The following is a 57,671-nucleotide window of genomic DNA, read 5'->3' as shown; positions in this document are numbered from 1 at the left end:
ATCACAATAAGCATATTTTAACAATTGAAGATCCGATTGAATTTGTCCACAGTAACCATAAATGTTTGGTGAACCAGCGTGAAGTGCATCGGGATACGCACAGTTTTAAAAATGCGCTGCGCAGTGCGTTACGTGAAGATCCTGATGTGATTTTGGTCGGTGAGTTACGTGATCAAGAGACCATTAGCTTAGCCTTAACCGCCGCAGAAACTGGCCATTTAGTTTTTGGCACGCTACACACCAGCTCAGCGGCAAAAACCATTGATCGAATCATCGATGTGTTCCCCGGTAGTGATAAAGATATGGTGCGCTCCATGCTATCAGAATCGATGCGAGCGGTGATTGCTCAGAAATTATTAAAGCGATTTGGTGGTGGACGTGTCGCTTGTCATGAAATTATGTTAGCGACGCCGGCTATCCGCAACTTGATCCGTGAAGATAAAGTGGCACAGATGTACTCCATTATTCAAACTGGCGCAGCACATGGGATGCAAACGATGGAGCAACATGCGAAGCAATTAATGGCTCAGGGCGTGGTTGAGCCTCAAGAAGTACAAAAAAAGATCGAATTAGAAATATCGACTTTTTAAGAGAGGCGAATGATGCAACTGGATACGATATTACAAGGCATGTTGACGCATAAGGCGTCCGATTTATACATCACGGTGGCCGCACCCATCATCTACCGAGTGAATGGTCAACTGCAAGCTGAGGGAGAACCATTAACCGAATCACAAGTGAAAGCTCTGCTGGCTCGGATGATGGATCTGGATAAACAAAATGAATTGAGTGAAACGCGTGAAGCTAATTTTGCCATTGTACGCGACGATGGACGCTTTCGCGTGAGTGCTTTTTATCAACGAGAATTACCGGGTGCGGTGATTCGACGTATTGAAACCCATATCCCGACGTTTGATGAACTTAAATTGCCAGAGGTATTAAAAGATCTTGCGCTGGCGAAACGGGGGCTTGTCTTAGTTGTTGGGGCTACGGGGTCGGGTAAATCGACAACGATGGCTGCAATGACAGGGTATCGTAATGCACAAAGTAGTGGGCATATTTTGACCGTGGAAGATCCGATTGAATTTGTCCATCCCCATCAAGGTTGTATTGTTACCCAACGAGAAGTGGGCCTTGATACCCAAAGCTATGAAGTGGCACTGAAGAATTCACTTCGTCAAGCTCCAGATATGATTTTGATTGGTGAAATACGCACTCGTGAAACAATGGAATACGCGATGACATTCGCCGAAACAGGGCATTTATGCATGGCAACTTTACATGCGAATAATGCGAACCAAGCGTTAGAGCGAATTTTACATCTGGTGCCAAAAGAGCAAAAAGAGCAGTTTTTATTCGATTTATCGATGAATCTAAAAGGGGTGATTGGTCAGCAACTGATTCGAGATAAACAAGGGCAAGGGCGACACGGGGTATTTGAAGTGCTGCTCAATAGCCCGAGGGTGGCCGACATCATTCGCCGTGGTGAGTTGCATGAACTGAAACCTACCATGGCAAAATCAACAGAAATAGGAATGCAAACCTTTGACCAAGCGCTTTATCGTTTGGTGATGGATGAGCAAATCAGCGAACAAGATGCGCTACATAGTGCCGACTCAGGTAATGATTTAAGATTGATGCTCAAAACCCAGCGAGGGGAGAGTTATGCCTCTGGAGCGCTGGATGATATTAAAATCGATATGGATTAAGTTTGTTTGCCGTCCCCAACCAACATTGGGGATGGCGCTTTTCTACGCTGACCACTGCCTCTCAAACCAACTTTCCAGAATAACCACAGCGGATTGGCAGTCGATATTGCCTTTACTTAATGCTTTGTAGCCGCCCCTAGAAAAGAGTTCAGAACGAGCTTCTTTGGTCGATAAGCGTTCATCATGCAGTTCTACCGGCAAACCAAAGCGCCCATGTAGGCGATTGGCAAATTTTTTTGCACGTGGGGTAATCGTTTCTAGTGCATTTCCTTGTAAGTCGGTGGGGAGCCCAACCACTAATAAATTGGGCTGCCACTCTTTGATCTGTTTGGCTATTTCATCCCAATTCGGAATGCCGTCGGTGGCTTTAAACGCTTTGAGTGGCGAAGCGGTTCCAGTAATTTCTTGACCAATAGCGCTGCCAATACTTTGGGTTCCATAGTCAAAGGCCATGATGGTGCGTGACATAATTAAATTCTCATAACAATATCGCCTTTAATTGTCATTAAAGGCGATACAAGGTTAGGCATGTCCAGATTGAGGAGACAATTGAATAGGGTCGATCCCCAGTTTTTTTATCGCCTTATGCCATTTTTCATGCACAGGCGTATCAAAAATCAAGTCGGCATCGGCTTCTATGGTTAGCCATGAATTTTCGGTCAACTCCTTCTCCAATTGGCCGGGAGACCAACCGGCATAACCAAGCGCAACGATATAACCATTTGGTTCAGCATCAGTACCTAACACGCTGAGGATATCTTTTGAGGTTGTTACCGAGATATCATCGGTCATTTGAATGGTCGATTCATAATGATCTTTGGGTTTATGCAACACAAAACCGCGATCTTCTGAGATAGGCCCACCGTTAAATACCGGTTTGTTGAGACTTTGATCCCGAGACTGGGGGTAAGCAGGTTCAATTTCCACCTGCTTTAACATACCGCTGACGGTAATATCGATAGGTGCGTTGATCATGAGCCCCATCGCGCCCTCTTCATTATGTTCGCAGAGATAAATGACACTGCGTTTGAAGTAAGGATCCTGCATGTTTGGCATAGCAACGAGAAAATGATTAGTTAGGTTCATCTAATCTTCAATCCTTTAGCGTTCAGGAGCCATGGGCTCCTACATGGATAAAGCTTTAATACGACGTTCGATGGCATCCATTAGTTTTCCGGTAATTGAAATGTCAAATGCGGTTTCAATTTCACGGATACAAGTTGGACTGGTGACGTTTATTTCAGTCAGTTTATCACCAATGACATCCAGACCGACAAAGATCAGCCCTTTTTCTTTCAAGATGGGAGCGACCGCTAAAGCGATGGCTTTATCGGTTTCACTTAATGGGCGAGCTTGACCTGTTCCTCCAGCGGCTAAGTTACCGCGAGTTTCACCTTTTGCGGGAATGCGTGCTAAGCAGTAAGGCATTGGTTCACCATCCACAACTAAGATTCGCTTATCGCCATTGCTAATATCGGGGACGAAGGTCTGTGCCATACAATAGTTTTGCCCGTGATTGGTCAGCGTTTCAATGATCACCGAGACGTTTGGATCGCCTTCTTTTACTCGAAAGATAGACGAACCGCCCATACCATCTAATGGTTTTAATATCACATCGCCATGTTGCTGGCGAAAGGCTTTAATCTTTTCTGCTTTACGGGTCACTATTGTGGTTGGTGTTAATTCTGGGAACCAAGCGGTAAAGAGTTTTTCATTACAGTCGCGCAGGCTTTGCGGCTTATTGACAATCAAGGTGCCTTCATCTTCTGCGCGTTCAAGAATATAGGTCGCATAAATATATTCTGTATCAAAAGGGGGATCTTTACGCATTAAAATCACATCAAGTTCAGCCAAGGCTAGGGTTTGTTGAGATTTAAACTCATACCAACCATTAGGATCTTGTTTGACTTCAACAATTTTGGTATCGGCCATAGCGACACCTTGATCTAAGTGTAAATCAGCCATTTCCATGTAGTGGATTTGATAACCACGGCGCTGGGCTTCTAACAGCATGGCAAAGCTGGAATCTTTTTTGATATTGATGGACGAAATGGGGTCCATGACGATACCGAGTTTAATCATTGGGAACTCCTTTAGCCAAGATCGCCGAAGCGAACTTGTAGGGCGGTAATAGCGGTGAGTGCTGCGGTTTCTGTTCTAAGCACTCGAGGTCCAAGCAGCGTTTCTGAAAAGTGATATTGTTCGGTCATGGTTATTTCTTGGGCCGATAACCCCCCTTCTGGGCCAATCAACAAACGCACTTTATTGACGGGTGCCGGCAGGGTGTTAATTGAATATTGCGCTCTTGGATGTAAATTGAGTTTGAGGGCATCGCTTGGTTCTGCGCACCATGCTTCCAATGTCATAATGGGACGAATCACCGGGACACGATTTCGGCCGCACTGCTCACAGGCAGCAATGGCGATTTTTTGCCACTGTTGCAGTTTTTTCTCGAAACGTTTTTCGTCAAGTTTGACGCCACAGCGTTCAGATAACAGCGGCGTAATGGTATTGACTCCCAGCTCAACAGATTTTTGAATGGTAAATTCCATTTTATCCCCACGAGACACAACTTGCCCTAAGTGTAAGTTAAGCGGGGATTCCATGCTGTTTTCAAAGCGCTCAATGACGTCTACTAGCAGTTGCTTTTTGCCTACCTCTTGGATAACCGCTGGGAATTCAGCATCAGAGCCATCAAACAAACAGACCGCTTGACCGGGCTGCATACGCAACACACGACCAATGTGGTTGGCGGCATCATCACTTAGTGCAAGGGAGCCTAACTGAGTGATCGGAGAAGGATGATAGATTCGTGGAATACGCATGCCGAGTTCCTAGTGATTGATGATATACCCAAGCGGTGTTTAACTCGCGATTGGGGGGCTGTGATTCGCTGTTCGGGTGTATAACATGGATGCTGATACGATAAAAAACAAGGGGTAAAGTTCAAGATACCCTCGCAAGGGATCATAGCTCACCTAGCGATAACTGCAACGATTTTGCTAAGCGTCAAGAAGCAGAGCGGTGATACGCTCTGCTGTCTCATCGGTCGTTAAGGGTGATTGATAGGGCACTGATTGTAGACAAAGGGGTTATGGTTGCCTTGAATTTTAGCAATTCGTCGATCACGTTCACATTCCCATTCGTCAACTGGATATTGGCTATCCCATACCTGCATCAATTGGGCTTGCTGTTTCGATAAACGAAAACCGTATTGCTGGCTCATATACCAATAAGTTCGGGCAATGGCTCCGCGTGCGCGTGCCGGTGGCATGGCCTTTCGTTGAGCAAAATTGACTTGCATTTCACACTGCCCATAAGTGACGCCATCAATACCATTCCATTGACTAAAATTAAAGTTAGAACGATCACCGTTAACCTCACCAATTGCCGGAGTCAGGTTGTGTAAATCGGCTTCCATTTGGCGAAAATGTTGGTCATGGCGCGTGCAATTTTTTCGACCGCCTTCTTGCCAGCATTGCAATTGATGGCCAAATTGCCAAGCGGGGACCACATGTTCCCACTCTATACGATTGGCTCGTACGGCTTGTTTACGTATTTGGTAGCCACAAGACTCAAGCTCAGGAAGCCCTTTTTTTCCTTTCCAAGTAATGTTACATCCGCAGTAAAAACTGATCGGATGCTGTTGATAAATCGTGATTGCCGCTTTTTTGGCTTGAGAAAAAGAGGTGGGTGCAGAAGCAAATAGCCCACGACTAAAGAGCAGTAGGCATATAGTGGATAGCAAACGAAAATGAAACATAATTTAGACTGGTTTTAGTATGATTTTTCTCAGTCTAACACTCAAAAAATGGCCTGCCTATCCATTAGGGAAGCGAACGATTAACGAGTTAGCTGTTGGCCGGTAAAATGTAGTGGCTGTTGACAGCGTCGGCAGCGATAAGTGGCTTGTTGACGTAATACTTTATTATGGCGGCGTATCGACAGCGGATAGCTTTGGCATGAACACCGATATTCGAATGTTTTACCTTGGACAGAATGGACATTAAACGAGTGAGTGGTGCGCGGAACACATTGAAACACCTGTGACATTATCTGTTGCCATTCTGCACCATGAGGACGAACTCGACCATATTGATGATAAGTGATGAGGTGGGCAATTTCATGGGGGATGACTTCGGAGAGAAACGCATGTGTGTTTTCTACAAATAAAATAGGATTTAAACGAATTTCCCATAGCTGAAGATAGGCTTTTCCTGCCGTTTTGCCTCGCAGTTTAAAGTTGAGACTCGGCAGAGGGAATGGATAAGCAAAATAGTCACTAGCCAGTTTGATGCAGTGTTCTATTTGCCGGTAAGCGCGATAGTGTAATTCAAAGTCAAACAAGGGGAACTCCCAATAAAAAACCCCAGCCGAGGCTGAGGTTCTATTATATCAATAAGTATTGATTTACTTAATACCAGCAAAATCACGCAATTGGGCCGCTTTATCGGTTGCTTCCCATGGGAATTCCTCTCGACCAAAGTGGCCATAGGCTGCGGTTTTCTTATAAATTGGTTGCAGTAAGTTCAGCATCTCTTGTAACCCATAAGGGCGGAGATCAAATAATTGGCGTACCGCCTCAATGATAATATCATGTGAGACTTTTTCTGTGCCAAAAGTCTCCACCATAATAGACGTTGGATCAGCTACGCCAATCGCGTAGGAAAGCTGAATTTCACAACGATCAGCCATACCCGCGGCCACAATGTTTTTCGCCACATAACGAGCAGCATAAGCAGCGCTACGGTCAACTTTGGATGGATCTTTACCTGAGAATGCTCCACCACCGTGGCGAGCTGCGCCGCCATAGGTATCAACGATAATTTTACGTCCGGTTAAGCCACAGTCGCCCATTGGGCCACCAATCACGAAACGACCCGTTGGGTTGATAAAGAATTTGGTCTCTTTGCTTAACCATTCGGCTGGTAAAACGGGTTTGATGATTTCCTCCATGACGCCTTCACGTAGATCGGCGGTGGAAACCGAATCACTGTGTTGCGTTGACAGAACGACAGCGTCAATGCCGACGATGTTTCCTTGATCATATTGGAAGGTAACTTGCGATTTCGCATCAGGGCGTAGCCATTCAAGCGTACCGTTTTTACGAACTTCAGCTTGGCGTTGCATTAAGCGATGAGCATAAGTAATGGGGGCCGGCATGAGTACGTCAGTTTCATTACACGCATAACCAAACATGATGCCCTGGTCGCCCGCGCCTTGTTCTTTCGGATCAGCTTTGTCAACCCCTTGATTTATATCTGGAGATTGTTTGCCAATCGTATTGAGTACTGCACATGAATTGGCATCAAATCCCATATCCGAGTGAGTGTAACCAATCTCACGTACAGTGTGACGAGTGAGTTCTTCAATGTCGACCCAAGCTGAAGTGGTGATTTCGCCGCCAACCATCACCATGCCAGTTTTGACATAAGTCTCACAGGCGACGCGTGCTTTCGGATCTTGTTCTAAAATGGCATCAAGTACCGCGTCAGAGATTTGGTCGGCAATTTTATCTGGATGACCTTCTGATACGGATTCAGAAGTAAACAAGTGTTTAGCCATGATAGCTCCAAAAAGTTATATCAGTAACGAGCAGTCAACGAGAATGACTGAACGATGAAATTGTTCAATATGTAGGCGTTTCTACATCTAGACGTCTATTCTAGTTTTCAGCGCTTAAATTACAAGCTCTTTTTTAGTTTATCTTATAGCCAAACGTTTGCTCAAAATTATGAGATTTTTATCGTTATACCGAAATATGTGGTAACACCTTGCAAAAATAGAATAAATCACCAGCAAAAGGTTTGCAGAGCCCGAGGGGCTTTGCGACAATACTGACCTCGATTTTTACTCATCTCGCTTACTTCCCATTTAGGAGTTGACATGTCTTCTCGCAAACAACTTGCCAATGCGATCCGTGCTCTGAGCATGGACGGCGTTCAAAAAGCTAATTCTGGCCACCCGGGTGCCCCGATGGGGATGGCGGATATCGCTGAAGTGCTGTGGCGTTCACATTTAAACCACAATCCACAAAACCCACACTGGGCTGATCGCGACCGTTTTGTCTTGTCTAATGGTCACGGTTCTATGCTAATTTATTCACTGTTACACCTAACAGGATACGAGCTTTCGATTGACGATCTAAAAAATTTCCGTCAGTTACACTCGAAAACGCCAGGCCACCCAGAATATGGTTATGCGCCAGGTATTGAAACAACAACTGGCCCACTCGGGCAAGGCATTACTAATGCCGTGGGGATGGCGATTGCAGAAAAAGCATTAGCCGCTCAATTTAATAAACCAGGCCACGATATTGTCGATCACTTTACTTATGTGTTTATGGGTGATGGCTGCTTAATGGAAGGCATTTCTCATGAAGCGTGTTCACTTGCTGGTACGCTTGGCCTTGGCAAACTGATTGCTTTTTGGGATGACAACGGCATCTCTATTGATGGTCATGTAGAAGGATGGTTCTCTGACGATACACCAAAACGCTTTGAAGCTTACGGTTGGCATGTTATCCCAGCGGTTGACGGCCATGATGCGGATGCGATTCATGCCGCGATCGAAGCGGCAAAAACGGAAACGTCTCGCCCAACCCTCATTTGTACCAAAACCATTATCGGGTTTGGCTCTCCTAATAAAGCCGGCTCACACGATTGCCATGGTGCGCCACTAGGCAACGATGAAATCAAAGCGGCTCGTGAATTCTTAGGTTGGGAACACGCACCATTTGAAATTCCTGCGGATATTTATGCACAGTGGGATGCTAAACAAGTCGGTGCAAGCAAAGAAGCGGCTTGGAATGAGAAATTTGCTGCTTACGCGAAAGCTTACCCAGCAGAAGCCGCAGAATACAAACGCCGCGTAGCGGGTGAATTGCCAGCTAATTGGGAAGCTGCCACCAGCGAGATTATCGCTAACCTGCAAGCCAACCCTGCCAATATTGCTTCACGTAAAGCGTCTCAAAACGCGCTCGAAGCGTTTGGTAAGTTATTGCCAGAATTTATGGGCGGCTCGGCGGACTTAGCGCCATCAAACCTCACTATGTGGTCAGGATCTCAATCTCTAACGGCAGAAGATTTTTCCGGTAATTATATCCATTATGGCGTGCGTGAATTTGGCATGACGGCGATCATCAATGGTATCGCTCTGCATGGCGGCTTCGTTCCTTACGGTGCGACCTTCCTGATGTTTATGGAATACGCCCGTAACGCGATGCGTATGGCTGCGTTGATGAAAGTACAAAACATCCAAGTGTATACCCATGACTCGATTGGTCTCGGTGAAGATGGCCCAACTCACCAACCGGTGGAGCAAATGGCTTCCCTGCGTTTAACACCAAACATGAGCACATGGCGTCCTTGTGACCAAGTGGAATCAGCCGTTGCTTGGAAACTGGCGATTGAGCGTAAAGATGCGCCTTCCGCGTTGATCTTCTCGCGTCAAAATCTCGCTCAGCAACCTCGCACTGAAGCGCAAGTGGCTGATATTGCCAAAGGGGGTTACATCCTTAACGATTGCGCTGGCAAACCAGAGCTTATTTTGATTGCGACCGGCTCTGAAGTTGAGCTAGCGATTAATGCAGCGGCAGAGCTGACTGCGCAAGGTAAACAGGTGCGTGTGGTCTCAATGCCTTCTACCGATACCTTTGATAAGCAAGATGCCGCGTATCGTGAAGCGGTATTACCTGCAGACGTGACCAAACGTATCGCGATTGAAGCAGGCATTGCTGATTTCTGGTATAAGTACGTTGGTTTTGGCGGCAAGATCATCGGCATGACGACTTTTGGTGAATCAGCGCCCGCGGATCAGTTGTTCAAAATGTTTGGTTTTACGACAGAAAATGTCGTGAAAACAGCCAACGAATTACTGGCATAATCAACCGCTAAACGCAGCAGATAAACGAAGCCTTAGTATTGAAACTAAGGCTTTTTCTTTTTTACCGCTTATCCCCTTCTTACTTGAAGTTGCTGGGGTGTTGGCTACGTTCGTTGACCGAATCACATCGCCTCCAAGTTGTTTGGGTATATGATGTTTAATCTTGTTGCCATTCTACCGGTATCGCTTGACGTACGGCTTCAATTAGTAATCTTAATCGTAATGGATGTCGACCAATCGGGTAAAAGGCGTGTACGTCAATCGGAGATGACTTCCAACCCTTAAGGCAGGCAGATAAGCTGTTTGGATGCGCTCGTTCAAAGCCATTAGCGATCCAGGTCGGAAGTAGCCCGACGCCCCGTCCTTTTGCAATCGCATCAGCTTGCATGGCTAGATTATCGCTTTGTAGGCGACTTTCCATAACCGGTAAGGTGTAGTGACCTAACGTATTATGGTGTAATTCCAATGCCTTATGATCAACAGTGATAAAGTCAATCCATGGATGATGAAGCAATTCTTGTGGGTGCTGTAATGGCGCATGGGTAGCAAGGTAGTCAGGAGAAGCATACACCGTATGGTGCCATTGTCCTAATGGCTCACGGTGGTAACCTGTCGGAGAGATAGGCCCAACCCATATTATTAAATCTGGGTCTAATAGATGCTCGGCCAACTGAAACTGGCTATGCAGCTTGATCTTGATATGCTGATGTTCTTGCATGAATGCATCTAAAATTTTACTCATCCATCCTCTGATTAAGCTGGGATGAATAACCAAGGTCAGCTCGCCACTCACTTGGTTATTCAGTTCGTGAATGGCTTCTTGACCTTTTACCGCCAGATCGAGCAATTGTTCAGCGTAAACTGAAAAAATCTCACCCGCCTTAGTGAGTGATAGTTTATTTCCCTGCCGAGTCACTAAAGTTTGTGCTAAATCGGTTTCCAATTGGGTAATGCGTCGACTTAGGGTGGACTTCGGTTGGGATAACGCTTTGGCTGCAGCGGTAAGGCTTTTGTATTGACAGAGTGCATAAAACGCGCGTATTGCACTGAGATCCTGCATGATGGGGATACCTTTGTTAGTGAAAATTCACTGGTTGTTCCAAAAGTGGTCTGAACTATTCCATATCTGCCTCTTTTATATTAAGCGAAAATGTGAATAATTCCTTTTTCCAATTAATAATAATTATCATTTATGGAGTGGTAAATGTCTAGACCTAACCTGACTCAAGTTTCTATTGCCGTTTCTCTAGGGATATTGGCCTGTGCTCATGTCAATGCTCAACCGGTTGTTCAAGCGGATGAAACTCTTGTCGTGACAGCCGCAGGATTTGAACAGAGTGTCCAAAACGCCCCCGCAAGTATTAGTGTGATCTCCCGTGATGAACTGGAGTCTCGTTATTATCGTGATGTGACCGATGCGTTACGTAGTGTCCCCGGTGTCGTAGTTACAGGAGGTGGAGATAAAACCGACATCAGTATTCGTGGTATGGGCTCTAGCTATACATTAATCCTTGTTGATGGTCGTCGTCAGTCTTCGCGCCAAACTCGGCCAAATAGTGATGGCCCAGGAATTGAGCAAGGGTGGTTGCCACCGTTGCAATCGATAGAGCGTATCGAAGTCATTCGTGGCCCGATGTCTACCTTATATGGATCAGATGCTATCGGCGGCGTTATCAACATCATTACTCGAAAAGATCAGAAAAACTGGTCAGGTAATGTCCAGCTTAGCAGTGTCATTCAAGAAAATCGTCAATCCGGAGACGAGCAGAGTGCCAATTTTTTTGTAACGGGCCCTTTAAGTGATGCGCTGTCATTGCAGCTCTACGGCCAAACCACTCAGCGTGATGAAGATGACATTGAGTACGGCTATGGTGATAAGTCGCTACGTAATTTGACCTCAAAATTAACCTATCAATGGAATGAACGTCACCGCCTTCAATTTGAGGCGGGCGTTTCCGCTCAAGATCGGACGAACCATGTGGGTAAATCGGCTCAGGCAACTGGATGTCGAGGCGTCTGTAGTGATAATGAAAATGAATATCGTCGTACTCACTTTGCATTAGGTCACCAAGCTGATTGGAGCAACCTTGGCCAGTCAGATAGTTATCTTCAGTATGAGGAAAATAAAAATAATAGCCGTAAAATGACGATTGAAAATACGGTATTTAAAACCAGTTTAGTCATGCCGATGGAGAACCACACGACAACGTTGGGTTTTGAAGGCAGCCATGGAAAATTGGAAGACTTCACTTCGAATACGATATCTGATCGGACAAGTATTTCTAACTCTCAATGGGCCGCATTTGTCGAAGACGAATGGGCGTTACTAGACAATGTTTCTTTAACGTTTGGTGGTCGATTTGACTATGACCAACAATATGGCTCGCACTTTAGTCCTCGAGCTTATGGGGTATGGAACCTTGATCCGAATTGGACCATTAAAGGTGGGGTTTCGACAGGCTTTAGAGCACCACAGTTACGAGAAATTACCGCAAACTGGGGGCAGGTGAGTCGTGGCGGTAATATCTACGGTAACCCAGATCTAGAACCAGAGAAATCAGTTAATAAAGAGCTGAGCTTGCTGTATTTTGCTCCGTCGGGCTTAAATACTTCGTTAACCGTATTCCATAATGATTTTAAAGATAAAATTACTCGTGTTGCCTGCCCAGCAGACATTTGTACCGATGGTCCAAACCAGTGGGGAAATGTGCCTACTTACCGAGTGAATGTGGATAAAGCGGAAACTTACGGCTCCGAGGCGACACTCGAGTTACCAGTCACACAAAATATCGACTTTAAGGTGAGTTATACGTATACCCATTCAGAGCAAAAATCTGGCGCATTTAAAGGTAACCCCCTGTTACAGTTGCCAAAACATTTAGCTAGTGCCGATCTCTCCTGGCAAGCTACCGAGTTACTCAATAGTTGGGCTAAAGTTACCTATCGTGGTAAAGAGATGAAACCGGAAGGTGGCGCTTCAAATGATGATTTGATTGCCCCTGATTATACCTTTGTCGACATGGGCGTTAGTTATTCACTTACCCCAACAGCGACCGTGAAAGCGGCTGTGTATAATCTGTTTGATAAAGATGTCGGCTATGACGAGTATGGCTATGTGGAAGATGGTCGCCGCTATTGGCTAGGGCTGGATGTGGCATTTTAAGCCTCTAAATCTAAATATTGACAAGCCTCCTTGCAAGGGGGCTTGCTTTTATCGAGTGAATCATAGCTAGAAAGAAAGCTGAAAATAGAAGATGAATCCTCCGGTATTAATCGTTAACATTGGGATGACGAATAGTTAGGATCTTCTCTCATGTTAAAAGTAGCCATTAACGGGTTTGGGCGGATTGGCCGAAATGTTTTACGGGCAATCTATGAAAGTGGTAAATATCAACAGATCAGGGTTGTGGCCGTTAATGAGTTGGCAAAACCCGAAGCGATGGCTCATCTACTGCAATATGATAGTACCCATGGCCGTTTTGCTAAAAAAGTTTCTCACGATCAAGAACATATCTATATCCACCATGAACATAGTGAAGTGGATCGAATTCGAATTTTGCACCTACAAGACATTCCACTACTGCCTTGGCGAGATCTTAATGTGGATATTGTACTTGATTGTACCGGTATGTTTGGTTCGCAAGCTGACGGTTTACTACATATTGAGGCCGGAGCAAAAAAAGTCCTTTTTTCTCATCCCGGAGCCGCTGATTTAGACAATACCATCATTTATGGTGTCAATCACGAAACCCTGACTGCAGGACATCGCATTGTATCGAATGGGTCTTGTACCACGAACTGCATTGTACCGATTATTAAAGTGCTGGATGATGCCTTTGGGATTGATTCAGGAACGATAACGACCATTCACTCTTCAATGAACGATCAACAAGTCATTGATGCTTATCATGGCGATCTCCGCCGCACTCGGGCGGCTAGCCAGTCCATTATTCCTGTGGATACCAAGTTGCATAAAGGGATTGAAAGAATATTTCCGAAATTTTCTAACAAATTTGAGGCGATTTCGGTCAGGGTACCCACAGTCAATGTGACTGCAATGGATTTAAGTGTCACATTGAATACAAATGTGAAAGTTAATGACGTAAATCAAACCATTATTCACGCATCTCGGTGTACATTAGACGGCATTGTTGACTATACTGAAACACCGTTAGTTTCCATCGATTTCAACCACGATCCTCACAGTGCGATTGTGGATGGGAGCCAAACGCGAGTAAGCAATGGGCAACTAGTAAAAATGCTTGTCTGGTGCGATAACGAATGGGGGTTTGCTAACCGTATGTTGGATACGGCACTGGCAATGCAGGCCGCACAATAAGGCTTAAATGCTTAGGGATATTTTTATTTTTTGCATTGAAATAAATAGATCTCTTCCCCATATCAGTAAGTAGCTTGAGAATTTACAGGCTCGGCAGGATCGCCGAGTTGATGAAAAACTTCAATTTCTTTAAATATTTGAGAGGACAAACCATGTCTGTAATCAAGATGACTGACCTGGACTTAGCAGGTAAACGTGTCTTTATCCGTGCTGATCTAAACGTGCCAGTAAAAGAGGGTAAAGTAACTTCTGATGCTCGTATCCTAGCATCACTACCAACCATCAAACACTGTTTAGCCGTGGGTGCAAAAGTAATGGTGACCTCTCACCTTGGCCGCCCTACAGAAGGTGAATACGCAGAAGAGTTCTCGCTACAACCTGTTGTGAATTACCTAAATGATGCTCTTGATTGCGAAGTCAAATTAGCGAAAGATTACCTTGATGGTATCGAGCTAAATGCTGGCGAATTGGTTGTCCTAGAAAACGTTCGCTTCAACAAAGGCGAGAAGAAAAACGAAGAAGAATTATCTAAAAAATACGCTGCATTGTGTGACGTATTTGTCATGGATGCATTTGGTACTGCTCACCGTGCACAAGCTTCAACTCACGGCGTCGGTATGTTTGCTCCAATCGCTTGTGCTGGCCCTCTATTGGCTAACGAACTTGAAGCATTAGGCAAAGCGATGGACAAACCAGCTCGCCCAATGGTTGCTATCGTTGGTGGTTCTAAAGTTTCAACGAAGCTTACCGTGCTTGAATCATTGTCGAAAATTGCTGACCAATTGGTTGTTGGTGGTGGTATCGCCAATACCTTTATTGCCGCTGCAGGCCATAATGTCGGTAAGTCTCTGTACGAAGCTGATCTTGTTGATACAGCGAAGAAACTGATGGAAGAGTGTGCGATTCCTGTCGCTACTGACGTGGCTTGCGCCAAAGCATTTGATGAAAATGCAGAAGCAGAAATTAAACACGTTTCTGAAGTTCAAGACGACGACATGATCTTCGACCTTGGCCCTGAATCAACCGCTGCTCTTGCTGAAATTCTAAAAGGCGCAAAAACCATTCTATGGAATGGCCCTGTTGGGGTATTTGAATTCAAAAACTTCGAAGCTGGTACTCGCGGTATTTCTGAAGCGATTGCAGCTTCTGAAGGCTTCTCGGTTGCAGGTGGTGGTGATACGTTGGCGGCCATCGATAAGTTCGGTATTAAAGCGGATGTATCGTACATCTCGACTGGTGGTGGTGCGTTCCTTGAGTTTGTAGAAGGTAAAGTATTACCAGCCGTAGAAATGCTTGAAACACGCGCTAAAGCATAATCATCGAATAATAAGCGGGAGCCATCTCCCGCTTTGTTGTTTGCTGCACTGCCGGTTTTTATCTGTTAGAATACCTCCAGTTGTGAGCAAACGTTTGCAAGAATTTAAACTTACCGTTTTTATTTTTAAAACGACAGAAAATAGGATCAAATCCATGTCTAAGATCTTCGATTTCGTAAAACCTGGTGTAATTTCTGGCGACGACGTTCAGAAAGTATTTGCTGTAGCAAAAGAAAATAATTTTGCTCTTCCAGCAGTTAACGTAGTAAACACTGACTCTATCAACGCAGTTCTTGAAGCGGCAGCGAAAGTAAAATCGCCAGTTGTTGTTCAGTTCTCGAACGGTGGCGCAGCTTTCTTTGCAGGTAAAGGCATTAAACTTGAAGGCCAAGGTGCACAAATTCTTGGTGCGGTTGCCGGTGCAAAATACGTACACGCGGTTGCTGAAACTTACGGCGTGCCAGTTATTCTGCATACTGACCACGCAGCGAAGAAATTACTTCCTTGGATCGATGGATTGCTTGACGCTGGCGAAAAATACTTCGCTGAAACAGGTAAGCCTCTTTTCTCTTCTCATATGATCGACCTTTCTGAAGAGTCACTAGAAGAAAATATCGAAATTTGTGCTAAATACCTAGAACGTATGGCAAAAATGGGTATGACTCTAGAATTTGAACTCGGTTGTACCGGTGGCGAAGAAGATGGTGTTGATAATTCAGATATGGATTCTTCTGAGCTATACACTTCTCCAGAAGACGTTGCTTATGCTTATGAGAAACTTATCTCAATTAGCCATCGTTTCACTATCGCTGCATCGTTCGGTAACGTACACGGTGTTTACCAAGCAGGTAACGTGGTACTAACTCCAACAATTCTACGTGATTCACAAGCGTATGTTTCTGAGAAATTTGGGCTTCCAGCGAATTCTCTAAACTTCGTATTCCACGGTGGTTCAGGTTCTTCTGAAGCAGAAATCAAAGAGTCAATCAGCTACGGTGTTATCAAAATGAACATTGATACTGATACTCAATGGGCAACATGGGATGGCGTTCGTAAATACGAAGCTGAAAATCATGATTATCTACAAGGCCAAATTGGTAACCCAACTGGCGAAGCGGCACCAAACAAAAAATACTATGATCCACGCGTATGGCTACGTGCAGGTCAAGCATCAATGGTGGCACGTTTAGAAAAAGCATTCGCAGATCTTAATGCAATCGACGTATTATAATTAACGTCGTTATTTATTGATTAAGCCCGCTCAGTATTGAGTGGGCTTTTTTTATGAGGGGTGGAGAAAGCATCGCTTTTTGCTTAAAAAATAACGTATTATCTGGTGGATTTATACCCAAACGATGTGATTGGGATGAACGAACGTAGCCAACACTTGCAGCTTCAAGTAGGAAGAGCATATCAATGATTACATACGCTAAGAAGTTGAGCCGTTTTTTCAAAGAATCATTTTGGTAAGATCAGCATGATCGAGGCGAGTATTTAGTTTATTGTATCGTTAACCGTGCTAATGTCTTAATCATATGAATATTTTAATGATGAGAAGGGAAGTTTAATATGGCTAGTGAATCTCTAAGTATAGACGTACCAGTCGTTGAAAGTTTTAATCAGGTGAATACTTGGTTGCAAAGTCATTCTGATCTATTGATTCAGTATGGCGTCAATATCATTTCGGCGATTCTTATTCTATTTATTGGTAATATTGTCGTTAAAATGATTGCCGGAAGTGTTAGTAAGCTACTGAAAAGTAAACAGATGGATAAAGCCGTGGTCGACTTTATTCATGCTTTAGTCCGTTACACCTTATTTATTGTGGTGCTGATCGCCGCACTGGGTCGTCTTGGGGTACAAACAGCTTCTGTGGTTGCGATTATTGGTGCGGCAGGTTTAGCGGTTGGCTTAGCTCTACAAGGATCGTTATCTAATTTTGCCGCTGGTGTTTTAATTGTGGCTTTCCGCCCATTTAAATCGGGTGATTATGTCGAGATGGCGGGAACCGCTGGTTCTGTGGATTCTATCCAGATCTTTCAAACCATCTTAAAAACACCGGATAATAAAATGATCGTTGTGCCGAATTCAGCGGTGATTGGCGGTGCTATTGTAAACTACTCTCGTCATGATACCCGTCGTGTCGATTTACTGATTGGCGTGTCTTATTCATCTGATTTAAATAAAACGAAACAAGTATTGCGTGAAGTCGTTGAGCGAGATCCCCGTGTTTTAAAAGAGCCAAAAGTAACGGTTGAAGTACATCAACTCGCCGACTCTTCAATTAATTTTATTGTTCGTCCCTGGGTAAAAAGTACCGATTATTGGCCAGTTTATTGGGAGCTATTGCATAAAATCAAAGAAGCTTTAGACGAAAATGGTATCGACATTCCATTCCCACAAATGGATGTACATTTAAACAAATTGAACTGATCTTAGTCAGCATGACAGAAAAAATAACGAAGGCTAGCCTTCGTTATTTTTTAGGTTTATATACCCCGCATACATCAATGTCTTGTGTGACGTTGGAGCTAGAACTAGAACTAGAACAGGGAGCACTGTTGTTCCAAGAGCAAGGATTAAGCGTCGGGAAAGTGAAAATCGAGTTAGGGCAACTTACCAATAACTCACAGAAAATTCACATCCAGTTCGTTATGATCAGGCAAGATGACACTCTGCCTAGCCAGAGTGACAGAGAGTAAGACTCGGCGGGCAGAACATTATTTATCCAGATAAGGTGAGTTATATGAAATGGTTTCCTCAGTTTGTGATTGCTTTGTGTAGCTTGATTGCTGTAAGTGCTCAGGCTCAACAGTTTAATTTTCCCCACATTGTAACTACTGGCTATGGGGAGGTGACAGCTGTCCCCGATCGTGCTCAATTCTCCGTCAAAGTCGTTGAAACGAATATGAATGCTGAACAAGCCAAAGCGAGAGTTGATAACGTTGTGGCTGAATTTACTTCACAATTGAAGCAATCAGGAGTTGAGGCCGAAGCTATTTCTAGCTCTAACCTCTATTTAACACCGCAATACCATTACCCTAAATCGGGTCAGCCTGAGCTACTTGGCTACCGCGCTCAACGCAGTATTACGGTAGAAGTGACCAAGGTGAGCCAGCTTAATCAATATTTAGATTTAGCCTTGGCGCAAGGTATTAATCAAATTGATAACGTGCAGTTGAAAGTCAGTGAACAAGAAAAATACCAAGCACAAGCAAGAATGGCCGCCATCACGGACGCAAAAATAAAAGCGCAGTCTTTAGCCTCGGGGTTTAACGCTAAGCTTGGTAGTGTATGGCGGATTGAATACCATGCAATCTCGGCACAACCCGTGTTAATGCGTAGCGCAAATATGAGTGAGCAAGCATTAGTGAATGATACGTATCAAGATTCTACGTTGGTAATACGAGATCGAGTGGATGTGATCTATAAATTAATACCGTAACCTTGGTCATTATCTGGTTTTAATCCATTCGGTCTTGGCAGCAATAGCCGTTACCTCCTTCCCATTTGAAATTGCAGTGCTGCTCGTTTTGATGGGGCAGCCTAAGCACAAGGTTTATCCAGCGGTATCGGGTTTATTTACTTGCTGATGACCTGCAATTTCAAGCTGTTTGGGTATTTGTAACTTCATTTCGTCTATTCAGGCTGGTAGTTTTATATTCAATGGTCAATAAATGCTGCTATAATAACCAACTTGATTGAATTCATCATGTTTGAATAGGGTTATGAGACTTTCTAGAATTGTTATTTTTCTTCTCATTACCACGATTCTCATTACCTCTTCTATTATTGCCTACTATTCGCAGCGTTATCAGCAGGTTACCGAAAAAAGCTTGTTGAATACTGCTCAGCAAGCGCTCATTCAGTTAAATTATAATGTACGTGAATATAACAATATTGAAGATCAGCTTTTCTCTGTTATAAATTTATTGAGTCACGGACAAGCAACTCATCACTATGCCCTTTCTGAAAGTAAATTGAATCAGTCGAGTCTGGAAGCCATTTTTATCTCAGTGGCTGAAAACCAAAAATGGTATAACTCGATTTTTTTTCTTAATAACAGTGGGGGCGTGAGTTTAAAAGTCGATTATTCATCGGTGACTCAACGAGCCACGCCAGTAGCTGAACCATTTATTTATCCACAACCGGATCTACTGCTCTACGCAAATCAATTAAGTAAAGAGCAAGTCGGTATTTGGGTAGTCAGTGGCGATAACAGTAATATTCCTTCATTACAACTAATTACACCGATCATTATACAGAACCAGCGTTATGGCTACGTCGTTGTTGATGTTGATCTTTGGCGATTATCTTATCGGCTCAATTATTCACTTGAAGAAGATTTACACCCTCAAATAGTTACCGAGCAAGGGCTCTATCTTACTCAAAAGTTAGCGCATCATAGTTTAATGAAACCGGGCGTTATTTTTGACCAATTGGTCAGTCAGTTTCCTGACACTTGGCACGCTATGCGCACAGAAAACAGCGGTTATCGAGTAGAGAATGGACATCTTATTGTGTTTCATCAAGTTGCTCTTTCAGATCAGCGTAAATTTTATTTAGTGATCGATTTAACGCCCAATCAGCTATCTCAACGCGCTGCCCGTGATTTGAATGATTTAGTTAAAGAAGGCATCTTTGTTTTTTTATTGGTGCTTATCTTTGTTTTACCGACCATTTCGATGTTATTACATTACCATCGAAGAAATATGGAAAGTAAGTTAGCGAGAGCCGCGCTCAGTGGTACATCTGCGGTGATGATTTCAGATCGATCACATCAAGTTATGGCGGTGAATGATGAATTTGAAAAAATTACAGGTCTATCAAGAAGTTGGGCTTTAGGGCGTAATGCACTTAAGGTTCTTCTGTCTCATCATGGTCTTCAGTTTGTGATGGAAGTGTTGGAGGCGGTTACTAGCGACTATTTATGGGAAGGAGAAGTTGAATTCACGTCTCCCCAAGGGCAGATGTTGACAACGATTATCCGCATTCAGGCCATTTTAGAGGGCGGAAAAGTCAGCTACTACATTACTTCTATTATTGATATCAGTGAGCGAAAAGCTTTAGAGAACAAACTACGGGAACTGAGTGAGAAAGATGGTTTAACGCATATATGGAACCGTCGTAAATTTGAACAAGAGTTACGTATTCAAAGCCAGTTGATTGGACGTGATGATGGACATCATACCTGCTTAGCTCTACTTGATATTGATTTTTTTAAACGAATTAATGACGAGCAAGGTCATGATCAAGGCGATCGAGTAATTAAAGGGATTGCGCATCAAATGCTGATCCAATTAAGAACTAGCGATTTTATTGCTCGAATCGGCGGAGAAGAATTTGCCGTAATCATGCCCCATACTCAGCTCGAAGATGGCTATTTAATTATTGAAGAGTTGAGAAAATCAATCGCATCGCAAGAGAGTCTTTCTGTTTCGATCAGTGCCGGAGTCACTGACTTGAGCAAGGATATTACCCGTTCGTATAAATGCGCTGATATTGCGCTGTATGAAGCAAAAACATCGGGACGTAATCAAGTTGCGATTTGTCGTAGCAACGACGATATTGCTTAGTTTGTATTTTGCTGATTAGGATAAAATGCGCTATTACTGCTGAATAGTTAGTGGCCAACAGCGGGCGAGTGGTCGCTTCGAGTCGCAAGGACGTTGTATCAAGCGTTTGTTGGCTGGTGATCAAAGTTAAATAATAAAAAAATCGGGGCGTTAGCCCCGATTTGATCACTTTTGACACTCAATAAATTACAAATTACAGCACATGTACCGAAGCGGTATTTGTGGTACCTGAAGCAACCAATGCACCAGAAACCATGACAGCGATGTCACCTTTCTTACCTAAGCCTGATGTTAACGCAATTTCTTTACCTAAGTGGTAGAAATCATCAGTACTTTCAATCGAATCAACTACAACAGGAACGATACCTTTGCTAAGCACGAGCTGAGCAGCCGTTTTTTTGTTGGTTGTTACCGCAATGATGTTTGCCGTTGGGAAGTACTTACGTACTGAACGAGCTGATTTACCCGCTTCTGTTGCAACGACAATTAATGGTGCTGCTAGTTTTTCAGCCGTATCTACCGCGCCTTTACAAACGGCTTCAGTAATACGTAGGCGAGGGCTGTCTAAGCGTGAACCGAGTTCAGCCTTAAGAGCGGCATCGGTACGAGCAGCGATCTGTGCCATAATCGTCACCGCTTCAACGGGGTATTTACCTTTAGCTGTTTCACCCGATAGCATAACAGCATCAGTACCATCCATGATCGCATTCGCAACGTCACCCGCTTCTGCACGAGTTGGACGAGGATTTTTGATCATTGAATCTAGCATTTGAGTGGCTGTAATCACTACTTTACGTGCGCGGTTACATTTTTCGATCATCATTTTCTGAGCAAAAATAACTTCTTCTGCTGGGATCTCAACACCTAGATCACCACGAGCAACCATGATGCCGTCAGACAGCTCAAGAATTTCATCAAAGTTATCGACACCTTCTTGGTTTTCGATTTTAGAGATGATTTGGATGTTTTCGCCACCGTTAGCTGTGAGTACTTCACGGATTTCTTTCACATCAGACGCTTTACGAATGAAAGATGCAGCAACGAAATCAACACCTTGTTCACAACCAAATTTCAGATCATTTTTGTCTTTTTCTGACAGTGCTGGAAGGTTAACGGATACTCCTGGTAGGTTGACACCTTTATTTTCACCTAATGCACCGTTGTTGAGTACTTTACATTTTACTTCAGTTGCGGTGGTTGAGATGACTTCCATTTCAATCAAACCGTCATCCACTAAAATTGTGTTACCGGCTGTCAAGTCTTGAGCAAAGCCTGGATAAGTGACCGCAACAATATCTTTGTTACCCACAACCGATGTGTCGGTTGTAAAAGTGAACTCTTGACCTGCCACCAGATCAACATCTTCACCATTTTCAAGTTTGATGGTACGGATTTCAGGGCCTTTAGTATCTAACAGAATCGCGAGTTGCTGACCGGTGGCTTCCATGACTTTACGGAAGTTTGCGATACGAGTGCCGTGTTCAACGTAGTCGCCATGAGAGAAGTTTAAACGCATAACGTTCATACCTGCGTTAACCAGTTCAGTTAACTTCTCTACAGATTCAGTTTTAGGGCCAATCGTACAAACGATTTTGGTCTTTTTCATGGAAAGGTATCTCCGGTAAATAAATTAGGATGAATTTAAAGTTTAATTTAGTGTAATGCTGAGCTTTAAAATGATCTCGGAGGGCAAGTTTTTCGTCTCAATTGCCAAGTTTTATTCACGAATATGTCATCTTAAAGCTGAAAGTCTTTCAGCAGATTTAGTCATTTTATGACTATTTGTCTGATGTTAAATTTCAAAAAGTGCCAACTTATCGCCTTAAAGTCGCGATTGTTGACACAATGTTTTACTAATTTCTGTAATTTATTTTCTTTTCGGGTGTGAATTCTATCATCTAATGAAGCGAATATCACGATTTAAGATTTGTCTTAGAACAAGGTTTTAGCGCTAAATATTAATTTTTTAGATCGAAATAAATAGACGCTTATGTTTCGAAGTGATTATAATTGGTTTCGAATCGAAATTTTATTTATCTAAAAACATGTCTAAACGAAACACTCAAGTAAGACGACACGCCATTGCCTGCTTAGTTAGCGAGCAAGGAGAGGTGAGTGTCGAAGCATTGTCTACTCAATTTAAAACATCAGAAGTCACCATTAGAAAGGATCTTGCGTCTTTAGAGATGAATGGTTTACTCCTACGTCGCTATGGTGGTGCTATTGCTCTTCCTAAAGAGGTGATGGCAGATGAACTTAATGAAAAAGTTTCGGTTCGAAAGGTTTCGTTAGCGAAAGCGGCAGCAAAATTAATTAAAGATCATCATCGGATAGTCATTGATAGCGGCAGCACAACGGCGGCGCTTATTCAGCAATTAAATGACAAACGAGGTCTGGTGGTGATGACTAACTCATTGCATGTCGCCAACGCGCTCAACGACTTGGAAAGTGAACCGACGTTACTTATGACCGGTGGAACCTGGGATACCCATTCTGAATCTTTTCAAGGCAAAGTGGCTGAATCTGTCCTGCGCTCTTACGATTTTGATCAACTTTTTATCGGTGCGGATGGCATTGATCTTGAGCGTGGCACCACGACCTTTAATGAATTAACCGGCTTAAGCCAAGTGATGGCGGATGTTTCCCGAGAAGTGATCGTGATGGTTGAGTCCGATAAAGTGGCAAGGAAAATCCCAAATTTGGAACTGGCTTGGCAACGTATTGATGTATTGGTCACTGATCGTGATCTCAGTGATGAATACACCAAAAAGATTGAATCTCATCAAGTTCGAGTGATTCGAGCTTAAATCAAGCCTTATTACCTTGACGTTAGCCCGCTAAATGGCCTTTGCTTGCAGCCTCGGGCTAGCGATCAAAAATTAATAACAATTATGGAGTTTTTATGTGTGGAATTGTGGGTGCGGTAGCGCAGCGAGATGTAGCAGAGATTCTAGTCGAAGGTTTACGTCGGTTGGAGTATCGAGGTTACGACTCAGCAGGAGTCGTTGTAGTTGATGAACACAATCAACTGACTCGAATTCGTCGCCTAGGTAAAGTACAAGAGTTAGCCGATGCTGTAGAAGCGGCGCATGTTTCTGGCGGAACGGGAATCGCCCATACTCGCTGGGCAACCCATGGAGAGCCATCTGAGATTAATGCTCATCCTCACATGTCTGGTGATATTGCGGTCGTTCATAATGGCATTATTGAGAATCACCAAGTGCTACGCGATTGCTTACGTGAGCGAGGATATGTTTTTGAATCACAAACGGATACAGAAGTGATCGCCCATTTAGTTGATTGGGAGCGTCGCACATCGAATACGTTAATTGAGGCATTACAGAAAGCGGTTAAACAATTAGAAGGCGCTTACGGCACCGTGGTGTTGGATCGTAACGATCCTAGTCGAGTCGCGGTCGCTCGTTCCGGTAGTCCGATTGTGATCGGTTTTGGTGTTGGGGAAAACTTCCTCGCCTCCGATCAATTGGCATTGCTGAGCGTGACTCGTCGTTTTATGTATCTTGAAGAGGGGGATGTCGCTGAAGTTACCCGCCGAGAAGTGAATGTTTTTGCTGCTAATGGCGAACCCGTGGTACGCGAGATTATTGAATCTAATGCCGAGCATGACGCTGGAGATAAAGGTAAATATCGCCATTTTATGCAGAAAGAGATCTTCGAACAGCCGACCGCTTTACTCAATACAATGGAAGGGCGGATCAGTCACGATACCGTAATCACCGAAAGTATTGGAGTACATGTAGCAGAGATCTTAAGTCAAGTTGAACACGTTCAAATTGTGGCGTGCGGTACCTCTTACAACGCAGGGATGACGGCCCGCTATTGGTTTGAGGCGCTTGCTGGAGTTAGTTGCGATGTTGAGATTGCCTCTGAATTTCGTTACCGCAAATTTGTCACGCGTCCGAAGAGTCTATTGATTACCCTGTCTCAGTCTGGTGAAACGGCAGATACTTTAGCAGCGTTACGTCTCGCCAAAGAAAAAGGTTACATGGCCGCAATGACCATTTGTAATGTTGCAGGCTCTTCACTGGTACGAGAATCTGATTTTGCCTTTATGACTCGGGCGGGCATCGAAATTGGCGTCGCCTCAACCAAAGCTTTTACCACGCAACTGTCTGCTTTACTTATGCTGGTCACGGCACTTGGCAAGCAAAAAAAGGTGATTGATAGCGAACAAGAATCAGAGATTGTGCAGGCTTTACATGCCTTACCAAAACAAATAGAACAAGCGCTTGCCTGCGAAAAACAAATAGAAGCGATTGCAGAAGATTTTGCTGATAAGCACCACACACTCTTTTTAGGGCGCGGTGAATTTTATCCGATAGCCTTGGAAGCTTCATTGAAGCTCAAAGAAATCTCTTATATTCATGCGGAAGCTTATGCTGCTGGTGAGTTAAAACATGGGCCATTAGCTTTGATAGATGCGGACATGCCCGTTGTGGTGGTCGCGCCCAGCAATGATCTGTTAGAAAAACTGAAGTCTAATATTGAAGAAGTACGAGCGCGTGGTGGGCTGTTATATGTTTTTGCTGATCAAGATGCTGGTTTTGAAGCTGATGAGACAATGAAGATCATTACCATGCCATCTGTCAGTGCAATTACCGCTCCGATCTACTATACCTTACCTATGCAGTTACTCTCTTATCATGTTGCGTTAATCAAAGGAACTGACGTTGATCAACCTCGTAATCTAGCCAAAGCGGTTACGGTTGAGTAACCGCTTATATTGATTGCAAAAATGGCGGTAAACCTCAGTGTTCCGCCATTTTTTACCGCAGTTTTTGACTGTTGCATTCACGTCTCATACCCAGAGTATCCATCCCAATCATTCCCTTAGTCAGTAACCATCTGAATGATGTCTTTAGCCTCCAATTGCTGCTAATAACCTTGTTAATGATATGGTTTATTGATTTTGATTAATTTTTCTTCAATCAAATCACGCTAGTTACCATAACGGGCTTGATTTCCAATATCACTAAAAGTTAATATTAATGATAATAATTATCATAAACTTTGATGTGTGACTGGGATGCCCCAATTCACTGATCTTTCTATATTTTGAATTAAAGCAGTAGGATTTATGAATGTTTATCATCGGCTATCTCCGATCGGGATGGCTATCTTTGTATCTTTATATGGCAGTTCATTTTCGGCATATGCTGAAAATGAAGCGCCTCCCGCTCAAGAAGTGATGGTTGTAGTGGGTTCAGGGGTAACGTTAGAGCACATTGAGCTTGAGCAATTACCGAAGACAAACCCGACATTGTCAGAATTATTAAAACATCAGCCTCGTATCGGTATTAATGATGCTCAAACGGCGATGCAAGGGGGAACGCTAAGGCCGGATGAAATATCCTTATCAGGAGCTAGACCTCACGAGACAAAATATACCATTGGTGGCGTTGGGGTTAATAATATTACGACGTTTGCTAATCAATCGGATCTTCCTACTGAATTATCTTCAGGACACTCGTCAGGTTATTTTGTTGATACCACGTTAATTGACAGTGTTGAAGTTTTTGACCATGACATTAGTGCCGAACATGGTGGATTTACCGGCGGTGTCATTAATGTTGAACTGCGTCAACCAAAAGAGAAATTCACCGTCGATTATAGCTACCGTATGAATGATAGTGCCTGGAATGCAGCACAAAAGGTAGGCAAAAACTTTCAAGATTCGTATGGAACGCCTATTGATGGTTCGGGGAAATACCAGCCTAACTTTCAAAAGCGCATGCATGCATTGCATATGAGTGGTGCGATTAGTGAGACCCAGCAACTCGCGCTTAATATCAGCCGCCAAGAGTCAGATATTCCACTTGCGAATAGTAAAGATGTCGATCAAAGCATGAATAATTTATTCATCACTCATATTTGGCAACGGGCTAATTGGAAAGCAACCACTGATTTTCGTTATGCGTATCATCAAAGTAATCATTTTATGAATGATGCACTAAATGATAAAGCTGCGCAGGAAAATAGTGAATCGACCAATAAGCATCAAGGCATAGGGGGATCGTTTAAGTTAGAGCATGCGTCAGAGTTTGGGGTATGGAAAAACGCATTTGCCTATGATCGATTGGTTGATGAGCGTGCATCTGATGCCAACTACTTTAAATCGGTTTTTAAGCGAGAAAATGGTGAGCTTATTGCTTATAACCAAGGGGGGTATGGTGATCTGACCCAAGAGCAAGACAGCTATCAATTAAAATCGACCTTCTATGCGACGCCTATCTATTTCGGCGAAACAGAGCACCTCTTTACATTTGGTGCTGAATTAAACCAGCAAAAAGGTCAAGTCGTACGGCCTAATGAGCATATGGTGTATCAATATCAAGAAATGGTACCTGGTAATCCTAAAATTACCAAACTGACGCGCTACTTTGCGGCTGACTACCATGTTTCGGAAGCACACTACGGCTTATTCGCCGAGAATAATATGCAGTGGCACCGTTGGGGCATGAAGCTTGGCGGACGTGTTGATCGTATTGGTGGTTTTGATCGTACGGTGTTTTCACCACGTATCACAACTCGCTGGGATTTTGATCTTGAACAAACGAACCGAATTACGCTTGGAGCAAATCGTTACTACAGTACTAATCTGCTCGGCTGGGCTTTAAAAGCCGAACAAAATAAATATCAATCGGCTCACAAAAATTGTACGCCACTAGATGGTAACTACAACCATGTTGGGAGCGACAATCTGACTTGTCTTTCTTCCAGCTCTGGGGATGCTTTGTCTCTTCGCCATGCTGATGTGCCTTACGCGGACGAAATAAGTGCCTCTTGGGCGATAGATGTCAGCAACGTTATGATGAAAACTGTTTACGTTTATCGTAAGCAACGAGATGGCATCACCTATTCAAAAAATGCCAATGATGGGATGGCCACGTTACACAATAATCTAAAAAGTGATGATCAAATCATCAGCTTAGAAATCAGTACCATTCGTCCTTATGCCTTTATTGGGGGAGAGTTTAATGCTCATTGGCAGATCGCCCATAATCGAAGAAGAGGTTATGGTGATGTAAAAGCGAATTATGATCAAAGTAATGATTTAGGCGGGGGTTTTCAGGATGAATGGGTACTCTTGGATGGTGAGCTAATTCGTTACAGTACGATGGATGTGAGTGGTTACCAATCACCAATTAAAAGTAGTCTTGATTTAATGATGCATTGGAGAAATTTAGGCGTTGTATGGAATAACCGTATTAACTACCAACAAGGCAAAAAAACAACGGCTTATGAGGGAATGAAAACGGTTGAGATCAACGGTCAATCAGAAACGGTTAACTCGTTAGTTAGCCAATCGCTCGATGACTTAATGACCTGGGATATGTCAGTCAATTGGACACCAACACAGTTAAATAACCATCTTGTGTTGGGATTGAGTGCGACAAACTTACTCAACACACAAAAAGTAATTTCTTCCTCCGGGATACAGCTTGGCAATGTGGTTCCCAACGAATACTACAACCAAGGAAGACAAGTCTGGTTCAATATCAGCTTACGTAATTAGTGTTCCCCTTAGCTATGAACAAGGAATCGGCGCGGTAACGCGCCGTTATAAATATGCGACAATTATTGATTGTTATTACAACGTGCTTATTTTTTTTGGGGTGTCAACAAGCACCTCAACCAATCGATACTCCTTTAAAAGAACGTAGTGATCTTATTCGAGGTCAGCTACCAAATGGCTTGCAATACATTCTGGTTAAAAATGCACGACCAGAAAATAGAGTGTCGCTACAGCTGGTCGTTCATGCCGGATCATTAGATGAAGAGGATGATCAAAAAGGCATCGCTCATTTAGTTGAACATATGGCATTTAATGGCACACAACATTATCCCGCCAATACGCTGATAGAACATCAAGAAAAACTAGGCATGGTCTTTGGGCGAGATGTTAATGCCATGACCGAATATTACACCACATCTTATTTTCTTCATCTTCCGGATAATACCGAATCAATGATGAATGAAGGTTTCCACATGTTGGCACAACAAGCGAGTGCATTGGTGTTTGATCCTGATGAACTGGAGAAAGAACGCCCTGTTGTGGTGGAAGAGTGGCGCAGTGGCCTATCCATGATGTCACGTTTAGGTAAAGCGAATCGACAAATTTTACTTAACCACAGCCGATTTGGTGATCGTGAACCGATTGGCGATATGGATCTTGTACGACATGTCGATGCCAGTCGAATTAAAGCATTTTGGCAGGATTGGTATCATCCCAATAACATGACTTTAATTGTCGTGGGAGCGACAGAACAGGCTCAAGTCGAGGCTATGCTGGCTCGTCACTTTGCTAAATTAGCCCCACAAACACTACCTAAACGGCCTGATCTTCGTGTGCCATTAGATAACCAACTAAAACTTGAGACTATCACCGATAGTGAAATTACCACGGAAGTGTTATCACTCAACTTTAGGCAACAAGCCAAAGAACCTCGGACAGAAAGTGAGTTACGTGCACAATTACTGAATGAATTAACGATGCAGGCGCTTAATAAACGCCTGAGTGAGCAGTATCAAATCGAGAGCCAACATATCAGTAAAATGATGGCTATGGCTCGCCCACTTGCCACCGGATATCGTAATAACCGTCTGATGGCCCTGTTGACTACTGATGACTACCAGTCCAGCGTGCAAGAAATGTTTGGTCAATTAAGCCGTTTTGCCGAACATGGGATCAGTCAAAGTGATTTAGATACGGTGCGTTATAGTTTGATTAGCCGCTATCAACAAATGGCAGACTCGTTACGCGATACGACGAATCGACGCGTGATGATGTCAGTGTTTAATCGTCTTCGAACGCAATCACCTTTAGTAGATAATCATCAATACGCTGAGCAGGTTGAGTTATTGGCTAACAGCATTCTTGTCTCTGAAATTAATCAGCATTTAGCGCAAATGGTACACACTCAACAGCCGATTGTGATTGCTCAAATTCATCCGGATAGTTTAGATAAACTGCCTTCAGAACAGCGCTTAAATCAAGCTTGGACAGTTGCCAAAGCGAATCCACCAGCAGCAACAGAAGTCGTGACTGTCCGGTCGCAATTGATGGCTTCTCCGCCTAAGCCTGCGAAAATCATCTCACACCGAGAAGAGAGCGGCGTTCACGTGTGGGAACTCGACAATGGCAGCCAAGTATGGTTTGAAGCAAGCGAAGAAACCGCGAACCAGTTGCTCATCGAATATCGAGGTTGGGGAGGAACGGCGCATCTACCCAATGCATTACGTCGTCCTGCCATGCAACTGCGCCAAATGGGCCGGTTCGGCTATGCCGGATTAAACAGTCAACAGTTGAAGATGCTTAATGCTCCTTACGCAAATAAAATCATGACATTTGTTAACCAAGACAGTCATGGATTTATCGGCTCTTCTGATGTGAACTCATTAGAGAATTGGCTACAAAATATTCATCTGCAAATCACACAACCACAGGTTGATGAAGCGTTGTGGCAATCGAGCAAATTATTGATTGAACGAGGTATCGAAAACCGTTTAACCAGTGCTCACGGGCAATTTAATTCAGCGATTGATGCGATTCGTTATCAACATAACCCCGAATTACAAGCATTGAGTCTGGATGAATTGCACCAAATCAGTACCGATGATCTTTTAACCGCTTGGCAGCAGTTGTTTGCCAGTGCTGCAGGTCATCAACTGGTGATTGTTGGTAACGCAGAACCAGAACAAGTCATTGAACTGGCTAGGCGTTATATCGGTTCGTTACCTTCTTCAACACGTCGTTACTTTCCAGTTCCATTACCACCATTGGCGGAGGGGCGTCATCAAATCAGGATTGCCGCTGGTGAAGAGCCAATGGCTGTCACGAGTTTATTGTTCAATCAGCCGATGAAATACCGTCTTGAGCAAGCCGATCAAGCCTATTTATTAAGTCGTATCATCAGTAATCGTCTCCGAGAGTCGTTACGCGAAGATGCGGGAGGGGTTTATTCGGTACGTTTTGCCATTCGATTTGATCGTCATCGAAATCAAGCTTTTGGCATGATTAGTTATAGCCATGAACCTCAACGAAGCCAGGAGTTAAAAGATCAAGTTTTGGCAGAGATTGAAAGCCTAAAAACGCACGGCGTGACCAAGCAAGAGCTTCAGCGAGTGATCCATCAAACCAAACAAGCCTTGGTTGCTGATAATTTAAGTGATCGACAACGGATTGCTTATCTTAAGTCGGCAGCTCGTTACGGGGAGAGTTTAACCGCAGTAGAAGACTATTTATCTTGGATTGATGGTGTGGAGCCGGAGAGCTTAACGGCTTTAGCTCAAACGATATTTTCTACCTCAAACTGGATCGATGCCTTGTTAGTGCCTGCTAATGATAGCGATATTGAATCATCGATTTAGCCATTCGGTCGAGCGCTCGCTGTTGGCCAGCGCTCGTTAATTCTGGTGAATTTATGCTAATTTTTAAACAGTTTTTAATGATTGCAAAACCGTATTGGTTGAGCCGAGCCAGTGTACTTAGCTGGCTACTTTTTCTGATCACGATCGCTTTATCTTTGCTGTTGGTTCAGGTGATGGTACAGCTCAATAGCTGGAATAAAGCATTTTTTGACGCTTTAGCAGCCTTGGATGGGCCACTTATTTATGATCTATTGTTGAAGTTTATCGGTATTGTTGCCTTAGTCGTTGTGATGACAGTATACGCTAAATGGCTGCAACAATGGGTAGAGCTGCGTTGGCGAACTTGGTTAACGGAACGGTTTGTCAGTCGTTGGCTCAGCCAACAAAATATTTACCACCTTACCCTAAGGGATGAACCCGATAATCCAGATCAACGCATCGCAGAAGATATCAAATTATTAACGACTGACACGCTTTCTTTAATCATTGGATTGGTTAAAAGCGTGGCGACCTTGAGTGCTTTTAGCGTTATTTTATGGCGTTTATCGGGCGACTTTCTCTTACCGTTATTTGATGGTGTGCAACTATCAGGGTATTTATTATGGTTAGCCTTACTTTATTCTGTGATTGGTGCGGGAGTGACCCATTTTTTTGGGCATAAGTTACATCGTCTGTTCTATCAACAACAAAAACGAGAAGCCAATTTTCGTGCTAATTTATTGCGTAGTCGAGACAGTGCTGAACAAATCGCACTAATGAAAGGACAGCAGCGAGAAAAAGCCCAGCTTGATTCACGATTCAGCGACATTGCACTCAACTGGAAAGCATTAATGGCGCGTGAAAAGAAACTCGGATTAGTGGTGAATACTTACCATCAAATAGCGGCAATGGTGCCTTATTTTGCGGCTATACCGGCATTGATGGCAAATGTGATTACTGTCGGTGGGCTCTTTCAGGTAAAAATGGCTTTCATGAAGGTTTATGCCTCTTTGAGTTGGTTTATTTTTCGTTATGATGATCTCACGCGTTGGAGTGCGACGGTGACTCGCTTAGGGCAGTTTGTTGAAGCGATGGAGCGATGTGAACATTTAGCCACTGATGCTTCCCGGCCTGCATTGCATCAACAGCCAGGTCAAGGTATTCGTTGCCAAGCACTTTCGATCTTACGCCCTGACGGCTCAGCGCTGCTTTCTGAGTTAGATTTACAACTGGCGGCGGGGGAATCAATGATGATCCAAGGGCCGAGTGGGTTAGGTAAATCGACACTGTTACGCACCTTAGCGGGAATATGGCCATTTTACCAAGGAGAATACCAAGTTCAGCCAGCAGGCGTATTGCTCTTGCCACAAAAACCGTACTTACCCACTTCAACCTTGAGAAGCTGTTTAAGTTATCCACATCCAGAGTTAGCGGATAATCAGCCTTATATAAAGGCATTAGAAGCCGTTGGGTTGGAATTTTTATCATCAAAATTAGATGAAGAAGCAGAGTGGCAAGCACGATTGTCTGGGGGCGAGCAACAAAAATTAGCCTTAGCGCGAGCCTTTGTGGTGCAGCCAGAAACGTTGATTTTAGATGAAGCAACCAGCAATTTGGATGAGCCAACCGCTTATTTACTGATTAAAAAGTTACGTGACACGTTACCCAATAGCGTCATTCTGATGGTCAGCCATCAGCGCCATTTAGCCCCTCTTTTTCAGAAGACCCTCGATTTAACCCCTCAGTTTGAAGAGCCGGTTAGGCCAACAAGGCAAACCGTGGACACCCCTGTATTCGCTTGATTGAACGAGGTGATGATAATTAACAATTACACACATTAATGACACGGATTGATGCTGTGGCTCTGATGGGCTTAACGACAGATGATGTCGTTAAGCCCTATTTTTAACATCAGATCCATCAATCTGCATCACCCAATTTGCTAAATCTGGTAGAGCCATCGAGAGCGCTTTGAGCTGTAAACGTCAGTGAGTTCCATTTTTGTATGTCGGCAGTTGCACTCTTTTTCGAACGTTTGTTATAGAATGAGCACGTTGCGCATCGTCAGTTATGCCGATTAAATTCATCCTAGCGTGAATGCGTGACGTTAATTAAATGTTCAACGAGGATGATCATGAATAAAACAATATTCGAACGTGCAGTACTCGATCGTTTGTTAGTCGAGAAGAATTTTTCCTTGTTGATCGATGCCGATCAGCATGACTTGGATCTGCCCAATGAAGAGGATTGGCAGCGTCGCCTCGAGCAAAGTGAACCGGATAGCTGGGAGGCGAATTTTTTGGCCTATCTTCATGAGCGAGACCAGCATCTTGAAAGTCTTCCTATTGTGGGTGGCGAGTTAACGCAGTCAGTGATTCAGCGTGGGGAAGCGATCATTTGGTCACCGGATAAAATCGCTATTCCAGCATTGCGAGAACTACAGCAATACGCTAAACGTATATTGGTCAAAATTGACGGATTAAACACCCAAATTATACTAATCACCGACGCGAATTATCCACGGCCCAATAAAGCATTACTGATCCAGTATGCGAACGCCGTAAGACAAAAAGTCGTCGCAAGTTTTGAGTTAGGTAAAAACAACTTGCACAGTGTGAGCATCACCGTACTTATGCTCGGTGAAATCGATAATGATGTGCGCCATTTTGCTAAACAAAACACTAAGCGTATGGGTATGGATAGGAATTTCATTCATTACGTCTGCGTTGACGCTCTGCATGAGCATATCTGGACTCCGACTCCTATTCGAAGTGGCAGTATAAAGCAGGTTATTAAAGCGACATTTTCTTCACTCGATCATCGCTTAGAAACATTATTTAATCACTATAATGCTGTGACGGTGAGTTGGCCAAGAATCGTATTGTCCGGTCTTGGTGCATTTATTATCACTACTGCAATGAATGTCATGGTGGCGAGTTTCGATATTGGATTTCTCTCGATGTTGAGCCGCATTTTAGTTCCGACATTGGTGTTCGTTATTGCTTTTGCTACGATGAAGAATCGCACTCAAGCTTACAAGCAGATTATGTTTTCCTTGTTAATCTACCTCACTTTGTTGCTTGCAATGCTCTTCTATTTCAGTCCACCTGGCAATTTTGGCGAATGGTTAAATTTGGCACAGTTGCTATTCTTGACCAGTATGCCAGCGTTAATCATCGGGCGGGTGTTGGAGATCACTCGCTAAGAGGGTCATATACCGTCGCAACAGTGCTGCAACGCCAAGTTGTTTCGGTATATATGCCGGTTTTCTAGTCTAACAGCGAAGTTAGAGACAGCTTACTTAGAAACAGTTTACATAGTTACGCGCAATACACTGATTGGCTAACGTTTTTGCCTGGTTTAATTGTGATGGAGTTAAAACCGTATCAGGAATTATTAAGTGGTTGAACCGATCTAATCCAGACGAACCCTGATGTGACCGATGATGGTCAGAAACGAGCTGCAACATTTTTCCCGTAACCCAATTTTTTTCGACGTTTTCGCCCCGAGCATAATGGAACGACAGATTCCACATTGCGGGGCCAAAGCCTTGTTGGGCGGCTTTGGTGTACCACTCGAATGATAGCTCTGGATCACTGGAAGTATAATGCAAACCGAGTAGATTTTGAGCCGGTGCATAACCTTGAAGTGCCGATTTTTCATACCACGTAAAAGGCTGAAAGATATCTGGCACGGTTTGGCCATTACGGGTTCGTTGTCGAAAGGTTTTGTTAAGTTGCTGGCCATAATAGAATTGATTTTCCGCGTCTCCTTGCTCAGCAAGTAGCTGCACTAGATAATTTTTAGCTGTCTGATGCCCCAAACGCGTACCTTCTCGCAGATGAAATTCCGCTTGTTTGATGTCTTTATCGATACCGACTCCATTAAAATAGATAAAGCCAAGTTTTGCATGTGCGGACGCAAATTGTTGTTCCGCTGACCTTTGGTAGTAGTTTATCGCCTCTTGTATTTGTCCCGACTGCTCAGCGTAAGACCCAAGAACGAACTCCGCATGGGCATGTTTTTGCTGCGCTGCTTTTTGCATCCATTCCAAGGCGTTGTCGTGATTTTTCCTGACCCCCTTGCCTTCAAAGTACAACCGCCCAAGCTGATATTGTGCATCGGCATTGCCCGCTTCGGCCGGTTGTCGATAGAGATCAGCCAGTTTGTCACCCTTTTGAACTAGGTTAGGATTCGCTTCTAGCAAACGTGCCAGTTCATAACGTGCATCGTTATTGTCTTGCTCAATGGCTTGTCGAAATAGTTGTTCCGCGGCTTCAACATCAACCCATACAATCCAATCTTCTGTATATAGGCCATTGACATACCAGCGCCCCAATTCTGTTTGTGCTGCGCTACTGCCACCATTCGCTGCCTTTTTGAGCCATTGTAAGGCCTGCTTAGCGTCCGCCACCATCTGAGTAGACTCATACTCGCGTTGGAATTGTCGTGCTATCTGATATTGTGCTTGCGGATCTCCCTGCTGTGCAGCCTGATGAAACCAGTCCAATGCTTTGGTTGGATCGGCTTCAACGCTTTGTCCCTCAAGCAACATGAGACCTAGTTGATATTGCGCGTTGCGATCGCCTTGTTCTGCGTGACTTTTGACTTGCTGATAGTCTAAAGGCGTCTCCTCTGAGGGAGCGCGCTGTAAGTCAATAAGAAAAAAGAGACTAAATACGATGGCAATAAGAGGTAAAATTCGTGTTCGCATCATAATATTTAAAATAAGAGGTTATCATTTGGATGCTATCTAAGTTAAATAGGTATGACAAGATCATTAGATGTTTGCCATTATTTTAGCTCATTGGTTTTCCATGCAAACAGGAACACTCCTCTTGATGAGCGGTACGGTTTATACCCTTCCTACCTGTAACGCCAAGTTGTTTGGGTATATAGGGATATACCCTTCCTACTTGAAGCTGCAGGGGTGTTGGCTACGTTCTTTCATCCCAATCACATAGCCAGTCTATGCTCATGGGGATTCACTCACTTGCCGCCTACCTGCAACTCCAAGTTGTTTGGGTATAGATAAAAATTAGGTTGAATGGTTAAGTTAATGATAAATTAGCGACAACAGCCAAGCTGTTTGGGTACAGATCGTCAATTGCCATGAGTATCATGAGATAAAGTGAATCGATGAACATCACGAGTAAAAGCCATTTAAATCTTCAGAAGCTGATTTTATTACTTTGCGTGTTAGGGGTGGCGATTACTTTTGTCAATTTATTTTATTCTACTTACCATGTTCAAAAAGAACTACTGATTAACCAAACCATTGAATCAAATCGAGTGTATGCCAAGAAAATGTCTGATATTGCAGACAGCTTTCTTGCAGATACACTCAAGCAGTTAGAGTATAGTAGCTTGATTTTAAAAGATAAAATGGCTACAGATTCCGACCTCATGGTTGAGGTTAAGCGAGTAAAAGAGCAATCTGATTTATTTAATTCAGTTGTCGTGGTGAGTGCCGACGGTGTGATAGCTGCTATTGCGCCAGAAACGATAAGTATTAAAGGGGTTAAATTAAGTCAAGAGCGAGAGTTACAATCACTCAATGCCCGAGTTCCACTCATTACCGATCCATTCATTTCTCCTGCCGGTAACTATCTGATCAGCATTTCATTGCCTATCTTTGATGATCAACAGCACTATCTTGGTTATATCGCTGGCAATATTTACTTGGAAAAAATGAACTTTTTAACCGGTTTATTGGGTGATCATGCCTATCGAGATGGCTCATACCTGTATATTGTCGATAAAAACCGAACATTGATTTCTCATCCTGAGAAAGCTCGGATTGGAGAAGTCATTGAGAATAATGCCGCGATAAATTTGGTGTCACAAGGTATTAGCGGCGGAAGGTTAGTGACGAATAGTCAAAATATCGAGATGTTGACTGGATACGCTCCAGTTAATTTGAGCGGTTGGGGGGTGATTGTACAACGCCCGAAAGTACGAACGTTGGAAAGTTTGAACCAACAAATGTGGAATGTTGTTCTCACTTCTCTTCCTATTGGTATCGCTACATTAGCCAGTATTTGGTTTGCAGCCACTTATATTGCTAAGCCACTGTGGCAATTATCTCGCCTAGTAAACCACTTTGAGGACAAAGAGGATGCGGCTTTAGAATTGAAAAAAATAAGCCCGTGGTATTTTGAGGCTCAGCAGCTAACCGCGACGTTTATCCGAACCTTTAGTTTAATGTCCGATACGATAATGCAACTGCACTCAGACAGTTTAACCGATCCCATGACGCAACTGTTTAATCGGCGAAGATTAGAAAAAGAACTCGCCTCTATTGCGTTGGCTCCTTACCCTTTATCTTTTGTGTTTCTTGATATCGATTTCTTTAAAAAAGTCAATGATCGCTATGGGCATGATGCAGGCGATCAGGTTTTGATAGAAATCGCCGAGCTTATGAAAGCTTACTGGCCAGATGAAGCGAGTATTTATCGATTAGGTGGCGAAGAATTTCTCATCATACTTCCTCACCGTTCTTTGGTTGATAGCCAAGACAGCGCGGAGCGTTTACGCAGAACGATTGCGACTCATCGATTTACCCAAGTGGGGTACTTGACGGTCTCTATGGGGATTTCTTTTTGGCAAGAACAATCAGAAAATTCGATTGAAGAAACCATCAAAAGAGCGGATATCGCACTTTATCAAGCCAAAAAAAATGGCCGTAATCGAGTCGAAGCTATATAGTCGCCTTATTGATTAAGTGGCTCGATCTGTTATTTGAGCTAAGCGAGCAGTGAAAGGTGTATTTTGCTTTGCTTTTTTTCAAGCTATGATGAAGGTGTTGTTTGCACTTAAGACCGTTTATTATGAGTGATGCTCCCCGTAATGTTAGTCGACGTGATCTTTTTCGTAATATGCTGGCTCGTGGTAAGTCAGCCTACCAAGAAGCTGATCACTTACCAAAACGTACCATTCCTCGTCCCCCTGGTGCACTTGCCGAAGGGCTGTTTCGTGAAGTATGTGATGGTTGTGGTTTGTGTGCTGAGGCTTGCCCTAATTCTGTGATTCAATGCCACGATCAATGGCCAGAGTTATGTGTGGATTATCACCATTGCCAGCTCTGTGGTGAGTGTGCCAAGGCGTGTCCGACAGGCGCTTTGCAGCCTGCCACTCAAACCGAATTATTACCGACCTTTTCTCATGCGTGCCATAGTCGTTTATTTGGCTATTGTGAACTTTGTGTCGAGCAATGCCCGAGCCAAGCGATTCAATGCTTACCAGACCAAAAACCAACAGTAGACTCTGCCTTGTGCAATGGTTGTGGGCAGTGTCGAGCGGCTTGTCCTGCCAGTGCTATAAGCTGGAACATCAGAGTGTGAAATGGGTAGCAATAATGATTTTCATTAGTGATTAATTCGGTTTTTTGGCCAATGTTACCGGTAATCTCTCTTTAATTGATGGGGATCATAGGAGAAAATAGCCACTGTTATTGATAATAGACTCACATACTGGAGGGTCTATGTCCACATCAATAATAAAAAAACTATTTACACGCCGCGAGTTTATTCAAAGCTCAGCCGCGGCTTCTGGCGTTGCGGTGGCCGCCAGTTCAATTAGCTTGCCATTTAATGCACTCGCAGCGAAAAGTGAATCATCCCCAAGCGAAGAGCAGATCCGCTATAGCGCGTGTTTAGTGAACTGTGGCAGTCGTTGTCCGTTTAAAGTTCATGTCCGTGATGGTGTGGCGGTAAAAATATCACCTGAAGATGGTGTTAATGAAGCCATTTTTGGACAGCATCAAATTCGTCCTTGTCTACGTGGCCGTTCGGCTCGTTTTCGCACCTATAACCCCGATCGCTTAAAATACCCCATGAAGCGCATTGGCGCGCGTGGTGAAGGAAAATTTAAACGGATCAGTTGGGATGAAGCAACTACTATTGTGGCAAATGAGTTAAAACGGGTCATTAGCACGTATGGTAATGAAGCGATTTATTATCAATATGGCAGTGGTACAACCGGTGCGAACTTACAAGGTCGTAATACCTGTAAACGGCTGCTAAATTTAGCCGGGGGCTTTTTGGATATGCATAACACATATTCTGAAGCGCAATTAAACCGAATTCAGCCGTTCGTTTTTGGTCAAGCCGGTAATATTTATGGCACTGAGCAACAAACGTTATTTTCTGAAATCAGACACTCTGATTTAGTGGTGATGTTTGGCCAAAACTTGGCGGAAACTCGCATGTCGGGTGGTGGGCAAATTGCCGAAATTTATCATGCGCTAGAGCAAAGTGGTGCCCGGGTTATTTTGATTGATCCTCGCCGTACCGACAGTGTTACCGCCTTTAATGCCGAATGGCTACCTATCCGTCCGGGAACCGATGCGGCGTTAGTGGCTGCGATTGGACATACGTTGATCAAAGAAAATTTGCTTGATGAAGCAATGCTTAATCAATATACGGTCGGTTGGAGTGAAGAAACGTTACCAGCGAGTGCCCCGGCGAATGCTTCTTATAAATCGTATATTTTAGGTTTGGGTGAAGATAAAACAGAAAAAACACCCGAGTGGGCTGAAGCATTAACGGAAATTCCAGCACAGCGTATTCGTGAGCTGGCGCGTGAAATTGCTGGCGCGAAAGCAGCGTGGATTTCTCAAGGCTGGGGTGTGCAACGGACTCAAAATGGTGAACATGCCTCTCGTGCCATTATGATGCTACCGATTATGACCGGACAGTTTGGCCGCCCTGGTACTAACATTGGGACTTGGGGAGGGAGTGTTAATTATCCATTAGCTGGCCTTGCCATTGCTAACCCAGTAAAAGTTTCCATTCCTTGTTTTAGCTGGTTAGATGCGATTACCCGTGGCACAGAAATGACAGCGAAAAAAGATTACGTCAAAGGTCGTGATCGATTAGCCACTAACGTTAAGTTTCTCTGGAACTATGCCTCGAATATGACCGGAAATCAGCACTCGAACCTAAACCAAGTGGATAAAGTGCTGCGCGATGAATCCTTGTGCGAGTTTATTCTGGTATGGGATAACCACATGACGGCGACAGCGAAGTATGCCGATTTATTATTGCCAGATGTTTCGACACTAGAATCAGATGAGTTGATCAACAACTCATACCAATCGGGCTCCTATCATTATTTGGTTCGTTTACAAAAAGCGATTGAACCTATGTGGGAAAATCGTCCGACTTATGATGTATTGGCTGAAATTGCAGAAAAAATGGGCATCAAAGAGGCCTTTACGGAAGGACGCACCTACCAAGAATGGATTGAGTTTGCGTATAACCAAGTACGTAAACAAGAGCCCCATCTTCCACCATTTTCCGAAACCGATGGTATGGGAGTGATTGATCGCCGCGTCGCTGATAGCAGTAAACATATTGCTTTAAAAGAGTTTCGCGATAATCCGCAGTTACACCCACTAAAAACACCATCAGGTAAAATTGAAATTTACTCAGAATCGCTCGCTGAGCTCGCGACACAGTGGGAGCTATTACCAGGCGATAAAATTTCACCGATCCCAGAGTACTGGCCAGCGGTAGAAGGTATTGAAGACAAAGCGCAGTTAAGTAAATACCCATTGCAGATGACGGGCTTTCATACTAAAGGGCATTGTCATTCAACGTATTCGTCAGTGGCGCAATTGAAAGAAGCGGCTCCTGATGTGCTTTGGATGAACCCCATTGATGCGCAGGCCCGAGGGATTAAGACAGATGATTTTGTCGAAGTCTTTAATGATCGAGGCCGACTAAGAATTAAAGCTAAGGTTTCACCGCGGATCATGCCTGGAGTTACGGCTATGCCAGAAGGCGCATGGGCGAAGACCAATAAAGAAGGCGTTGATGTTGGTGGTTGTATCAACCGGCTTACCTCATTACGGCCAACAGCATTGGCTAAAGGTAACCCACAACACACAAATTTGGTCGACGTTAAGCGCATCTGAGGAGATTTTAAATGAAACAATACGGCTTTTTTGTCGACTCATCAAAGTGTACTGGCTGTAAAACTTGCCAAATCAGTTGTAAAGATGAGAAGGCGCTAGAAGTGGGCCCAAAATATCGCCGCGTTTATGAATATGGTGGCGGTGATTGGCAAAAAGTAGGCAATGCGTGGAAGCAAGATACCTTTAATTACTATTTGTCGATTTCTTGCAACCACTGTGCAGATCCTGCCTGCGTCAAAGGTTGTCCAACCGGAGCGATGCATAAGCGCTCAGAAGATGGCTTAGTGGTGGTCGATCAAGATGTATGTATCGGTTGTCGCTATTGTGAAATGCGCTGTCCTTACGGTGCCCCTCAGTTCGATGAACAGAAGAAAGTGATGTCGAAGTGTGATGGTTGTTATGAGCGGGTAGCGCAAGGATTAAAACCCGTTTGTGTCGAATCGTGTCCTCAACGAGCACTTGATTTTGATGAAATTGAGATCTTGCGGGCCAAATATGGCAATACCAATGCCGTGGCACCACTGCCAGATCCACGCTTAACCAAGCCCAGCTTAGTGATTAAAGCTCATGCCGATGCACGAATGTCGGGTGATACCACGGGCGCTATTCAAAATCCATCAGAGGTCTAAACGATGCATGAATTACCTTTAGTCTTTTTTACCGTCTTAGGCCAGACAGCGGTTGGTATGATGTTACTGGCTTTTATCGCCGGTCTTATGGGGCAAATCACTGCCACTCAACAGCATAGAATTAACTTCATCGGGTTAATTCTATTTGCGATAGGTATGGCAATTGGCGGCTTACACATGGGCCAGCCACAACGGGCGTTTAACTTATTGTTTGGCCTGCTACGTTCGCCCATGAGCAATGAAATTGTGCTCAGTGGTCTCTATTTTGGTAGTGCATTGTTAACGGTAGCACTGGGTATTCCTCGTGTTCGTACATGGCTGAAAACCCGTTTTCAATTCACCATGACCAACACCCAACATCAATGGATTAACGGTGTGGCGGTGTTACTTGGCTTGGCATTTGCTTGGTCGATTACCCAAGTGTATCAATTGGAAACCGTCCCAGCGTGGAACACCCATTACACTGCGCTACATTTGTGGTTAACCGTGCTCATTTCTGGCGGAATGGCGGCTTTAGCGCTCGGGGTTTATCGGTTAGGCAGCATTGTGGTGATGGTTGGGGCGCTCCTTTCCTTAGTGACCCGCTCTGGTTATATGACATTTCTCAATGAAACGGTTCCTCACCTTGTGCAAGGGCAAATGATATTTTGGTATATTTATCTTGCTGGGGTGGTGATTGCGCTTATCTTCGCTGGGCTTGGTGGGCTAAAAAAACAGCAAGTGACGCCGCTATTGCTCAGTGGCGCAGTGCTGGTGTTGCTCGGTGAGCTTGCTGAACGCATCACGTTTTATAATTTATGGTGGATAACCATGTGATCGTCACGGTCGATTAACCGAGGGTCAACAGACCCTAATATTTCCTTGGTATCGGCAACGCTAAGTTGTTTAGATATACCGGTTATCGGCAGAGTGAGTTAATCGAAAATCAGTCTACTGCTTCGTCGTGAATGTGAACAAGCGGTAGGCTGGTTATTTTTAGTGAATAAGGAAAACTTATGCTAGCTGTGGTCCCTCGTGTTTTAGGTAGCTTATTTTATTATCCACCTCATAGTGAACCGGCTCAATATGCCCAACAAGATCTACCCAATCTAGCGGCTTATTTTTCTTGGCAAAAGCCGGAAGAGATTAACGCCTTGTGCCAAGCATTACCCGCACCAGATTCAGATCAATTTAGCCTCTTATTTGAAGGGGTCGGTGATATGCCAGCGCCGCCGTGGGGCTCGGTCTATTTAGATCCCGAGCACATCGTCATGGGCGAGAGCACATTAGCGTATCGTCGCTTTTTGCACCAAAACGGTATTGAAGTGCAATTGACGAGCCATGAACCAGAAGATCATTTTGGGTTGATGTTATTAGCGTTGGCACATTTTATTGAACAAGATCAAGAGAATGCGGCGTTAGTGTTATTCGTTGATCATTTGTTGCCGTGGGCTGAGCAATATTTACAGCAGTTAAAATCAGCTTGCTCAGCGGGGGATTTTTATTATGGCTTGGCAACCCTAGCTGAGTGTTTTTTAAACGAGTTGGCAAATAGCATCACGCCCTCACAAACAGTGATGATGACGTCATGCTAAACGTGGTTAATATTGGTCACTTTGCATCGTGATGAAAGGTTTGTATTGCCTTTCATCAGCAAACATTAAGCGGTGAGCGCCAATCTTAAAGCAAAGAGCACAAACAGCGAGCCAATGAAGGTATTGGACAATTTCGCTAGTTTTTGATTTTGTTTCACTCTATTGGTGATACCAAACCCCGCAAAAATCAACAGGGAAAGATAGAGCATGCTGCACAGCTCGAGTATTGAACCCAAAACCAAAAAAGAGAGCCCAGTACTTTCAGCATTAAAATCGATGAACTGAATAAAGAAAGAAACATAGAAAATAATCATTTTCGGATTCAATACACTCAGCCCTAAAGCTTTTAGATAAATACCTTGATTCTTTTTCCCAACTTGATTTTGTGCTGTCGCTTGATCACATTGACGAAAACTACGGATGATGGTTTTGGCACCCAAATAGAAAAGATACCCAGCCCCCATGTATTGAATCACATGAAAGAGAATGGGCGAGTTTTTAACCAGTGTTGCAACACCTAAAAAAGCGAGGAAAATCAATAAAGCATCGCCACTAAATACGCCAAGCGCCGCTTTATAGCCACCTTTTACTCCATGTTTTGCACTGGCCGTTAAGACAAAAATAGAGTTAGGGCCGGGGACGATCACAATGAGAAAGACACCAACCAAATAGGCCCAAAGGTTCACAATTCCGATATTTTCCAACATACCACTCTCGCAAAAATAACATCGATAAAGTCAATGCACACCACTGTGCGATGAGCTCATGTTTTCCATTGTTCGATGATCAATGATGTGAACAACATCGGTCATTCATCCTGTATCGGCGATCAAAAAAATAGGCCAATACATTCATGTTATATATCCGATTGGTTGGCATTCAAACTGAATGTCGTCTTAATGGAGTGAGCTTGGGTGTATAATAACGGTCTTTGTTTTTTTTGAAATATCTGTTTGTTTATTTTTGTAATTATAGTTTATAAAACTGGATTTTAGCTTTTAATATGAAATTAGAATCCATTTTTGTGGTTTTTATTAATATAATATGTTGCCTTTTTGTTTTGATTTAGAGGGGTGCTGTTTTTATTCGTTATATAGAGAAATTCTCCTGAAATTTGTTTTCAATTGGAGGTTTTATCTGATTTTTGGTCTTTGATAAGGTTTTATGATTACTTTACACAAAGCAGGTTGAGATACCCAAACAACGTGGAGTTGCAGGTAGGATATAAAAGGGGAGCTAAACTCCCCCGGAGCCTTCGATTAAGCCTGAGTTAAGACTGAAACTAAACGCTGAACAGCCTTGGTTAATTCTTGTTCGGTTGAATTAGTGAAGTTTAAACGTAGTGCCGCTGGTGCATGGTCAGGATCTGGATAAAACACTGGGCTAGGGACAACTGCAACCCCTTCAGCGAGTAACCGTTGAGCCAACGCAAACGTGTCACATGGTGGCAGGGTAAGCCAGATAAACATACCGCCATCAATTGAATTAAGCTGGTAGCCATTCGGTAATACTTTTTTCAAGTTATCGAATAATACCTCATAACGTGAACGGTATAAGGTTCGGATCTGCTGAAGGTGCTCTGGAAATTTAGGATGAGCAAGTAGACCATGCAATAAAGCTTGCATCGGAACGCTGGAGTGAAGATCGGCCCCTTGTTTAACCTTAATCATCGGAGCCAAATCAGTCGCTCGGCCGGAAACGGCTCCCAACCTGAGCCCCGGAGAAGCGATCTTAGAAAAAGAACGCAGAACAATCGCTTGATCTGGACAGAAATCAGACACCAAGGGGTGGCTCTCACCAGTAAAACGCAACTCACGATACGGAACATCTTCCACCAGCACGACGTCAAAGCGTTGACAGAGTTCAGCCACTTGTTGACGCGTGTTTAAGCTCCAACAAATGCCGGTTGGATTATGAAAGTCTGGGACGGCGTAAAATAATTTAGCGCGTTGTGATTGAAAGCATTGCTCTAATTCTGCAAGATTTGGCCCTTCTGGTGTTTGTGTTACCGTAACAATATTCGCTTGTGCTAACCCAAACACTTGCATTGCGCCTAAGTAACTCGGCGCTTCCATGACCACATGATCACCCGGATTAATATAAGCACGGGCGATTAAGTCTAGCCCTTGTTGTGATCCGGTGGTGATCATCACCTCATGATGGGCGGGTAACGCAAAATGTTGTTTGAGAAAATCGATCAGCGGGCCGTAGCCAGCTGTAGCGCCATATTGAAACACATGCGGTTTTTCTGCCAGATCCACTAATGTTGCACGCATTAGCTCAATCGGAAATGTCGCTTCATCAGGTAGCCCTCCAGCTAAAGAAATAACATTCTTATCACTCGCAGCGGCGAGGATCTCTCGAATATAGGATGATTTGACTTGTTGTAACGATTTTGCGATGTCCATGTATGCTCTCGGTAGCCCTTTTTATTGAATGACTGCTAACTTGCAGCTTCAAGTTGTTTGGGGCGATATTATTTTATTCGTCGCATAGTACGATTGGTTGCGCAAAATTGTTTGTCCATTTATGCTCAACTTCATCTCGATTGATATAACTTACCTCATGAATTCACAGCATATTTCACGTATCAATGATGTTCTTTATTACATTCATCAAGACATTGCGAGTGATTTGTCAGCAAAGCGGTTAGCCGACTTCGCGGCGTACTCAGAGCAACATTTTCACCGCGTTTTTAAACGTGTGGTTGGGGAAGGGGTGCATCAATACATTCGGCGAACCCGAATGGAGTATGCAGCCAACCAATTAATGTTCGATGCGCGAACCCCTGTCATCGATATCGCGAATAAATGCGGATTTAGCTCACTTTCTTCTTTTGCTAAAGCCTTTAAAGCGGAATTTCAGGTGACACCGGGTCAATGGCGGCATGGAGAAGGGATTTCGTTAACACGAGCCACTATTCATGATAGCGATGTGGCGGAAGGCTATCGACGAGTAGCCAATCTCATATTACCAAGGCCAAAAATCATAGAAACTCAGCCTCGCTTGACGGCTTATATTCGTCACCAAGGTTATAATCGTTCAATCCGACAAGCTTGGGTGGCATTAAGCCATTGGGCTGAAGAAGAAGGAAGAAGCGTTAGTCAGCAATTTGCTTTGCATCATTCAAATCCAGCTTGGGTTGCCTTAGAACAATGCCGTTATGTCGCCTGCTTAGCTATTGATAAACCAGTGAAATTGAGAAGTGTCGTTAATCAATTAACCATCCCCGGTGGCTTACATGCAGTATTTCGGCTGCAAGGCCGCTATGGTGAATTACTTCCTCAAGTAAGCCAGATTTTTGAAAAGTGGTTGCCTCAATCACGTTACAAATTACGTTTAACCCCCGCTTATGTTCACTACCACAAAAATCATTTTCTCAATGACGATGAGCAGTTTGAGATCGACTTTTATTTACCGATCAGTGCTTTTTAAGCATATATAATATGCAAAATAGAGGTTGGTGTAGCGGTCAAGCAGTCTGGGAGTTCATGCATTAAACTGTAATATGTTCTAATTAACCCAAGTAGTTGATTCGACTCAATATCCATTCAGTTACTTTCTCTACGTGCTCTTGCGGCATAAAACTATTACGGTAGGTATCGAGAATCGCCCCTTCACCTGCGTTTAAGCGGTCATAGCGCCTTATTCTCCACAATCCTTAGCTGATGATCGTTATTCATCGCCAGAGAAAGCTTGGGTTGATAACCGGAAATACTCATGCCTTTTTGTTTTTTGGCAACTCAGTAACAAATTCAGTGCGCGAAAAAGGCAATTGGATCTGAAATTTATTCGAGCCTAGTAGGGGGTTGATCTCCAATTTTTTATACTCGACTTGTTTTCTATATTGTTCAAGTAGAATAACTTGTGACCTAACAGCTTGTTGCTAAGCGGGATTTTCCCTATACTCAGATTACTCTTTAGCGTTTGGGTCGAATTTCAGTTCAACCTTGTCGGGCGATTCGCTAGACACTAACTTATTGAGTGCATTTAGGGTTGCGTTAGAACTTTTCTAACGATCCTCGTGCCTCGGAGCGCCAGAAAAGTTCTAACGCGAGCCTCTGAGTAAAGAGTTAATCGGACGACATAGACGGTCCTATTTTGGACCGTCTATGTATTTTTAAAGGAACTAACCACAGTGAGCAAAAAGTTCGAGGATGCGATAATTGATTCTTTCGATAAGTTTGATGTAAGAAACTTCAAGATCAATTATCCAGATCACCGAATTTTTATATGTGGTGGCCAGATCGATATTAGAGAGCCCATTCCATTAAGCTTTCGCCAACGATTTATTGAAAAACTGGCTACTTCATACCCAGAATTAGAAAGTGAAATCGTTTTAGCCGAATCTTTCAAAGATTACTTTCGAGAGCATGCATATCGAGATCTTCTTACTTTCGAAGATGATATCGCTCAACTAGCTTCCGTTGTTGTCATTTTTCTTGAAAGTCCAGGTTCACTGGTAGAACTTGGCATGTTCTGTACTAAACCGAATTTTTACAAAAAATTACTTATTGTTGCCCCAAGAGAGGAAACAGAGCGCGAGGATTCCTTTATTTATCTTGGCCCTCTTCACCACATTCGAGGAAAAGAGCAATCGTCAGTAGCTGTATATCCTTGGCCATCGAATAAAGCGTTAGATTACCCTGATATTCACCTCCAAGACCTATGCATTTCTCTTCAGGGAAAGCGGAATAGTATCCCTAAAAACCCAACTCTAAACCCCAAAAATTCAGGCCATATTGCCTTGTTGATTTTGGAGATTGTTCGTCTTTCATATCCAGTGTTATTGACTGAAATTGAGTTAGCGCTTGCTTCATTGGAGCTAGATGAAGATAAATCAAAAGTTACTCGATTATTGTATCTACTAAATAAACTAGGGTACTTAGATACATATGAATACAGTGGATATAAATACTACTACCCAATAGACCGAGAGAAACCAAGGGTAAAATTTGGCTCAACTAAGAACAATATTCCGTTTGATGAAAAGAAGCTAATGATGAGCTTGAAAATGTCATATGTAACGGAGTTATCTGATGATGCCTCAAGAAAACGAATAGCGGCTGGTGAAGAAATTCAGAAGATTCTAAAAGAGAGGCAAAAATGAATTTGTCGGAAACACTTTCTACCGTTTTATTCATGGATGAAGCGGAACTAAGATCATTCGCATCGAGTGCTCCCTACCGTTATAAAGTTTATGCTATAAATAAACGTAACTCTGATGAAAAAAGAATCATTGCACACCCATCTAAAGAGCTTAAGTTTATTCAGCGTTTAATTATCAAACAATTACAACCTAGGTTGCCAGTTCATACTGTTGCGACAGCGTATATTCGCGGAAAAAGCATTAAAGATAATGCTCTTCCGCACGCAAAGTCGAAGTACTTATTGAAAATGGACCTAAAGAATTTTTTCCCAAGTATTAAACCCGATTTATTTTTTAAGGAATGTAAACATCAAGGCGTTCCACTCTCAGATTCGGATAAAGAGCTTTTAGAAGGATTTCTTTTTTGGAAATCTAGACGTGCGAAAGGGTTAAGTTTAAGTATTGGAGCGCCTAGTTCTCCGCTGGTATCTAACTTCATTCTTTATAGATTCGATAAAGCTATGAATCAATTGTGCCAATCAGAAGGAGTGACATACACTCGTTATGCTGATGACCTAATATTTTCTACGAATAAGAAAGGTGTTTTATTGGCATATCCACCAAAGGTAAGAAGACTTATCGGCACCCTCTATGATGGCAACATAAAAATAAACCTCAGGAAAACTGTACTATCTTCTAAGGCTCATAACCGACATGTTACAGGTATTACCCTAACTAACGATGGACGGCTAAGTGTGGGACGAGATGACAAGCGAAAATTATCAGCAGCAATCCATCATTACGCATCTCATATGCTTACCCCTGAAGAGGTGCAGATACTCAGGGGTAAACTCTCGTATGCTGTATTTGTTGAACCAGAACTTCTCGAACGGTTAATTAGAAAATATGGAAAACAAGTTATAGCGGATTTACAAAAAGTAAATCCAACCCTCAATCTAAAATCCTAGATCGCAGGGTCGGTCACCAGACTGACCCTGTAATCTCCCTCCAAGGCTTATCCCGCCTAACTTCCTGCATGATGTAGTTCCAGAAACTTTGCCGACGGCGTCGGTCCGGTCTCTATCCGGTCTTTAGCTGTGATTTTGGCTAGATACCGAGCTGGACACGAACCCTAATGTAAATTTCCTATTTAGGTTTTCCGTCGTCGTCGACGGTAGTTACATCCTATTCTACTAACCCAACTTGACGCTCTAACTCATACCAGATTCGCGTTGTACAGACGAGAGAAGGTTCTGATGGTGGATATCACTCTAAACTAGGAACTGCGTCTCTGTGGTGACTACGTGGCGTGTTTCGGCTGACATAATGGACCAGAGCTTACCGGAAGTAATCGCAGACCGGATATAGACCGGACTAGAACGAAAAAAGGCTTACGGATTTCTCCATAAGCCTTAAAGAATATGGTGGCCCCTATGTGACTTGAACACATGACCAATCGATTATGAGTCGACTGCTCTAACCACTGAGCTAAGGGGCCGATAGGTGTGTGATTATAGGGGAAGGCTGAGTGTCTGTCTAGCCGGAAAATAGGGTAATAGCGCTTAGTTTTTATTCACTTAGCATTTGGGGTAATAAAAAAGGCGAGCATTTGCTCACCTTTTAAACACGTTAGTTTGATTTACTCATCAAGGAAGCTGCGCAGGGTTTCTGAGCGGCTAGGGTGACGAAGTTTACGCAGTGCTTTGGCTTCGATTTGACGAATACGTTCACGTGTAACATCAAACTGTTTACCGACTTCTTCCAGTGTGTGATCGGTATTCATATCGATACCAAAGCGCATACGCAATACTTTCGCTTCACGTGGTGTGAGGCCAGCAAGTACATCGCGAGTAGCGGCTCTTAGACTGGTTGCTGTTGCTGAGTCTAGAGGCAGTTCAAGCGTAGTATCTTCAATAAAATCACCGAGATGTGAATCTTCATCATCACCGATTGGCGTTTCCATTGAGATTGGTTCTTTGGCAATTTTGAGCACTTTGCGAATTTTATCTTCCGGCATTTGCATGCGTTCTGCTAATTCTTCAGGCAGTGGCTCACGACCCATCTCTTGTAGCATTTGGCGCGAAATTCGGTTCAGTTTATTGATCGTTTCGATCATATGAACTGGAATACGAATGGTACGTGCTTGATCAGCAATAGAACGGGTGATGGCTTGGCGAATCCACCATGTTGCGTAGGTTGAGAATTTATAACCACGCCGATATTCAAATTTATCCACTGCTTTCATCAAGCCGATATTACCTTCTTGAATTAAATCCAAGAATTGTAAACCACGGTTGGTATATTTTTTCGCAATAGAAATAACCAGACGTAAGTTTGCTTCGACCATTTCTTTTTTCGCTCGGCGAGCTTTAGCCTCACCAATCGACATCCGACGGCTAATATCTTTGATACGGCTAACATCGAGCGACGTTTCTTGCTCAATGAGTTTCAGCTTTTGAATCGAGCGACGAATCGCTTCTTCATTGGCGCGAATTTTTTCTACGTAAGGCTTATCAGAAGCGAGGACTTGGTCAAGCCATGCTTCACTTGATTCGTTACCAGTAAAGAGAGCGATAAATGACTTTTTCGGCATTTTCGCAACTTCAACAACCGATTTCATGATCAAGCGTTCTTGAGTTCGCACTCGATCCATCGAGGTTCGCAGCGTGTTAACCAGATGGTCAAACTGTTTAGGTGTTAAGCGAAACTCGCGGAAAATGTCGAGCATTAACTCAGTGGCTTGCTGAGTTTTGTTGTTGTCATGACCGTGTTCATTGATGGCGAGCTGTAAGTCTTGATACTTATTACGTAGTTCCGTAAATTTCTCTAGCGCAAGCTCAGGGTCGATGCCGCTTTCTTCTTCGGCATCATCATCGTTGCTGTCACTCTCTTCGTCTTCATCTTCGTCGTCATCGAGATCTTTATCGTCACTGAGATCGGTTTCTGCTAGCTCTGAACCGATGTGAGTAGCGGTTGGTGCCGTTGTACCATCTTCGTTCGGATCGATGAAACCGGAAATTAGGTCGGTCAGGCGTAATTCTTCGGCTTGAACTTTATCAAATTGTTCAAGAATATAAGGAATTGTGCCCGGATATTCAGCGACTGCGCTTTGAACTTGGTTAATACCTTCTTCAATGCGCTTAGCAATATCAATTTCACCTTCACGAGTTAGCAGCTCTACTGTACCCATTTCACGCATATACATGCGTACAGGGTCAGTAGTTCGACCAATCTCGCTCTCTACGCTTGAAAGCGCTGCGGCAGCGGCTTCAGCGGCATCTTCATCAGTGATCGTGTTATCGTCGCTTAAAGCGAGATCATCAGCATCAGGAGCCGTTTCTACGACTTTGATGCCCATGTCATTGATCATCTGAATAATATCTTCTACTTGCTCGGAATCGACGATTTCAGCAGGTAGGTGGTCATTTACTTCGGCGTAGGTCAGATAGCCTTGTTCCTTGCCTTTAATGACAAGTAATTTTAGCTGTGACTGCGGATTTTGATCCATAGACGGTATCCAACTTCGTATCTGGTGAAGGAATAGTATGCGAAATGCAAACCACGTATATTAACAAATTTATTCGTTGCTGACTATTTAAACTGGGTTACGCTTTTAATTCTAGCATTAATGCTACTAGCTCCCTTCTTTCATCGGCTGATAAACCGACGCTTCTTTCTTTTGCCTGCAAGTTTTCAATTTGTTTTTCTACGCACTGGGCAAGGATTTTGTCCAATGAGTCTAAAAAAAGTTCTTCTTGGATGTCTTCGACAAGGGGGATTTCCCAGCTTGCCAGACGAGACAGAAGTGCCTCATTTTTATTATCACGCCAATGTTCAAGTAATTGGCCGGTAGTGATATGGGGGTATTGTCGGCAATTTTCAAGCACCTCAATCAATAAACTCAATCCGGGTAGGGGTAACTCTTTCACACTAGAAAGATCGGGTACCATTTCAGCATAGCTCGGATTTTGCACAAGCAAAGCGATAACTTCACGCATTGGGGTTCGTTTGATCTCTTTGTGTGGTTGAGGTCGAGTGCTTGGTGATGCGCTGCGTTGCCGTTTATGGCCCATAAATCCAGTGAGCTTATCCAGTTTTTCATCCAGTTCTTGCTGAAAACCGGGATCGGGAATTTTCTCGATCAGTTCGCTTGATAATGTCCGTAAGGTTGATTTACCTTCCACAGTACCTAAATTGATATTATAGGAATCAATTAGGTTATCAAAGAGGTAGCTTGAAAGCGGTTTGGCTTCTTTTATCGCTTGTTCAAAACGTTCTTTACCCTGTGTTCTAATATAGCTATCCGGATCTTCGCCGTCAGGTAAAAAAAGAAATTTAAGAATATTTCCTGTTTTTAGATAACCAAGCGCATTTTCTAAAGCTCGCCATGCCGCTTCTCTTCCCGCTCTATCTCCATCGTAACAGCAGACAACGGTATTGGTTTGTCGAAATAACAGTTGGAGATGATCGCCAGTTGTTGATGTACCGAGTGATGCGACCGAGTAATCCACCCCATATTGAGCCAGCGCAACCACATCCATATAACCTTCAACAACCAAAATCTGTTCTGGTTCTCTGTAAGCTTCTAAAACTTCGTATAACCCGTAAAGTTCTTTTCCTTTATGGAAAATGGGTGTTTCTGGTGAGTTGAGATATTTTGGCGTGCCATCACCAATGACTCGGCCACCAAAGCCGATTACGCGCCCACGGCGATCTCGTATGGGGAACATGATTCGGCCACGAAAGCGATCATAGCGGTTGCCTTTGTCGTTTTCGATCAGCATACCGCCAGTCACGAGCATCTCCTGATTTTGGCGGCTTTGACCAAAATTTTTACGGATCAGATCCCATTCATCGGCCACATAACCAATGCCAAATTTTTGGACGATCTCGCCGGATAAGCCTCGATTTTTTAAATATTCAATCGCTTGACGACTGGTTGGCGCTTTTAATTGTTGGCGATAGAACTGCGCAATGCTGCCCATGAGATCATAGAGAGTACGTTTTTCTTCACTATTCGTGCTAGGGGCTTGTTTATTAAAAGGGCCGCCGGGACGTTCTTCTCGGGGAACCTCTAACCCAAGTGATGAAGCAAGCTCTTCAATCGCTTCTGGAAATTCAAGCCGTTCATATTCCATGAGAAAGTCGATCGCATTACCGTGTACGCCACAACCAAAACAGTGATAAAACTGCTTTTCTTGGCTCACACTAAACGAGGGGGTTTTCTCATTATGAAATGGACAACAAGCGCTGTAATTTTTACCCTTTTTTTTAAGTTTTACGCGTGCGTCAATGATGTCGACGATATCGAGTCGAGCAAGCAGATCATCAATGAAACTACGGGGGATTTGTCCTGCCATACAACCTAAAAAAAGAGATAAAAAACAAAAAGTGTAGATACGAACAAGCCGTGCTGACCAAAAGATAGCACGGCTTGATGCGATAGGGTGTGGGATTAAGCGAGTTTAGCGCGAACCAAACCGCTCACTTTACCCATATCTGCACGCCCTTGAATTTGTGGTTTTAGGATAGCCATCACTTTACCCATGTCTTGCATACCCGAGGCTTGTGATTCAGTCATGGCATTTTCAATGAATGCCATGATTTCTTCATCAGTCAAAGGTTGAGGCATAAATTCCTCAAGGACCGTGATTTCAGCTTTTTCCACATCAGCGAGATCTTGACGATTCGCTGCTTCATACTGCGCAACAGAGTCGCGACGTTGTTTAACCATCTTAGTGAGCACAGCAATAATATCGTCGTCGTTCAGAGTAATCTGTTCGTCAACTTCTCGTTGCTTAATGGCCGAGAGGGCTAAACGAATAGTGCCAAGGCGCGCTTTGTCCTTGGCTTTCATCGCTAATTTTTGCTCTTCTTTGAGAGTGTCAATCAGAGCCATAACTAATTCCTTTTCTGGATTCAGCTATTAGTACAGGCGAACGCGACGAGCGTTTTCGCGAGCAAGCTTTTTAGCGTGACGCTTTTGAGCTGCTGCTTTAGCACGTTTGCGAACAGTAGTTGGTTTTTCGTAGTGCTCACGACGACGCACTTCAGAAAGGATACCTGCTTTTTCGCAAGAGCGCTTAAAACGACGTAGAGCTACGTCGAACGGTTCGTTTTCACGTACTTTAACTATTGGCATATGCCTTTCACCTCAGGGGTTAATTCGTTAACGCTGGCATTTTGTGACCAAAGTAACAAGAAAGTTTGTTAACTAGGGCGAGAACCAGCTTGATCAAAAATGGTGCCGAATTTTAATCCGATCGCTCCCCCTTTGTAAAGTACTTTGTTGTTTACTGTCTGCGCAAAATTTGTTTGTGATGCAAAGGCGAGGTAACATGAGCGCAATTTTGATTGATAGCAGGCAGCGTGCTGAGAATACTATGCGCATTATTGGAATTGAAACGTCTTGTGATGAAACAGGAATTGCGATTTATGATGACCAACAAGGCTTGTTGGCACATAAGCTTTATAGCCAAGTCAAACTGCATGCCGATTATGGTGGCGTGGTGCCAGAACTCGCCTCGCGTGACCACGTTAAAAAAACCATTCCTTTGATTAAAGCGGCAATGGCAGAAGCAAAAGTTACTGCCGATGATATTGACGGGATCGCTTATACGGCAGGGCCCGGTTTGGTCGGAGCCTTGTTGGTGGGGGCAACCATTGGTCGTAGCTTAGCTTATGCTTGGAATGTGCCTGCGGTAGCGGTTCATCATATGGAAGGGCATTTACTGGCTCCAATGCTCGAAGATAACCCCCCTCCGTTTCCTTTTGTTGCGGTACTGGTTTCTGGTGGCCACTCGATGATGGTGGAAGTGAAAGGTATTGGTGATTATACCATTTTGGGCGAGTCAATTGATGATGCGGCGGGCGAGGCGTTTGATAAAACCGCTAAGCTGATGGGGCTTGATTACCCCGGTGGCCCATTATTAGCGCGTTTAGCGGAAAAGGGTACGCCTGGACGCTTTAAGTTTCCTCGCCCCATGACGGATCGTCCAGGGTTAGATATGAGTTTTTCTGGGCTAAAAACGTTCACGGCCAATACCATTGCAGCTAATGGAGATGATGAACAAACGCGGGCCGATATTGCCTATGCTTTTCAAGAAGCGGTTTGTGACACGTTGGTGATTAAGTGCAAGCGTGCATTAGAACAAACCGGAATGAAACGAATTGTGATAGCCGGAGGTGTGAGTGCGAATCAACAACTGCGTGCAGCGTTGGCAAAATTAGCGGAAAAAATCGGCGGAGAGGTTTATTACCCTCGAACCGAATTTTGTACCGATAATGGTGCAATGATCGCGTATGCTGGAATGCAGCGTTTGAAAAATGGTGATGTGACCGAGCTTAGTATTGAGGCGAAGCCTCGCTGGCCGATAGATCAACTGACTGCAATTATCTGATAATACTGATATATGATACGACTACGGCTACCTTTGGGTAGCCGTGATTTTTTTCGTTTTGAGTGAGATGGGGGGCGCTTCACCCAGCCGTTTGCTTTATAGGCGAACAGGTTTTGGCGAGCGAGTGGTGTTGGTACTCAAGGTTCGCCGCTTGAGTGTCTTTCTTCCCCCACTTTGGGTTCAGTGCCAGCAAAAAGACGTTTTATGTTTTCCTGATGACGCAAAACAATTAAGCAGCAGAGCATGGCGACGGGCAAAGTATATTGCGGTTTGACCATCCAAGTATAAAACGGAGTGAGCAGAACCGTTACCAGAGCTGCGAGTGATGAGTAACGAAAAAGAATGATAACCGCTAGCCATGTCACCATCACCATTCCTGTTAAATCGAGTCCAATCGGCGCTATGGCACCTAATGCGGTGGCCACCCCTTTTCCGCCTTTAAAATGAAAAAAAAGTGGGTACATATGGCCAAGGCAAGCGGCAATACCGACTAATCCAAGCATCAATGGGGAGATATTTAAATAATATCCGCCCCAAACAGGCAGTGTTCCCTTTAACATATCGCAAAGTAAAACGGCTATCGCAGCGTGTTTGCCACCGATTCGCAAGACGTTGGTCGCGCCAGGGTTATGTGAGCCGACTGCGCGAGGGTCTGGTAAGCGTAGTACACGACAAATCAGCACCGCACTGGATATGGAACCCAGTAAATAGGCGCAAATGATCATCGTCAGTGCAAATGGCGTCATAGAATCCTCACAGGCTGATTTTGCTCACCGAGGTTTACAAGTCCTTGTTAACCAAGCTCAAAAATAAAAAATTCGATGGGAATTTCGCATCAAGAGGTGGTTTAGGTATATGATATCTCGATTAATCACAATAGTACGTTTTTTTACTCAATTTGGGTATCCGACCTGTAAAAAGGATGTAATACAATGATGGATAAAGTCTTTATCGAGCAGTTAACGGTGATCACCACGATTGGTGTCTATGATTGGGAGCAAACCATTAAACAAAAGTTAGTGCTTGATCTGGAAATGGCGCACGATAATCGCAGCGCTGGAAACAGTGATGATGTGGCAGATGCATTGGATTATGCACAGGTGAGTCAAGCGGTGATTGAACATATAGAGCAAGGCCGTTTTTTATTGGTTGAACGCGTGGCTGAAGAGGTTGCTGAACTTATCATGCAACGGTTTGCTGTGCCTTGGGTTCGTATCCGATTAACCAAGCCAGGTGCTGTTCCTCAAGCCAAAGGTGTCGGTGTTGTCATTGAACGAGGACAAAGATGATCACCTGCTATATTGGCATCGGATCCAATATTGAGCGGCGTAAGCATATTGAAGCGGCTTGTCGTGCATTAACTCAACTCGGAGAAAGGTTGCGTTTGTCGACGATTTATCAGTGCGAATCGCTAGGGTTTGATAGCCATCCTTTTTATAACCTTGTGGTTGAGTTACAAACGGCCTTGCCTTTAACTACGTTGGTTGAAAAATTACGGGCAATTGAGCATAGCTATGGTCGGGCTCTCGATGCACAGAAATTTCAAGATCGAACGTTAGATTTGGACTTAATTTTGTATGGTGACGCCATTTCTGATCAATCGCCGAAGATTCCGCGGCCGGATATTTATTATTATCCTTTTGTGATTCAACCTTTATATGAACTGTGCCCACAGTTATCTATTCCCGGAGATGAGCAAACCGTTGAGCAAATATGGCTTAAGGCGGCCAATCTTATTTGTCTTACCCCCGTTCCTTTGTGGTTTTCGATTGATAATGAATAGAGAATAAAATGAATTATTTTGAAGCGTTTATGTTGGCTCTTATCCAAGGTTTGACCGAATTTTTACCCATTTCCAGTTCTGC

General features: G+C 43.7%; 47 protein-coding genes and 1 tRNA gene (2 of these 48 running past the window's edge). 30 read left to right on the top strand and 18 right to left on the bottom strand.

The genetic code is table 11. From position 1 onward, the window contains the following. Positions 1 to 590 carry the 3' portion of a type IV pilus twitching motility protein PilT gene (locus FKN05_RS07640; protein ID WP_099611729.1) on the top strand. It extends 448 nt beyond the left edge of the window, so the window shows 590 of its 1,038 coding nt (coding positions 449-1,038); its start codon lies beyond the left edge, outside the window; it ends in the stop codon at positions 588 to 590. A 12-nt stretch (positions 591 to 602) separates the two neighbouring features. Then, positions 603 to 1,709 (top strand): PilT/PilU family type 4a pilus ATPase, encoded by a 1,107-nt coding sequence (locus FKN05_RS07635; protein WP_099612019.1) that lies wholly within the window; start codon positions 603 to 605, stop codon positions 1,707 to 1,709. A 42-nt stretch (positions 1,710 to 1,751) separates the two neighbouring features. Here the strand turns inward: FKN05_RS07635 and ruvX are convergent, their stop codons facing one another. From ruvX to metK, 7 genes are all read right to left on the bottom strand, one after another. Next, positions 1,752 to 2,177, bottom strand: a complete 426-nt coding sequence (gene ruvX, locus FKN05_RS07630) for a Holliday junction resolvase RuvX (RefSeq protein ID WP_099611730.1) — start codon at positions 2,175 to 2,177, stop codon at positions 1,752 to 1,754. A gap of 54 nt (positions 2,178 to 2,231) precedes the next feature. Beyond that, positions 2,232 to 2,795, bottom strand: coding sequence for a YqgE/AlgH family protein (locus FKN05_RS07625; RefSeq protein WP_099611731.1), 564 nt, complete (start codon positions 2,793 to 2,795; stop codon positions 2,232 to 2,234). 39 nt (positions 2,796 to 2,834) lie between these two features. Continuing rightward, entirely contained in the window at positions 2,835 to 3,791 is a 957-nt protein-coding gene (gene gshB / locus FKN05_RS07620; RefSeq protein ID WP_099611732.1) for a glutathione synthase, read from the bottom strand. Positions 3,792 to 3,802: 11 nt separating this feature from the next. Continuing rightward, positions 3,803 to 4,534, bottom strand: a complete 732-nt coding sequence (gene rsmE / locus FKN05_RS07615; protein ID WP_099611733.1) for a 16S rRNA (uracil(1498)-N(3))-methyltransferase — start codon at positions 4,532 to 4,534, stop codon at positions 3,803 to 3,805. Between the two features lie 227 nt (positions 4,535 to 4,761). After that, positions 4,762 to 5,472, bottom strand: a complete 711-nt coding sequence (locus tag FKN05_RS07610) for an endonuclease (protein WP_099611734.1) — start codon at positions 5,470 to 5,472, stop codon at positions 4,762 to 4,764. 80 nt (positions 5,473 to 5,552) lie between these two features. Next, the gene (locus tag FKN05_RS07605; protein ID WP_099611735.1) at positions 5,553 to 6,056 is read right to left on the bottom strand and encodes a SprT family zinc-dependent metalloprotease; all 504 of its coding nucleotides are present in this window, start codon (positions 6,054 to 6,056) and stop codon (positions 5,553 to 5,555) included. A gap of 63 nt (positions 6,057 to 6,119) precedes the next feature. Beyond that, positions 6,120 to 7,274: a methionine adenosyltransferase gene (gene metK / locus FKN05_RS07600; RefSeq protein WP_099611736.1), complete on the bottom strand. Its 1,155-nt coding sequence runs from the start codon at positions 7,272 to 7,274 to the stop codon at positions 6,120 to 6,122. 321 nt (positions 7,275 to 7,595) lie between these two features. Between metK and tkt the strand changes: the two genes are divergently transcribed. Next, positions 7,596 to 9,593 carry a transketolase gene (tkt, locus tag FKN05_RS07595; RefSeq protein ID WP_099611737.1) on the top strand — a complete coding sequence of 666 codons (1,998 nt, stop codon included), beginning with the start codon at positions 7,596 to 7,598 and terminating at the stop codon, positions 9,591 to 9,593. A gap of 157 nt (positions 9,594 to 9,750) precedes the next feature. Here the strand turns inward: tkt and FKN05_RS07590 are convergent, their stop codons facing one another. Next, positions 9,751 to 10,653: a LysR family transcriptional regulator gene (locus tag FKN05_RS07590; RefSeq protein WP_099611738.1), complete on the bottom strand. Its 903-nt coding sequence runs from the start codon at positions 10,651 to 10,653 to the stop codon at positions 9,751 to 9,753. Between the two features lie 144 nt (positions 10,654 to 10,797). Here FKN05_RS07590 and FKN05_RS07585 point away from each other — a divergent pair, with 144 nt between their 5' ends. From FKN05_RS07585 to FKN05_RS07550, 8 genes are all read left to right on the top strand, one after another. Further along, entirely contained in the window at positions 10,798 to 12,756 is a 1,959-nt protein-coding gene (locus FKN05_RS07585; RefSeq protein WP_099611739.1) for a ligand-gated channel protein, read from the top strand. Positions 12,757 to 12,906: 150 nt separating this feature from the next. Next, positions 12,907 to 13,932, top strand: a complete 1,026-nt coding sequence (gene epd, locus FKN05_RS07580) for an erythrose-4-phosphate dehydrogenase (protein ID WP_099611740.1) — start codon at positions 12,907 to 12,909, stop codon at positions 13,930 to 13,932. A 152-nt stretch (positions 13,933 to 14,084) separates the two neighbouring features. Continuing rightward, positions 14,085 to 15,248 (top strand): phosphoglycerate kinase, encoded by a 1,164-nt coding sequence (locus tag FKN05_RS07575; protein ID WP_099611741.1) that lies wholly within the window; start codon positions 14,085 to 14,087, stop codon positions 15,246 to 15,248. Positions 15,249 to 15,402: 154 nt separating this feature from the next. Then, positions 15,403 to 16,479 carry a class II fructose-bisphosphate aldolase gene (fbaA, locus tag FKN05_RS07570; protein WP_099611742.1) on the top strand — a complete coding sequence of 359 codons (1,077 nt, stop codon included), beginning with the start codon at positions 15,403 to 15,405 and terminating at the stop codon, positions 16,477 to 16,479. 338 nt (positions 16,480 to 16,817) lie between these two features. After that, a complete protein-coding gene (locus FKN05_RS07565) occupies positions 16,818 to 17,681 on the top strand; it encodes a small-conductance mechanosensitive channel MscS (RefSeq protein ID WP_099611743.1) in 864 nt (287 codons plus the stop codon). Positions 17,682 to 17,692: 11 nt separating this feature from the next. After that, positions 17,693 to 17,950, top strand: a complete 258-nt coding sequence (locus FKN05_RS07560) for a hypothetical protein (protein WP_099611744.1) — start codon at positions 17,693 to 17,695, stop codon at positions 17,948 to 17,950. Positions 17,951 to 17,994: 44 nt separating this feature from the next. After that, a complete protein-coding gene (locus FKN05_RS07555) occupies positions 17,995 to 18,693 on the top strand; it encodes an oxidative stress defense protein (protein WP_099611745.1) in 699 nt (232 codons plus the stop codon). A 283-nt stretch (positions 18,694 to 18,976) separates the two neighbouring features. Then, positions 18,977 to 20,824 (top strand): sensor domain-containing diguanylate cyclase, encoded by a 1,848-nt coding sequence (locus tag FKN05_RS07550; RefSeq protein ID WP_170887188.1) that lies wholly within the window; start codon positions 18,977 to 18,979, stop codon positions 20,822 to 20,824. A gap of 193 nt (positions 20,825 to 21,017) precedes the next feature. Here FKN05_RS07550 and pykF read toward each other — a convergent pair whose 3' ends face one another. Continuing rightward, on the bottom strand, positions 21,018 to 22,430 hold the full coding sequence (gene pykF, locus FKN05_RS07545; RefSeq protein WP_099611746.1) for a pyruvate kinase PykF: 1,413 nt from the start codon (positions 22,428 to 22,430) through the stop codon (positions 21,018 to 21,020). Between the two features lie 439 nt (positions 22,431 to 22,869). On the opposite strand from pykF, the gene FKN05_RS07540 reads away from it, so the two are divergent. From FKN05_RS07540 to FKN05_RS07515, 6 genes are all read left to right on the top strand, one after another. Then, positions 22,870 to 23,631 (top strand): DeoR/GlpR family DNA-binding transcription regulator, encoded by a 762-nt coding sequence (locus FKN05_RS07540; RefSeq protein WP_099611747.1) that lies wholly within the window; start codon positions 22,870 to 22,872, stop codon positions 23,629 to 23,631. Positions 23,632 to 23,726: 95 nt separating this feature from the next. Further along, entirely contained in the window at positions 23,727 to 25,559 is a 1,833-nt protein-coding gene (gene glmS / locus FKN05_RS07535; RefSeq protein WP_170887187.1) for a glutamine--fructose-6-phosphate transaminase (isomerizing), read from the top strand. Positions 25,560 to 25,922: 363 nt separating this feature from the next. Then, entirely contained in the window at positions 25,923 to 28,361 is a 2,439-nt protein-coding gene (locus FKN05_RS07530; protein ID WP_170887186.1) for a TonB-dependent receptor, read from the top strand. 53 nt (positions 28,362 to 28,414) lie between these two features. Continuing rightward, entirely contained in the window at positions 28,415 to 31,216 is a 2,802-nt protein-coding gene (locus tag FKN05_RS07525) for a M16 family metallopeptidase (protein WP_099611750.1), read from the top strand. A 53-nt stretch (positions 31,217 to 31,269) separates the two neighbouring features. Further along, positions 31,270 to 32,997: an ABC transporter ATP-binding protein/permease gene (locus tag FKN05_RS07520; protein WP_099611751.1), complete on the top strand. Its 1,728-nt coding sequence runs from the start codon at positions 31,270 to 31,272 to the stop codon at positions 32,995 to 32,997. A 332-nt stretch (positions 32,998 to 33,329) separates the two neighbouring features. After that, entirely contained in the window at positions 33,330 to 34,400 is a 1,071-nt protein-coding gene (locus tag FKN05_RS07515) for a hypothetical protein (protein WP_099611752.1), read from the top strand. Between the two features lie 96 nt (positions 34,401 to 34,496). Here FKN05_RS07515 and FKN05_RS07510 read toward each other — a convergent pair whose 3' ends face one another. After that, positions 34,497 to 35,912: a tetratricopeptide repeat protein gene (locus FKN05_RS07510; protein ID WP_170887185.1), complete on the bottom strand. Its 1,416-nt coding sequence runs from the start codon at positions 35,910 to 35,912 to the stop codon at positions 34,497 to 34,499. Positions 35,913 to 36,334: 422 nt separating this feature from the next. Here FKN05_RS07510 and FKN05_RS07505 point away from each other — a divergent pair, with 422 nt between their 5' ends. The 6 genes from FKN05_RS07505 to FKN05_RS07480 all read left to right on the top strand — a co-directional run bounded on the left by FKN05_RS07505 (position 36,335) and on the right by FKN05_RS07480 (position 43,317). Next, complete coding sequence (locus tag FKN05_RS07505; RefSeq protein WP_170887184.1) at positions 36,335 to 37,903, top strand: sensor domain-containing diguanylate cyclase; 1,569 nt, start codon at positions 36,335 to 36,337, stop codon at positions 37,901 to 37,903. A 122-nt stretch (positions 37,904 to 38,025) separates the two neighbouring features. Beyond that, a complete protein-coding gene (napF, locus tag FKN05_RS07500) occupies positions 38,026 to 38,538 on the top strand; it encodes a ferredoxin-type protein NapF (protein ID WP_099611755.1) in 513 nt (170 codons plus the stop codon). Between the two features lie 140 nt (positions 38,539 to 38,678). Further along, complete coding sequence (locus FKN05_RS07495) at positions 38,679 to 41,114, top strand: DMSO/selenate family reductase complex A subunit (RefSeq protein ID WP_161428056.1); 2,436 nt, start codon at positions 38,679 to 38,681, stop codon at positions 41,112 to 41,114. 11 nt (positions 41,115 to 41,125) lie between these two features. Then, a complete protein-coding gene (locus tag FKN05_RS07490; RefSeq protein WP_099611756.1) occupies positions 41,126 to 41,743 on the top strand; it encodes a DMSO/selenate family reductase complex B subunit in 618 nt (205 codons plus the stop codon). 3 nt (positions 41,744 to 41,746) lie between these two features. Continuing rightward, a complete protein-coding gene (locus FKN05_RS07485; RefSeq protein WP_099611757.1) occupies positions 41,747 to 42,559 on the top strand; it encodes a dimethyl sulfoxide reductase anchor subunit family protein in 813 nt (270 codons plus the stop codon). A gap of 179 nt (positions 42,560 to 42,738) precedes the next feature. Continuing rightward, entirely contained in the window at positions 42,739 to 43,317 is a 579-nt protein-coding gene (locus FKN05_RS07480; protein WP_099611758.1) for a TorD/DmsD family molecular chaperone, read from the top strand. A 65-nt stretch (positions 43,318 to 43,382) separates the two neighbouring features. On the opposite strand, the gene leuE is transcribed toward FKN05_RS07480, so the two are convergent. Beyond that, the gene (gene leuE / locus FKN05_RS07475) at positions 43,383 to 44,024 is read right to left on the bottom strand and encodes a leucine efflux protein LeuE (protein ID WP_099611759.1); all 642 of its coding nucleotides are present in this window, start codon (positions 44,022 to 44,024) and stop codon (positions 43,383 to 43,385) included. 552 nt (positions 44,025 to 44,576) lie between these two features. Further along, a complete protein-coding gene (locus FKN05_RS07470) occupies positions 44,577 to 45,725 on the bottom strand; it encodes an aminotransferase-like domain-containing protein (RefSeq protein ID WP_099611760.1) in 1,149 nt (382 codons plus the stop codon). 157 nt (positions 45,726 to 45,882) lie between these two features. Between FKN05_RS07470 and FKN05_RS07465 the strand changes: the two genes are divergently transcribed. The 3 genes from FKN05_RS07465 (at position 45,883) to FKN05_RS07455 (ending at position 49,374) form a co-directional block, all read left to right on the top strand. Beyond that, complete coding sequence (locus tag FKN05_RS07465) at positions 45,883 to 46,752, top strand: AraC family transcriptional regulator (protein ID WP_170887183.1); 870 nt, start codon at positions 45,883 to 45,885, stop codon at positions 46,750 to 46,752. Positions 46,753 to 47,455: 703 nt separating this feature from the next. Then, positions 47,456 to 48,427 carry a retron St85 family effector protein gene (locus FKN05_RS07460; protein WP_170887182.1) on the top strand — a complete coding sequence of 324 codons (972 nt, stop codon included), beginning with the start codon at positions 47,456 to 47,458 and terminating at the stop codon, positions 48,425 to 48,427. Continuing rightward, entirely contained in the window at positions 48,424 to 49,374 is a 951-nt protein-coding gene (locus tag FKN05_RS07455) for a retron St85 family RNA-directed DNA polymerase (protein ID WP_170887181.1), read from the top strand. Before FKN05_RS07460 ends, FKN05_RS07455 begins: the two co-directional genes overlap by 4 nt. 454 nt (positions 49,375 to 49,828) lie before the next feature. On the opposite strand, the gene FKN05_RS07450 is transcribed toward FKN05_RS07455, so the two are convergent. The 5 genes from FKN05_RS07450 to rpsU form a co-directional block, all read right to left on the bottom strand. Continuing rightward, positions 49,829 to 49,904: transfer RNA gene (locus FKN05_RS07450), tRNA-Ile, on the bottom strand. A gap of 141 nt (positions 49,905 to 50,045) precedes the next feature. Then, on the bottom strand, positions 50,046 to 51,914 hold the full coding sequence (gene rpoD, locus FKN05_RS07445) for an RNA polymerase sigma factor RpoD (RefSeq protein WP_099611768.1): 1,869 nt from the start codon (positions 51,912 to 51,914) through the stop codon (positions 50,046 to 50,048). Positions 51,915 to 52,011: 97 nt separating this feature from the next. After that, entirely contained in the window at positions 52,012 to 53,766 is a 1,755-nt protein-coding gene (gene dnaG, locus FKN05_RS07440) for a DNA primase (protein ID WP_170887180.1), read from the bottom strand. Between the two features lie 95 nt (positions 53,767 to 53,861). Then, positions 53,862 to 54,305: a GatB/YqeY domain-containing protein gene (locus FKN05_RS07435; protein ID WP_099611770.1), complete on the bottom strand. Its 444-nt coding sequence runs from the start codon at positions 54,303 to 54,305 to the stop codon at positions 53,862 to 53,864. 27 nt (positions 54,306 to 54,332) lie between these two features. Continuing rightward, complete coding sequence (gene rpsU / locus FKN05_RS07430) at positions 54,333 to 54,548, bottom strand: 30S ribosomal protein S21 (RefSeq protein WP_004396009.1); 216 nt, start codon at positions 54,546 to 54,548, stop codon at positions 54,333 to 54,335. A gap of 241 nt (positions 54,549 to 54,789) precedes the next feature. On the opposite strand from rpsU, the gene tsaD reads away from it, so the two are divergent. Next, positions 54,790 to 55,806 (top strand): tRNA (adenosine(37)-N6)-threonylcarbamoyltransferase complex transferase subunit TsaD, encoded by a 1,017-nt coding sequence (gene tsaD / locus FKN05_RS07425; protein ID WP_099612021.1) that lies wholly within the window; start codon positions 54,790 to 54,792, stop codon positions 55,804 to 55,806. Positions 55,807 to 55,943: 137 nt separating this feature from the next. Here tsaD and plsY read toward each other — a convergent pair whose 3' ends face one another. Further along, positions 55,944 to 56,552, bottom strand: a complete 609-nt coding sequence (plsY, locus tag FKN05_RS07420; RefSeq protein ID WP_170887179.1) for a glycerol-3-phosphate 1-O-acyltransferase PlsY — start codon at positions 56,550 to 56,552, stop codon at positions 55,944 to 55,946. Between the two features lie 189 nt (positions 56,553 to 56,741). On the opposite strand from plsY, the gene folB reads away from it, so the two are divergent. The 3 genes in view from folB to FKN05_RS07405 are tightly spaced (at most 8 nt apart) and all read left to right on the top strand, a layout consistent with a single transcriptional unit that may run on beyond the window. Next, entirely contained in the window at positions 56,742 to 57,095 is a 354-nt protein-coding gene (gene folB / locus FKN05_RS07415; RefSeq protein WP_161427332.1) for a bifunctional dihydroneopterin aldolase/7,8-dihydroneopterin epimerase, read from the top strand. Continuing rightward, entirely contained in the window at positions 57,092 to 57,589 is a 498-nt protein-coding gene (folK, locus tag FKN05_RS07410; RefSeq protein WP_170887178.1) for a 2-amino-4-hydroxy-6-hydroxymethyldihydropteridine diphosphokinase, read from the top strand. Before folB ends, folK begins: the two co-directional genes overlap by 4 nt. An 8-nt stretch (positions 57,590 to 57,597) precedes the next feature. Next, positions 57,598 to 57,671, top strand: partial view of an undecaprenyl-diphosphate phosphatase gene (locus FKN05_RS07405; RefSeq protein ID WP_161427327.1) — the 5' end (the start) only. The gene runs 730 nt beyond the window's last position; the window shows 74 of its 804 coding nt (coding positions 1-74); its start codon is at positions 57,598 to 57,600; the stop codon falls past the right edge of the window.

This window comes from Vibrio sp. 1-1(7), assembly GCF_013048485.1.
GTDB classification, from domain to species: domain Bacteria; phylum Pseudomonadota; class Gammaproteobacteria; order Enterobacterales; family Vibrionaceae; genus Vibrio; species Vibrio fujianensis.
Note: the sequence above shows the minus strand (reverse complement) of the source record. Positions and strands in the feature narration are given on the sequence as shown.

What these genes read in the sequence shown, in the direction of transcription:
- FKN05_RS07635 (WP_099612019.1), top strand. Translation starts at nt 603, where the DNA reads ATGCAACTGGATACGATATTACAAGGCATGTTGACGCATAAGGCGTCC.
- ruvX (WP_099611730.1), bottom strand. Translation starts at nt 2,177, where the DNA reads ATGTCACGCACCATCATGGCCTTTGACTATGGAACCCAAAGTATTGGC.
- FKN05_RS07625 (WP_099611731.1), bottom strand. Translation starts at nt 2,795, where the DNA reads ATGAACCTAACTAATCATTTTCTCGTTGCTATGCCAAACATGCAGGAT.
- gshB (WP_099611732.1), bottom strand. Translation starts at nt 3,791, where the DNA reads ATGATTAAACTCGGTATCGTCATGGACCCCATTTCGTCCATCAATATC.
- rsmE (WP_099611733.1), bottom strand. Translation starts at nt 4,534, where the DNA reads ATGCGTATTCCACGAATCTATCATCCTTCTCCGATCACTCAGTTAGGC.
- FKN05_RS07610 (WP_099611734.1), bottom strand. Translation starts at nt 5,472, where the DNA reads ATGTTTCATTTTCGTTTGCTATCCACTATATGCCTACTGCTCTTTAGT.
- metK (WP_099611736.1), bottom strand. Translation starts at nt 7,274, where the DNA reads ATGGCTAAACACTTGTTTACTTCTGAATCCGTATCAGAAGGTCATCCA.
- tkt (WP_099611737.1), top strand. Translation starts at nt 7,596, where the DNA reads ATGTCTTCTCGCAAACAACTTGCCAATGCGATCCGTGCTCTGAGCATG.
- FKN05_RS07590 (WP_099611738.1), bottom strand. Translation starts at nt 10,653, where the DNA reads ATGCAGGATCTCAGTGCAATACGCGCGTTTTATGCACTCTGTCAATAC.
- FKN05_RS07585 (WP_099611739.1), top strand. Translation starts at nt 10,798, where the DNA reads ATGTCTAGACCTAACCTGACTCAAGTTTCTATTGCCGTTTCTCTAGGG.
- epd (WP_099611740.1), top strand. Translation starts at nt 12,907, where the DNA reads ATGTTAAAAGTAGCCATTAACGGGTTTGGGCGGATTGGCCGAAATGTT.
- FKN05_RS07575 (WP_099611741.1), top strand. Translation starts at nt 14,085, where the DNA reads ATGTCTGTAATCAAGATGACTGACCTGGACTTAGCAGGTAAACGTGTC.
- fbaA (WP_099611742.1), top strand. Translation starts at nt 15,403, where the DNA reads ATGTCTAAGATCTTCGATTTCGTAAAACCTGGTGTAATTTCTGGCGAC.
- FKN05_RS07565 (WP_099611743.1), top strand. Translation starts at nt 16,818, where the DNA reads ATGGCTAGTGAATCTCTAAGTATAGACGTACCAGTCGTTGAAAGTTTT.
- FKN05_RS07560 (WP_099611744.1), top strand. Translation starts at nt 17,693, where the DNA reads ATGACAGAAAAAATAACGAAGGCTAGCCTTCGTTATTTTTTAGGTTTA.
- FKN05_RS07555 (WP_099611745.1), top strand. Translation starts at nt 17,995, where the DNA reads ATGAAATGGTTTCCTCAGTTTGTGATTGCTTTGTGTAGCTTGATTGCT.
- FKN05_RS07550 (WP_170887188.1), top strand. Translation starts at nt 18,977, where the DNA reads ATGAGACTTTCTAGAATTGTTATTTTTCTTCTCATTACCACGATTCTC.
- pykF (WP_099611746.1), bottom strand. Translation starts at nt 22,430, where the DNA reads ATGAAAAAGACCAAAATCGTTTGTACGATTGGCCCTAAAACTGAATCT.
- FKN05_RS07540 (WP_099611747.1), top strand. Translation starts at nt 22,870, where the DNA reads ATGTCTAAACGAAACACTCAAGTAAGACGACACGCCATTGCCTGCTTA.
- glmS (WP_170887187.1), top strand. Translation starts at nt 23,727, where the DNA reads ATGTGTGGAATTGTGGGTGCGGTAGCGCAGCGAGATGTAGCAGAGATT.
- FKN05_RS07530 (WP_170887186.1), top strand. Translation starts at nt 25,923, where the DNA reads ATGAATGTTTATCATCGGCTATCTCCGATCGGGATGGCTATCTTTGTA.
- FKN05_RS07525 (WP_099611750.1), top strand. Translation starts at nt 28,415, where the DNA reads ATGCGACAATTATTGATTGTTATTACAACGTGCTTATTTTTTTTGGGG.
- FKN05_RS07520 (WP_099611751.1), top strand. Translation starts at nt 31,270, where the DNA reads ATGCTAATTTTTAAACAGTTTTTAATGATTGCAAAACCGTATTGGTTG.
- FKN05_RS07515 (WP_099611752.1), top strand. Translation starts at nt 33,330, where the DNA reads ATGAATAAAACAATATTCGAACGTGCAGTACTCGATCGTTTGTTAGTC.
- FKN05_RS07510 (WP_170887185.1), bottom strand. Translation starts at nt 35,912, where the DNA reads ATGATGCGAACACGAATTTTACCTCTTATTGCCATCGTATTTAGTCTC.
- FKN05_RS07505 (WP_170887184.1), top strand. Translation starts at nt 36,335, where the DNA reads ATGAACATCACGAGTAAAAGCCATTTAAATCTTCAGAAGCTGATTTTA.
- napF (WP_099611755.1), top strand. Translation starts at nt 38,026, where the DNA reads ATGAGTGATGCTCCCCGTAATGTTAGTCGACGTGATCTTTTTCGTAAT.
- FKN05_RS07495 (WP_161428056.1), top strand. Translation starts at nt 38,679, where the DNA reads ATGTCCACATCAATAATAAAAAAACTATTTACACGCCGCGAGTTTATT.
- FKN05_RS07490 (WP_099611756.1), top strand. Translation starts at nt 41,126, where the DNA reads ATGAAACAATACGGCTTTTTTGTCGACTCATCAAAGTGTACTGGCTGT.
- FKN05_RS07485 (WP_099611757.1), top strand. Translation starts at nt 41,747, where the DNA reads ATGCATGAATTACCTTTAGTCTTTTTTACCGTCTTAGGCCAGACAGCG.
- FKN05_RS07480 (WP_099611758.1), top strand. Translation starts at nt 42,739, where the DNA reads ATGCTAGCTGTGGTCCCTCGTGTTTTAGGTAGCTTATTTTATTATCCA.
- leuE (WP_099611759.1), bottom strand. Translation starts at nt 44,024, where the DNA reads ATGTTGGAAAATATCGGAATTGTGAACCTTTGGGCCTATTTGGTTGGT.
- FKN05_RS07470 (WP_099611760.1), bottom strand. Translation starts at nt 45,725, where the DNA reads ATGGACATCGCAAAATCGTTACAACAAGTCAAATCATCCTATATTCGA.
- FKN05_RS07465 (WP_170887183.1), top strand. Translation starts at nt 45,883, where the DNA reads ATGAATTCACAGCATATTTCACGTATCAATGATGTTCTTTATTACATT.
- FKN05_RS07455 (WP_170887181.1), top strand. Translation starts at nt 48,424, where the DNA reads ATGAATTTGTCGGAAACACTTTCTACCGTTTTATTCATGGATGAAGCG.
- rpoD (WP_099611768.1), bottom strand. Translation starts at nt 51,914, where the DNA reads ATGGATCAAAATCCGCAGTCACAGCTAAAATTACTTGTCATTAAAGGC.
- dnaG (WP_170887180.1), bottom strand. Translation starts at nt 53,766, where the DNA reads ATGGCAGGACAAATCCCCCGTAGTTTCATTGATGATCTGCTTGCTCGA.
- FKN05_RS07435 (WP_099611770.1), bottom strand. Translation starts at nt 54,305, where the DNA reads ATGGCTCTGATTGACACTCTCAAAGAAGAGCAAAAATTAGCGATGAAA.
- rpsU (WP_004396009.1), bottom strand. Translation starts at nt 54,548, where the DNA reads ATGCCAATAGTTAAAGTACGTGAAAACGAACCGTTCGACGTAGCTCTA.
- tsaD (WP_099612021.1), top strand. Translation starts at nt 54,790, where the DNA reads ATGCGCATTATTGGAATTGAAACGTCTTGTGATGAAACAGGAATTGCG.
- plsY (WP_170887179.1), bottom strand. Translation starts at nt 56,552, where the DNA reads ATGACGCCATTTGCACTGACGATGATCATTTGCGCCTATTTACTGGGT.
- folB (WP_161427332.1), top strand. Translation starts at nt 56,742, where the DNA reads ATGGATAAAGTCTTTATCGAGCAGTTAACGGTGATCACCACGATTGGT.
- folK (WP_170887178.1), top strand. Translation starts at nt 57,092, where the DNA reads ATGATCACCTGCTATATTGGCATCGGATCCAATATTGAGCGGCGTAAG.